Origin of the sequence: Frisingicoccus sp., assembly GCF_048388605.1 — a bacterium.
Classification (GTDB): domain Bacteria; phylum Bacillota; class Clostridia; order Lachnospirales; family Lachnospiraceae; genus Frisingicoccus.
In genome coordinates, this window is record NZ_DBGCTU010000046.1 from 57672 (window position 1) to 115342 (window position 57671).

General features: G+C 46.0%; 56 protein-coding genes, 3 tRNA genes and 1 other RNA gene (2 of these 60 cut by a window edge). 1 reads left to right on the plus strand and 59 read right to left on the minus strand.

Annotation, left to right across the window (positions count from 1 at the left end; all coding sequences use genetic code 11):
• From ACMN7X_RS12855 to ACMN7X_RS13045, 39 genes are all read right to left on the minus strand, one after another.
• Positions 1-10: the 5' portion of a hypothetical protein gene (locus tag ACMN7X_RS12855; RefSeq protein WP_418747866.1), read on the minus strand. It extends 581 nt beyond the left edge of the window; 10 of the gene's 591 nt are visible here — the first part of the coding sequence; it begins with the start codon at positions 8-10; the stop codon falls past the left edge of the window.
• A gap of 56 nt (positions 11-66) precedes the next feature.
• Positions 67-1686, minus strand: a complete 1620-nt coding sequence (locus ACMN7X_RS12860) for a putative polysaccharide biosynthesis protein (RefSeq protein ID WP_418747867.1) — start codon at positions 1684-1686, stop codon at positions 67-69.
• A 35-nt stretch (positions 1687-1721) separates the two neighbouring features.
• Positions 1722-2798 carry a DUF3048 domain-containing protein gene (locus ACMN7X_RS12865; protein ID WP_418747868.1) on the minus strand — a complete coding sequence of 359 codons (1077 nt, stop codon included), beginning with the start codon at positions 2796-2798 and terminating at the stop codon, positions 1722-1724.
• Positions 2799-2826: 28 nt separating this feature from the next.
• The gene (gene ybeY / locus ACMN7X_RS12870; RefSeq protein ID WP_418747869.1) at positions 2827-3327 is read right to left on the minus strand and encodes an rRNA maturation RNase YbeY; all 501 of its coding nucleotides are present in this window, start codon (positions 3325-3327) and stop codon (positions 2827-2829) included.
• 6 nt (positions 3328-3333) lie between these two features.
• A complete protein-coding gene (locus tag ACMN7X_RS12875) occupies positions 3334-4329 on the minus strand; it encodes a PhoH family protein (protein WP_418747870.1) in 996 nt (331 codons plus the stop codon).
• Complete coding sequence (locus ACMN7X_RS12880) at positions 4304-5542, minus strand: sporulation protein YqfD (RefSeq protein ID WP_418747871.1); 1239 nt, start codon at positions 5540-5542, stop codon at positions 4304-4306. The genes ACMN7X_RS12875 and ACMN7X_RS12880 overlap by 26 nt, the downstream gene beginning before the upstream one ends.
• A gap of 16 nt (positions 5543-5558) precedes the next feature.
• On the minus strand, positions 5559-5822 hold the full coding sequence (locus ACMN7X_RS12885; protein ID WP_418747872.1) for a YabP/YqfC family sporulation protein: 264 nt from the start codon (positions 5820-5822) through the stop codon (positions 5559-5561).
• Positions 5823-5949: 127 nt separating this feature from the next.
• Positions 5950-6126, minus strand: coding sequence for a 30S ribosomal protein S21 (gene rpsU, locus ACMN7X_RS12890; protein WP_008400815.1), 177 nt, complete (start codon positions 6124-6126; stop codon positions 5950-5952).
• 113 nt (positions 6127-6239) lie between these two features.
• Entirely contained in the window at positions 6240-7571 is a 1332-nt protein-coding gene (locus tag ACMN7X_RS12895; RefSeq protein WP_418747873.1) for a CapA family protein, read from the minus strand.
• A 14-nt stretch (positions 7572-7585) separates the two neighbouring features.
• Positions 7586-10192 carry an alanine--tRNA ligase gene (gene alaS / locus ACMN7X_RS12900; protein WP_418747916.1) on the minus strand — a complete coding sequence of 869 codons (2607 nt, stop codon included), beginning with the start codon at positions 10190-10192 and terminating at the stop codon, positions 7586-7588.
• Between the two features lie 160 nt (positions 10193-10352).
• Positions 10353-11597 carry a bifunctional phosphoribosyl-AMP cyclohydrolase/phosphoribosyl-ATP diphosphatase HisIE gene (gene hisIE / locus ACMN7X_RS12905; RefSeq protein WP_418747874.1) on the minus strand — a complete coding sequence of 415 codons (1245 nt, stop codon included), beginning with the start codon at positions 11595-11597 and terminating at the stop codon, positions 10353-10355.
• Positions 11590-12324, minus strand: coding sequence for a 1-(5-phosphoribosyl)-5-[(5-phosphoribosylamino)methylideneamino] imidazole-4-carboxamide isomerase (locus tag ACMN7X_RS12910; protein ID WP_418747875.1), 735 nt, complete (start codon positions 12322-12324; stop codon positions 11590-11592). The genes hisIE and ACMN7X_RS12910 overlap by 8 nt, the downstream gene beginning before the upstream one ends.
• A gap of 18 nt (positions 12325-12342) precedes the next feature.
• Positions 12343-12933 carry an imidazoleglycerol-phosphate dehydratase HisB gene (gene hisB, locus ACMN7X_RS12915; RefSeq protein WP_418747876.1) on the minus strand — a complete coding sequence of 197 codons (591 nt, stop codon included), beginning with the start codon at positions 12931-12933 and terminating at the stop codon, positions 12343-12345.
• A 24-nt stretch (positions 12934-12957) separates the two neighbouring features.
• On the minus strand, positions 12958-14250 hold the full coding sequence (hisD, locus tag ACMN7X_RS12920; protein ID WP_418747877.1) for a histidinol dehydrogenase: 1293 nt from the start codon (positions 14248-14250) through the stop codon (positions 12958-12960).
• A 68-nt stretch (positions 14251-14318) separates the two neighbouring features.
• Positions 14319-14954 carry an ATP phosphoribosyltransferase gene (hisG, locus tag ACMN7X_RS12925; protein WP_418747878.1) on the minus strand — a complete coding sequence of 212 codons (636 nt, stop codon included), beginning with the start codon at positions 14952-14954 and terminating at the stop codon, positions 14319-14321.
• A complete protein-coding gene (gene hisZ, locus ACMN7X_RS12930; RefSeq protein WP_418747879.1) occupies positions 14951-16147 on the minus strand; it encodes an ATP phosphoribosyltransferase regulatory subunit in 1197 nt (398 codons plus the stop codon). The genes hisG and hisZ overlap by 4 nt, the downstream gene beginning before the upstream one ends.
• A gap of 110 nt (positions 16148-16257) precedes the next feature.
• Positions 16258-16788, minus strand: a complete 531-nt coding sequence (locus ACMN7X_RS12935) for a Holliday junction resolvase RecU (protein ID WP_418747880.1) — start codon at positions 16786-16788, stop codon at positions 16258-16260.
• A gap of 2 nt (positions 16789-16790) precedes the next feature.
• Complete coding sequence (locus ACMN7X_RS12940) at positions 16791-17708, minus strand: epoxyqueuosine reductase (protein WP_418747881.1); 918 nt, start codon at positions 17706-17708, stop codon at positions 16791-16793.
• Positions 17675-18640, minus strand: coding sequence for an RluA family pseudouridine synthase (locus ACMN7X_RS12945; RefSeq protein WP_418747882.1), 966 nt, complete (start codon positions 18638-18640; stop codon positions 17675-17677). The genes ACMN7X_RS12940 and ACMN7X_RS12945 overlap by 34 nt, the downstream gene beginning before the upstream one ends.
• A 12-nt stretch (positions 18641-18652) precedes the next feature.
• Entirely contained in the window at positions 18653-19234 is a 582-nt protein-coding gene (locus ACMN7X_RS12950) for a hypothetical protein (RefSeq protein WP_418747883.1), read from the minus strand.
• A gap of 9 nt (positions 19235-19243) precedes the next feature.
• Entirely contained in the window at positions 19244-21121 is a 1878-nt protein-coding gene (locus ACMN7X_RS12955) for a YgiQ family radical SAM protein (protein ID WP_418747884.1), read from the minus strand.
• Positions 21118-21762, minus strand: coding sequence for an HAD family hydrolase (locus ACMN7X_RS12960; RefSeq protein WP_418747885.1), 645 nt, complete (start codon positions 21760-21762; stop codon positions 21118-21120). The genes ACMN7X_RS12955 and ACMN7X_RS12960 overlap by 4 nt, the downstream gene beginning before the upstream one ends.
• A complete protein-coding gene (locus ACMN7X_RS12965) occupies positions 21752-22510 on the minus strand; it encodes a pseudouridine synthase (protein ID WP_418747917.1) in 759 nt (252 codons plus the stop codon). Before ACMN7X_RS12965 ends, ACMN7X_RS12960 begins: the two co-directional genes overlap by 11 nt.
• Positions 22511-22529: 19 nt before the next feature.
• Positions 22530-23921, minus strand: a complete 1392-nt coding sequence (locus ACMN7X_RS12970) for an RsmB/NOP family class I SAM-dependent RNA methyltransferase (RefSeq protein ID WP_418747886.1) — start codon at positions 23919-23921, stop codon at positions 22530-22532.
• An 11-nt stretch (positions 23922-23932) separates the two neighbouring features.
• A complete protein-coding gene (gene rnhA, locus ACMN7X_RS12975) occupies positions 23933-24409 on the minus strand; it encodes a ribonuclease HI (RefSeq protein WP_418747918.1) in 477 nt (158 codons plus the stop codon).
• Between the two features lie 143 nt (positions 24410-24552).
• Positions 24553-26028: a stage IV sporulation protein A gene (gene spoIVA / locus ACMN7X_RS12980; RefSeq protein ID WP_418747887.1), complete on the minus strand. Its 1476-nt coding sequence runs from the start codon at positions 26026-26028 to the stop codon at positions 24553-24555.
• Between the two features lie 62 nt (positions 26029-26090).
• Positions 26091-27554 carry an aminoacyl-histidine dipeptidase gene (locus tag ACMN7X_RS12985; protein WP_418747888.1) on the minus strand — a complete coding sequence of 488 codons (1464 nt, stop codon included), beginning with the start codon at positions 27552-27554 and terminating at the stop codon, positions 26091-26093.
• A gap of 21 nt (positions 27555-27575) precedes the next feature.
• The gene (locus tag ACMN7X_RS12990) at positions 27576-28940 is read right to left on the minus strand and encodes a PFL family protein (RefSeq protein WP_418747889.1); all 1365 of its coding nucleotides are present in this window, start codon (positions 28938-28940) and stop codon (positions 27576-27578) included.
• A gap of 11 nt (positions 28941-28951) precedes the next feature.
• Entirely contained in the window at positions 28952-29224 is a 273-nt protein-coding gene (locus tag ACMN7X_RS12995) for an ACT domain-containing protein (RefSeq protein WP_418747890.1), read from the minus strand.
• Between the two features lie 20 nt (positions 29225-29244).
• Positions 29245-30024 carry an MBL fold metallo-hydrolase gene (locus tag ACMN7X_RS13000; protein WP_418747891.1) on the minus strand — a complete coding sequence of 260 codons (780 nt, stop codon included), beginning with the start codon at positions 30022-30024 and terminating at the stop codon, positions 29245-29247.
• 133 nt (positions 30025-30157) lie between these two features.
• The gene (locus ACMN7X_RS13005) at positions 30158-31336 is read right to left on the minus strand and encodes a cell wall hydrolase (RefSeq protein ID WP_418747892.1); all 1179 of its coding nucleotides are present in this window, start codon (positions 31334-31336) and stop codon (positions 30158-30160) included.
• A gap of 283 nt (positions 31337-31619) precedes the next feature.
• The gene (gene coaE / locus ACMN7X_RS13010; protein WP_418747893.1) at positions 31620-32207 is read right to left on the minus strand and encodes a dephospho-CoA kinase; all 588 of its coding nucleotides are present in this window, start codon (positions 32205-32207) and stop codon (positions 31620-31622) included.
• Between the two features lie 45 nt (positions 32208-32252).
• A complete protein-coding gene (gene polA, locus ACMN7X_RS13015) occupies positions 32253-34871 on the minus strand; it encodes a DNA polymerase I (RefSeq protein ID WP_418747919.1) in 2619 nt (872 codons plus the stop codon).
• A gap of 19 nt (positions 34872-34890) precedes the next feature.
• Complete coding sequence (locus tag ACMN7X_RS13020; protein WP_418747894.1) at positions 34891-35226, minus strand: anti-sigma factor family protein; 336 nt, start codon at positions 35224-35226, stop codon at positions 34891-34893.
• A 79-nt stretch (positions 35227-35305) separates the two neighbouring features.
• Positions 35306-36694, minus strand: a complete 1389-nt coding sequence (locus ACMN7X_RS13025; RefSeq protein WP_418747895.1) for a DHHW family protein — start codon at positions 36692-36694, stop codon at positions 35306-35308.
• A gap of 18 nt (positions 36695-36712) precedes the next feature.
• Positions 36713-38149, minus strand: a complete 1437-nt coding sequence (locus ACMN7X_RS13030) for an MBOAT family O-acyltransferase (RefSeq protein WP_418747896.1) — start codon at positions 38147-38149, stop codon at positions 36713-36715.
• Between the two features lie 292 nt (positions 38150-38441).
• Positions 38442-39122 carry a phosphatase PAP2 family protein gene (locus ACMN7X_RS13035; protein WP_418747897.1) on the minus strand — a complete coding sequence of 227 codons (681 nt, stop codon included), beginning with the start codon at positions 39120-39122 and terminating at the stop codon, positions 38442-38444.
• 108 nt (positions 39123-39230) lie between these two features.
• A complete protein-coding gene (locus ACMN7X_RS13040; RefSeq protein ID WP_418747898.1) occupies positions 39231-39542 on the minus strand; it encodes a YbjQ family protein in 312 nt (103 codons plus the stop codon).
• Complete coding sequence (locus ACMN7X_RS13045) at positions 39523-40173, minus strand: MerR family transcriptional regulator (RefSeq protein ID WP_418747899.1); 651 nt, start codon at positions 40171-40173, stop codon at positions 39523-39525. The genes ACMN7X_RS13040 and ACMN7X_RS13045 overlap by 20 nt, the downstream gene beginning before the upstream one ends.
• A gap of 185 nt (positions 40174-40358) precedes the next feature.
• Between ACMN7X_RS13045 and ACMN7X_RS13050 the strand changes: the two genes are divergently transcribed.
• Positions 40359-40441: transfer RNA gene (locus ACMN7X_RS13050), tRNA-Leu, on the plus strand.
• Positions 40442-40601: 160 nt separating this feature from the next.
• Here ACMN7X_RS13050 and ACMN7X_RS13055 read toward each other — a convergent pair.
• The 20 genes from ACMN7X_RS13055 to ACMN7X_RS13150 form a co-directional block, all read right to left on the minus strand.
• Positions 40602-40674 (minus strand) — tRNA-Ala (locus tag ACMN7X_RS13055).
• 63 nt (positions 40675-40737) lie between these two features.
• Entirely contained in the window at positions 40738-41571 is an 834-nt protein-coding gene (locus tag ACMN7X_RS13060) for a DUF6076 domain-containing protein (RefSeq protein ID WP_418747900.1), read from the minus strand.
• Between the two features lie 18 nt (positions 41572-41589).
• Complete coding sequence (locus ACMN7X_RS13065; protein ID WP_418747901.1) at positions 41590-41850, minus strand: hypothetical protein; 261 nt, start codon at positions 41848-41850, stop codon at positions 41590-41592.
• An 11-nt stretch (positions 41851-41861) separates the two neighbouring features.
• Complete coding sequence (locus ACMN7X_RS13070) at positions 41862-42194, minus strand: NifU family protein (RefSeq protein WP_418747902.1); 333 nt, start codon at positions 42192-42194, stop codon at positions 41862-41864.
• A 141-nt stretch (positions 42195-42335) separates the two neighbouring features.
• Positions 42336-42407: transfer RNA gene (locus ACMN7X_RS13075), tRNA-Glu, on the minus strand.
• A 101-nt stretch (positions 42408-42508) separates the two neighbouring features.
• A complete protein-coding gene (locus ACMN7X_RS13080) occupies positions 42509-44521 on the minus strand; it encodes a thioredoxin domain-containing protein (RefSeq protein ID WP_418747903.1) in 2013 nt (670 codons plus the stop codon).
• A 71-nt stretch (positions 44522-44592) separates the two neighbouring features.
• Positions 44593-45150 carry a Uma2 family endonuclease gene (locus tag ACMN7X_RS13085; RefSeq protein ID WP_418747904.1) on the minus strand — a complete coding sequence of 186 codons (558 nt, stop codon included), beginning with the start codon at positions 45148-45150 and terminating at the stop codon, positions 44593-44595.
• Positions 45138-45311, minus strand: coding sequence for a hypothetical protein (locus ACMN7X_RS13090; protein ID WP_418747905.1), 174 nt, complete (start codon positions 45309-45311; stop codon positions 45138-45140). Before ACMN7X_RS13090 ends, ACMN7X_RS13085 begins: the two co-directional genes overlap by 13 nt.
• Positions 45266-45614: a transfer-messenger RNA gene (gene ssrA, locus ACMN7X_RS13095) on the minus strand. The genes ACMN7X_RS13090 and ssrA overlap by 46 nt, the downstream gene beginning before the upstream one ends.
• A gap of 62 nt (positions 45615-45676) precedes the next feature.
• Positions 45677-46144, minus strand: a complete 468-nt coding sequence (gene smpB / locus ACMN7X_RS13100; RefSeq protein WP_418747906.1) for an SsrA-binding protein SmpB — start codon at positions 46142-46144, stop codon at positions 45677-45679.
• A gap of 34 nt (positions 46145-46178) precedes the next feature.
• Positions 46179-48281 carry a ribonuclease R gene (gene rnr / locus ACMN7X_RS13105; protein ID WP_418747920.1) on the minus strand — a complete coding sequence of 701 codons (2103 nt, stop codon included), beginning with the start codon at positions 48279-48281 and terminating at the stop codon, positions 46179-46181.
• A 119-nt stretch (positions 48282-48400) separates the two neighbouring features.
• On the minus strand, positions 48401-48634 hold the full coding sequence (secG, locus tag ACMN7X_RS13110) for a preprotein translocase subunit SecG (RefSeq protein WP_418747907.1): 234 nt from the start codon (positions 48632-48634) through the stop codon (positions 48401-48403).
• Positions 48635-48710: 76 nt separating this feature from the next.
• The gene (gpmI, locus tag ACMN7X_RS13115; protein WP_418747908.1) at positions 48711-50249 is read right to left on the minus strand and encodes a 2,3-bisphosphoglycerate-independent phosphoglycerate mutase; all 1539 of its coding nucleotides are present in this window, start codon (positions 50247-50249) and stop codon (positions 48711-48713) included.
• A gap of 107 nt (positions 50250-50356) precedes the next feature.
• Positions 50357-52225: a heavy metal translocating P-type ATPase gene (locus ACMN7X_RS13120; RefSeq protein ID WP_418747909.1), complete on the minus strand. Its 1869-nt coding sequence runs from the start codon at positions 52223-52225 to the stop codon at positions 50357-50359.
• Positions 52226-52237: 12 nt separating this feature from the next.
• Entirely contained in the window at positions 52238-52456 is a 219-nt protein-coding gene (locus ACMN7X_RS13125) for a cation transporter (RefSeq protein WP_418461909.1), read from the minus strand.
• Positions 52457-52575: 119 nt separating this feature from the next.
• Positions 52576-53274 (minus strand): response regulator, encoded by a 699-nt coding sequence (locus ACMN7X_RS13130; protein WP_418747910.1) that lies wholly within the window; start codon positions 53272-53274, stop codon positions 52576-52578.
• Complete coding sequence (locus tag ACMN7X_RS13135) at positions 53267-55786, minus strand: ATP-binding protein (RefSeq protein ID WP_418747911.1); 2520 nt, start codon at positions 55784-55786, stop codon at positions 53267-53269. Before ACMN7X_RS13135 ends, ACMN7X_RS13130 begins: the two co-directional genes overlap by 8 nt.
• A gap of 53 nt (positions 55787-55839) precedes the next feature.
• The gene (locus tag ACMN7X_RS13140) at positions 55840-55986 is read right to left on the minus strand and encodes a hypothetical protein (RefSeq protein WP_418747912.1); all 147 of its coding nucleotides are present in this window, start codon (positions 55984-55986) and stop codon (positions 55840-55842) included.
• A gap of 32 nt (positions 55987-56018) precedes the next feature.
• Positions 56019-56666: a potassium channel family protein gene (locus ACMN7X_RS13145; protein WP_418747913.1), complete on the minus strand. Its 648-nt coding sequence runs from the start codon at positions 56664-56666 to the stop codon at positions 56019-56021.
• Between the two features lie 12 nt (positions 56667-56678).
• Positions 56679-57671 carry the 3' portion of a TrkH family potassium uptake protein gene (locus ACMN7X_RS13150; RefSeq protein WP_418747914.1) on the minus strand. The gene runs 339 nt beyond the window's last position, so only the last 993 of its 1332 coding nucleotides appear in the window; its start codon lies beyond the right edge, outside the window — the gene reads right to left on this strand; it ends in the stop codon at positions 56679-56681.

Consider the following 57671-nt stretch of genomic DNA (forward strand, 5'->3'; position numbering starts at 1 on the left):
TCCTCTTCATGGTTTCACCCCTTTGAGAAAAGTATCTGCCTTTTTTTAGTTTTTATTCATTTCGGCCTATAAAAGGTGCATCCGATATAAAAATCTTACAATGGCATCCCCTTTAGGAAATGCATAGAGTTCTTCTTCCGTCACACCATGGGTTATGATCATCAGCAGCGCATAAATCACCACGGCCAGAAGAATTGCGATCAAAGTCGATATTGTATTCGAATGAAGAATATACATACAGCCTTTATAGACAAGGAATGTCACTGCCCCCATGATCGCCGACGCAACAATGGATGAACCGGCCATTTTGACGATATCCAACTGATAATCGACTACTTTTGCCAGTGAACGCAGATTTAAGACGCACATACAGAAGGAGAACACGATATTTCCGTAAATCAAAGCAAAAATATGTAAATCAGCAAAAGCCAGAAGCACCACCGTAAATAAAATATGAATGGCAAGAGAAATTGCCGCATTGATCACAGGAATCCGCATATGATTACTGCCCTGCAAAATTGTCGATGTCAATGTTGACAGTGCGTAAAAAATAATCGTCACAGCACCCACGATCAGCATACGCCCCGGAAGTGTTGTTGCATCCCGGAATAACATCTGCATGATCGGGCCGCCCATAACCGCCACGCCCACCGCGCAAGGTATGGCGATCAGCATTGTCAGACGTATCGCCACGTCCATCTGATCTTTAACCTGTTCACGCCGTTTTAAAGCAATGGCCCCGGCGATTCCGGGCATCATAGCCACCGTCAATGCGGAGGTAATCCCAAGCGGAAGGTTGATCAACAACTGATATTTTGAACTATAAATACCGTACAGAGAACTGATAAAGGACGACTGATAACCGATCGCCTTCAGAATATTGCTGAAAAGCGCAGAATCCAAAAGGCTGCTGATCTGATAGATCGTTGATGTCAGCACCAGCGGAATAATTGTCATTCCGATCATCCGATATATCTGCCGGTTCTCCAGAAGCTTCTGAGTCGGATCCTTCTTCATTCGCCGGGCCAGCTGAGGCCGATATGAAGAATACACCAGATATAAAAATACAAGGCTGGAAACCGCTCCCATAAACGTACCCAGCGTACCCCCGGCGGCTCCGAAGGCTGCGCCCCTTGAGATCAGGATCGCTGCCGCGGCCACAGAGACAACGGCATTGAACAGCTGTTCAACCACCTGGGAAAAAGCTGTCGGCGCCATATTCCCAAGGCCCTGGGTATAACCTCTGAATACCCCCATAACAGCGCAGACAAGCACTGTCGGCGCCAATACCCGGAGGGCCGGAGCCACCTCAGTGATTCCGCCGAACATAACCATGGAGATCCAACGGGCCCCCACAAAGGTCAACAAAGCCAAAGTTCCGCTCAAAACGGCCGCAAAAATGATCGAGCAGCGGAATATAGCCTGCGCATTTTTATATTCACGACGCGCCACTCTTGCTGCCGTCAGTTTGGATACAGCAACCGGGACCGCGTTTGTTGAAAGGATAACAAGAAACTGGTACACCTCGAAAGCGAAACCATAATATCCCATACCCTCATTGCCTACAATATTTGTCAGTGGAATTCGGTAAACAATACCGATTAAGCGCACGATAATCGTTGCGATCGCCAGAATACTTCCCTGTACGATCAGCTTTTTACCGGCGCGCTGTCTACTGTTGCCCATAGCACACCTCTTTCATGATGTCTTTTTTGGTCCGCCTATTTTGCGCTATAGTCGACCGATAATTCCGAAGGTACTACAGCAATATAGGATTTTCCGGTATTCAGATAAACCGGAGTACCGTCTTCATAATAATAAGCTGTCCTGTCACTCTCCGTCTCGCGTTTCCAGAGAATTTTGACCGCCTTGCCATCCGTAAAAAGCAGACCGTTTCCGCTGCCGATCAACTTATAATCCTGATGATCCTGATCACTGATGACACTTCTCTCAGCAAACTCTATGATCAGATTTTTGAATTTAACCTGTTCATTATTCTCCACATCAATGTGCGGCTCCCCATATTGGAAACGATAATACAGGCCATCTTCCCCATTATATTCAAACCACGGATTGTTGATCGGGAACGGCATGGTTACTTTTTCAGCCGTCTCACCCGTTTCAGGCACAACATCCTCATCATTAAAGTTCAGGCGGCCCTCATAATTTTCCGGATAATCCCGGCTGATGCCTGTGGCATCAAGGCCGGCCAAAAGTCCTTCCTTTGAGGAATAGACATTGTGCGGCGCATCTCTGTCGCTTGTACGATAAAATACGGCTTCGCTGTACCCGGACAGGCCGCTGATCGTCGGATACCCCTGATTAATCCGGTCTTCCGCAAAAATAGACTGTCCGAAATGGGTGTAGATCGCCTCATCATCCTGGGCCAGATCCATATAATAATGACGGGCGCTTCGGATCGAACCGACTTTGTTCAGATTTTCAATATCCTGGAATTCACACATTAAACGGGTAATTCCGGATTCAACCAAACACTCATACATGATTTCTGCCTGGCTGATGCCGCTCTGAGGTATCGCCTCCTGAATGTTGTTGATCATGATCGCATAAGGACGCTGTGAGCCGACAGCCTCATCCACAACTTCACCGGTCAGATAACTATACATCTTGCCTTCCGGAAGTTCCGCCTTCTCTTTTTTCGTCTCTTTAACAGTTTCGGTTTCCGCTGTCTCTGTCTGGCTTTCAGTCTCTGCCGCTGTCTCTTTTTTACCGCCGCAGGCTGTCAGGCCGAGCAGTATACTTAACCCAAGTATTGCTATCATTCCTCTTTTTTTCATTGATATCTCTCCTTTTTATCCCATGTATTTACCGATATAATCCGAGGCGCGCCAAGATCGCCTCCTGCTTTTCTTCCATATCGATACGCTCATTCTCTTCCATATGGTCATAGCCAAACAAATGGAGCATGCTGTGAGCTGTCAGAAATCCCAGTTCTCTTTCTCTGGAATGACCGTAAGCCTCCGCCTGCTCAATGACCTTTTCCACGGAAATAATAATATCTCCGAGAATCAGTTCTCCCGAATCCGGGTCAAAACAATCCTCCTCGGCCATTTCCTCCACAATCGAAAAATCCCCCGGTGTATCATAGGCAATCATAGGGAAGGATAAAACATCCGTCGGCTTTGCCAGATCGCGGTATTCTTCATTGATAGCGGCAATAGACGCATTATCCGTCAAAATGACATTGACTTCCGCCGCATAAGGACATTCATGAACTTCCAAAGCCATATCGATCACCTTTTCAATAACCGGCGCCGCATCTATTCCCAATGGAAGCTCTGTTTCATATTCTATATGAATTGCCATAATTTATCAACTCCTTTTCGACTTTTTCAGACGGGAGGCCCTTTCGTTTCTCCGCTCATATTCATCATAGGCTTTAACAATCTTCTGTACCAGCGGGTGCCGCACCACATCCTTGCTGGAAAGCATACTGATACCGATATCGTCAATATTTTTGAGGACCTTCAGGGCAACATCCAGCCCGGAGCTCTGCCCCGACGGCAAATCCTTTTGACTCAGATCCCCGGTGATAATAACCTTTGAGCCAAAGCCGACACGGGTCAAAAACATCTTCATCTGTGCCGGAGTCGTATTTTGAGCTTCATCCAGTACAATAAAAGAATTATCCAGCGTACGGCCCCGCATATATGCCAAAGGGGCCACTTCGATCAATCCCTTTTCCATATTCCGAAGATAGGCATCCGCTCCCATGATCTCATAAAGCGCATCGTAAAGCGGCCTCAGATATGGATCGATCTTGCTCTGCAGATCCCCCGGAAGAAATCCAAGCTTCTCTCCGGCTTCTATGGCCGGCCGGGTCAAAATAATCCGATTGACCTCATTATTTTTAAAAGCCGTGATTGCCATCGCCATGGCCAGATAGGTTTTTCCCGTACCGGCAGGCCCAATGCCAAAGACAATCATCTTATCACGAATCTGTTCGACATATGCTTTTTGCCCGAGAGTTTTCGGCCTGATCGGTTTTCCGTTGACCGTATGGCAGATCATATCCTGCGTTAAAGTTAAAATTGAGGACTCTTTATCATCAAAGGAAAGCGATAAAGCATAATCCACATTCTGTTCGCTGATCGGTTCCCCTCTTTTTGAAAGTTCCAATAAATTCAAGAATACGCTTTTGGCTTTGGCAACATGGCCGGCTTCTCCGACAACTTTTATCATGCTGTCACGAACAATGACCGTGACATTCAAGGTGCGTTCTATTTTTTTTATATATACATCATACTGTCCAAAGACATTCCGGGTATGTTCCGCCGGAATGTCAATCATCGTTTCCGTTATACTCATCTGTCTCTCCAATCCCATGAATTTGAGTATCTTCCGGAGGAATATCTGTACCCTCGCCGACAGGTTTTATCAGGACAAAATTCCCGACAGCTTCCACCCGGTCCTCATACACTAATATTTTAACATTATTTTCTAGAATTTGTACCCCTTTTTCCTCGAATTCATGAATTATATCCGATAAATCCGTCTCCGCCTCTTCTTTTATTTCAGAAATCATCTCCCAGGAGGAAACATTCGTATATGGGCGAAAGGCATCCGTCTGAATATGAATTCCGGGCCACCGATCATAAACCCGGGTTATATGGTCATAAACTGTTTCGCTGCCCTCATAAGGATTTTTTCCAAAACTCACACTGCGGCTTCCGATTGAAAAGGTAAATTTCCAGGATGCCCGGCCGTAATTCCGGCTTTCCAGACCGGCCGGATAGGTTTTCGAATAATTTTCGGTCACCTTTGCCCATATATCACCGTCCGCGCCCACGGGTATGGACTCGGCCACTGTCAGTGAATCATCCAGGATTTCCATAACCCCGTCAATAAGCAGTTCACCTTTTCTGATCGTATTTCCAATGGTGACTTTAGGGACGCCGCTGCGGGTAACCATGGATACGATCTCCCCATCCTGAGAAGCGCATATATAGCGCGGCAGCGTCTGTTCCTGCTCAGAAGCGTCGTATTTTACCATTTCTTCCAGAGACACCAAAAGAGAAGTTCCTTCCATGCGAACAGATACCCAGGATATATCCGGAAAAGTCAGCCGAAGATTTTCTTCCAGCAAAGGCCCGTCGACCTTCGATTTCCAAATGCCAAAGCCGACGCCCTCCGCAGTCTCCAGATATTTTGTCAGCCGTTCATCCGTATAATAGGAATTTCCATAGAATTCCAGCTTCCATATGTGGGCCGAGAGAAAACAGAGCATTCCTATACAGCCGGCCATACCGATCCACAGGCCTTTTCGATGTCTCAGAAAAGCCATAAAAAAAGCCAGGCCGCGCCGTTTTTCAATCCGTACCCTGACTCTGGTCTTCCGCACAAAGGGTCGTATTTTCCAAAAATCATCCAGATACATGCAGCACCTGCATACCCCTTCATTCAGGGACATATCCCAACACTCAATGCCCTGATAACGGCACAGGTTGAAAAAACGTTCCATATCGCCGCCCTTCAGCCGGCATGTCAGATAACTGCGCAGCCACCGGAATATCCATTCCATTCACAGCACCGACCTTTCATCCACTTTGATAGTTCATCGAAACAATATGTCCCCGAATACAGATCTCATCCTCATTAAAATAATAAATATCCAAATGGTCTCCCTGAATGACCAGCCGTTTGCTCTTAAAAAGGAGTATCATTTCTTTTGGACTGTATTGGAGAATTTTCTTATAATTCTGGATTTTCACTTCCTGCTGTCCAAGCGCGTATAAAATCGGAATATCCGCGCTTAGTTCTTCAGGCACCATCTGATGATTCTGCAGCCAATCCCCGATCAAGGCGACTCTCCGTTTTTTTCTACATTCTATGTTCCTTTTGGGATTTATATACCGTGGATTCATTGTTCGTATATGCAAAAAAAGCTATAACTTACGTTATAGCTTTTTATATCCAGGTATCCGAAGATTATTTATATTTGCGCTTTCTAGCAGCTTCTGATTTTTTCTTACGTCTAACACTTGGTTTTTCGTAATGTTCTCTCTTACGAATCTCCTGCTGAATACCAGCCTTTGCACAGTTTCTTTTGAATCTGCGTAAAGCACTGTCCAATGTTTCGTTTTCTTTAACGATTACGTTTGACATAGCTCACACCTTACCTCCCTCCAGTTGCGTATTGTGCCTATACAACTGTGGGTATATTTTCACATAGCACTACTAGTAGTATAGCATATATTCCAAATTCGTCAACCTCATTTTTAAAAATTTACCACATATGTATTCCCGGAATAGCTGCCTTCCAAACCGGTTCCTTCCAAAAGTCCCGGGATAATTTCATCGCAGGCGGCATTGATCCGCTCCATTACGGTTTCATCCGCCACATCTGAAAAGTTATCCTTATTGCTCTTAACTTCCGCCGCCGGAAGAACGAAAACATCATCCTCCGTATAGGTAATACATGTCGGAGTCAGGCGGATTCCAGATATTTTGGCTTTTTTATTGCCTTCTTTATTCACAACCACGTCCAAAATGGCCCCGATATCATTATCGATACCGGCACTGCCATAGGTTTCGCTGCCCAGAAATGTTCCAAGGGAATAAATCGCAACGCCCTTTTTCGCCGTGCCATCCGTATCTGTCAGATCGCGGACCTCGATCGGCTGCAGAGCATACGGCTCTGTTCCGATCACGATATCGGCGCCGGCCTCAAAAAGACTGTTAAACAGTGATCTCTGACTGTCATCCGGTTCCGTATTATAGACTTCTCCCGCATAAACCATGGCGACAACAAACTCCGCACCGTCACGCCGCGCAGCCCGGACATCATTGCACATCTGCTTGATCTTATCTTCATCATAATTATCCAGCGAATTCACCGCGTAGGCATTGTCTTCATCCAGCTCCATATTTAATCCGTCCGTGTACGCCACAAAACCGATCTTAAGGCTGCTGACGGATGCAATGGTATATCTCTTATCATTGGCGGATTTCTGTGTTCCCGCCGACTTAATGCCGGCACTCTCCAAATAAGACAGCGTAGATTTCACACCGTCAATGCCGAAATCGCCGGCATGTTCATTTGCTGTCTGAAGCAGGGAAATTCCCGCCGTTTTCATATTCTCCGCGGCAATCTCCGGAACATTATACAGAAAGCCCGCCGTTCCATACTGGTCAAAAACATCCTCATATTCTTCATCCGGGCCGGCCATGACCGCCTCAAAATCCGCCGCCACAAAATTGGAAGCTTTTAAATACTTTGTAATGTATTTGAAACTGTTGGTAAAATCAAAACTTTCCGCTGTGGAATCATAATACCTGTCCAACTGGTCGCCCTCAAAGGTGATATCCCCCAGGAAGGAGAGGCGGATCTCCTGCCGGCTAACCGTGGAAACATAGCCTCCGATCTGATTTTCCAGGGAAAGGCTATCCATCGTAACCTTTTCATTCGAAGTCAGCTTGCTGTTCCCGGAACTGATCTCACCCGCGTATTTTCCAACCGCCTCACCGGCATAAAAATCCGAAAGCAAATAAAATCCTATAAAGAAAACTGCGCATACAACCACATAGAGAAGCCGTCTTACATCTTTCATATCTTTTCTCCGATTTAGTGAATCTGGGATTCAAGGACGTTTTTAGCATCCTCCAGTGCAGCATCAATACCCGCCGGATTCTTTCCTCCGGCCTGGGCCATATTTGGCCGTCCTCCTCCGCCGCCGCCGACATGCTTGGCAATGGCTTTAATGATATTTCCGGCATGGGCGCCTTTAGCCATCGCGCCATCGGTAGCCATGGTGATCAGATTGACCTTGCCGTCCACCGCGGAAGCCAGCGCAACGACGCCATCGCCCAGTTTTGCTTTTAACTGGTCGCCCAGATTTCGCAGGCCATTCATGTCCACGTTATCCAGTTTTACTGCCAGAAGCTTCACTCCGGCAACCTCAACAACTTTATCCATAACATCGCCCATGGCATCTTTCGCCATCTGATTTTTCAGTTTATCATTCTCACGATGCAATTCTTTGATTTCATCCTGAAGGGCCTCGATACGTTTCACAAGCTGAGAAGGCTCACATTTTGCCGCGGAAACCGCCGCATTCAATTCCTCTTCCACTTTATTGTAATATTCAATAACTCCCTGTCCGGTCAACGCTTCAATACGGCGGACACCGGCAGCGACACCGGCCTCGGATACGATCTTAAAGAGAGCGATATTCGCTGTATTTGCGACATGAGTACCGCCGCACAATTCCTTGGAAAAGTCACCCATGGATACGACACGAACATTTTCGCCGTACTTTTCGCCGAACAAAGCCATAGCGCCCGTCTTTTTCGCGTCTTCAATATTCATCACCTTTGTGAGTACAGGAAGTCCGGCGCTGATCTCTTCATTTACGATATCCTCTACCCGCTTAATCTCCTCCGGCGTCATTGCGGAGAAATGAGTAAAGTCGAAACGGAGATGTTTATCATTATTGCTGGAACCGGCCTGCTCAACATGGTTGCCGAGAACAATTTTAAGAGCTTTCTGAAGCAAATGGGTGGCGCTGTGATTCTTGCGGGTCGCATTCCGTTTTTCCTCATTCACTGCCAGCGTTACCTTATCGCCGACCTTAAACATGCCGGCCGTAACAATACCCACATGGCCGATCTTTCCGCCCTGCAGTTTAATCGTGTCCTTCACTTCAAAAATGCTGTCGCCGATTGAAATAATACCATTATCACCCTCCTGGCCGCCGCTTGTCGCATAGAACGGCGTCTGCTCTGTGAAAATGGTTCCCTGCTGTCCGTCGACAAGGGCCTCGACCACGTCACTCTCGGTTGTCAGCACGGTGATCGGCGACTCAAATGTCAGATAATCATAGCCGACAAACTCTGATGTGACAGCCGCATCGATCGACTGATATACGGTCACATCCGCGCCCATATAGTTTGTCGTCTTGCGGGCTTTACGGGCCTTTTCCTTCTGCTCGGTCATAGCTGCCTGGAAACCTTCTTCATCAATGGTGATACCGTCCTCCTCCAGAATTTCTTCTGTCAGATCCATAGGGAATCCATAAGTATCGTATAATTTGAACGCATCATCGCCGGAAAGGACTTTTTCTCCTTTGGCCACGAGCGCTTCTTTCATCTCTGCCAGAATATTCAAACCCTGATCGATCGTTTTATTAAATTTCTCTTCTTCCTCCGTAATAACACGGGTGATAAACTCCTGACGCTCTTCCAGCTCCGGATAACCGCCTTTGGATACTTCGATCACTTCACGGCTCAATCCGGAAAGGAAATTACCCTCAATACCGAGGAGACGGCCATGCCGTGCAGCCCGGCGAAGAAGACGACGAAGCACATAGCCCCGGCCTTCATTGGACGGCATAATACCATCTGAAACCATGAATGTAACGGAACGGATATGATCCGTGATCAAACGGATGGAAACATCCTTATCCGCATTTTCTTTATAAGTACAGTTCGCCAGACGGCAGACTTCCTCCCGCAGCGCTTTTAATGTATCCACATCAAAGATGGAATCCACATCCTGAACAACGGAAGCCAGACGTTCCAGCCCCATACCGGTATCAATGTTTTTATATTCCAGAGTGGTATAATTGCCATGACCGTCATTATTAAACTGGGTAAATACATTGTTCCAGATTTCCATATAACGGTCGCAATCACAGCCGACCGTACAGCCCGGCTTGCCGCAGCCGTATTTTTCACCGCGGTCATAATATATTTCGGAACAAGGACCGCAAGGGCCGGCGCCGTGCTCCCAGAAATTATCTTCTTTGCCGAAACGGAAAATGCGCTCCGGCGCAATACCGATTTCTTTATTCCAGATTTCAAAAGCTTCGTCATCATCCAGATATACCGATGGATAGAGACGGTCTTCCTCAAGGCCTACGACCTGAGTTAAAAATTCCCATGACCATGCAATTGCCTCATGTTTAAAATAATCGCCAAAGGAAAAATTCCCCAGCATCTCAAAAAAGGTTCCATGGCGGTCCGTTTTGCCTACATTTTCAATATCACCGGTACGGATACATTTCTGACAGGTCGTCACCCGGTAACACGGCGGAATCTCCTGACGGGTAAAATAAGGCTTTAATGGCGCCATACCCGAATTAATCAACAATAAACTGTTGTCATTATGAGGGATCAATGAAAAACTGTTCATTTTCAAATGTCCCTTGCTCTCGAAGAAACTGAGAAACATGCTTCTCAATTCATTCAAACCATACTGTTTTCTCACCTGTTTCAGCCTCCTGTATATTCATTCAATTCTTTTATACGAAAAGAAAACCAGCAGAAATAAACTCTGCCAGTTTTCTATTATAAAATTATTTAGATTCTTTGTAAATAGCAAATCACTTTTTTTAGTGGCGTCCGGCCAGTTCTTTTGTAATTTCTTTCCAGGTCACACCCCGTTCAGCCATGAGCACCATCATATGATAAAGGAAATCGCAGATTTCATATTTCAGCTCATCACTGTCCGGATTTTTTGCGGCGATGACGATCTCCGTCGCTTCCTCCCCGACTTTCTTAAGAATCTTGTCTATTCCCTTGTCAAAAAGATAATTGGTATAAGAGCCTTCCTTCGGATTCTCCTTCCGATGGATAATCGTTTGCATGACCTCATCAAAAATTGTCATCGGATTTGTCGTATCATAAGATTTGGATACCAGATTGGTAAAAAAGCAGCTCTCATTTCCCGTGTGACAGGCCGCGCCGATCTGCACGACCTTTGCCAGGATCGTATCCCGGTCACAATCGATATCCAGAGATTTTACATACTGACAGTGTCCGGAGGTATCTCCTTTTTTCCAGAGTTCCTGACGGCTCCGGCTCCAATAGGTCATTCGGCCGCTGCGGATCGTCTCATTAAAGGCTTCTTCATTCATATAGGCAACCATAAGGACTTTGCCCGTTTTATATTCCTGAGTGACAACCGGAATAAGGCCGTCGCTGTTCAACTTAAACTCACTGAAAGGAATCCGGCTTTGAAAACGATTTGTGGCGATGCCCATATCGCCCAACGCATATTTCAAACTCATCAGATCCGTATTTTCAGTATAAAATTTTTCAGAAATAATGCCGGCCGCGCCGCCATCCTTTAAAATCCCGGCAATTTCTCCCACATCCGTCACATTTCGGATCAGAAACACCGGCAGATGATAGGCTTCAAAAACGCCTCCGTCCTTATTTTCAACAACACAGGCGCCGGCTCCATTCTTTTGGATAACACTGGCCAGAGCATCCGTCACCGGCTGACTTTCAGGTATCCAGGCAAGAATCTTCTCCTTTCCGAAGCGCTCGCTCGCCTCCACCATCAAATGAAAATCCGCCGCCGATACAACGGACATCACCGCCCGTGTATCTCCGGCATACAGAATTTTTTTCACATCTTCCAGCCGCTGATAGTGACGGCGAATGAGCAGAGGCAGGTCCGACTTTTCGCCAACCGCCTTGATCAGCTTGATCAGCCGCTCCTCATCGACCGGCATTGAATTATCGATCAGCAGGACACCGTCGGCGCCGGTGTTTTCCATATGAATAATCTGCTCCGCCGTTGCCGGCTCTTTATCGATTCGTATACAGCCTATGATCTGTTTATCACTCAACTTGCTCACCTCGTTCATAAAGCATCACTGCTTCCTTCAGTTTAATTTTATTTGTGTACAATGCGGCGCCGATCATCACACCGTCCACGCCTGCATTTCGAATATTTTTCAGATCCTGGAGAGAGGCAACGCCGCCGGAATAAATAATATCCAGATGTGTACGGTCCACCAACTCCTTCGTATTTACGATGTCCGGCCCTTTGACCCTATTGGCGCAGACCACATCCGTGTAAACGATGGTCCGAACACCAAGTTTCTCCACCTGCTGAGCCAGATTCAGAGAATTAAACGTGCTGACCTTTGCCCGTCCTTCAACGGCAACCATCCCCTTGTCCGCATCAATGCCGACCAGGATTTTTTCCGGGCCGAAAATCTGAATCGCCTCTTTCACAAAATTCGGATTATAAATTGCCTGGGTACTGATAATTACCCTGGAAACGCCCATATTCAGAAAAGAATCAATATCTTTTATAGAGCGAAGCCCCCCGCCGTATTGGACAGGAATATGTACGACATCCAAAATATTTCGAATTGTTTCCTCATTAACCGGATAGCCCATAGCCGCCGCATCCAGATCAATGATATGGAGATAGGTAGCTCCCATTTCCTGCCAATGCAAAGCCAGCTTTACCGGATCCAAAGTCAGAATATTATCTCTCAGATAATGTAGATCATTCGGATTCACAGACTTTCCGTCTGAAATGTGAATACCTGCGTATAACTGCATAAAACCACCTTCTTCGATTTAAAGAGAACCCTTGGTTGATAAAACGTCCTTAATTCGTGAATCAAAAGAAACCGCTTCATCCAGCGCTTTGGCAAAGGCCTTAAAAGCCGCCTCGATGATATGATGATTATTCGTACCATCCATAAGTTTTAAATGCAAATTCATACCACAACTGTAAGATACGGCATAGAAAAATTCCCGCACCATCTCCGTATCCATCGTGCCGACCCGCTCTACCGTCAGGGGCAGCTGAAAATTAAGATAAGGTCTTCCGGATAAATCCAGAGATGCAAGGACAAGAGTTTCATCCATCGGCAGTATAAAATAGCCAAACCGCCGGATACCCTTTTTATCTCCCAACGCTCTTTTTATAGCTTCCCCCAAAACAATCCCCGTATCTTCAATCGTATGATGACTGTCCACATACAGGTCGCCCTGAACCTTTACGGAAAGATCAAACATACCGTGCCGGGCAAAACTGTTCAGCATATGGTCAAAAAATCCAATGCCGGTGTCCGCCTCACATTTGCCTGTCCCATCCAGACATATGCTCAACTCAATATTGGTTTCACTTGTTTTTCTGGAAACTTGTGCTTTACGGATATTCATCCGCCCTACCTCCTTAAATGCATCTTATTTTTCAAAACGAACCCGTATGGAATTGGCATGCGCTGTCAATGATTCGGATTCAGCAAATTTAATAATATCATCCTTTACCGGCTCTAAAGCCTGTCTGGAATAATAAATAATGCTCGATTTTTTAATAAAGTCATCCACACTCAGCGGTGAGAAAAATTTCGCCGTACCGTTGGTTGGAAGCACATGATTCGGCCCTGCAAAGTAATCACCCAGAGGCTCCGAACTATACTCTCCGAGGAAGATCGCCCCGGCATTTTTTATCTGTGTCATCACTTCAAAAGGATTTTTAGTAACAATCTCCAGATGTTCCGAAGCAATGGCATTGGCAATATCCACCGCGCCGTTCAAATCCTCCGCAATTAAAATATAACCGTAATTATCCAGGGACTTTTCCAGTATGGCTTTCCGGGAAAGCTGCTGAACAAAAGCATCCACTTCCTCCGAAACCTTATCCGCCAGCGTTTCACTTGTTGTAACAAGGATCGCGGAGGCCAGTTCGTCATGCTCCGCCTGGGAAAGAAGGTCCGCCGCAACATAACGCGGATTTGCCGTTTCATCGGCGATCACAAGGATCTCGCTCGGCCCGGCAATGGAATCAATACTCACATAGCCGTAAACCGCCTTTTTAGCCAGCGCAACGAAGATATTTCCCGGTCCTACGATCTTATCCACCTTCGGAAGGGATTCGGTGCCAAAGGCAAGTCCCGCAATGGCCTGAGCTCCGCCGACCTTATAAACCACATCGGCCCCGGCCTCATTGGCCGCCACCAGTGTCCCCGGATTTACTTTTCCGTCTTTTCCGGGAGGCGTCACCATAGCGATCTGCTCAACGCCGGCCACCCTGGCAGGAAGAATATTCATCAGCACGGAAGACGGATAAGCCGCCTTGCCGCCCGGAACATAGACACCGACTCGTGATAAAGGCGTTACCTTCTGTCCAAGGATCGTACCATTCGGCTGGGAATCAAACCAACTGTACTGCCTCTGCTTTTCATGATATGTCCGTATATTGACGATGGCCTTCCGAATAACTTCCAAAACCTCCGGCGAAACAGCCGCATAGGCCTCTTCAATCTCTTCTTTGGATACAATGAAATTATCCTTTGTAATATCCGCCCCGTCAAACTGTTTCGTATATGCAAACAGGGCTTTGTCCCCGCCGGTTTTTACAGTCTCCACGATCTCATTGACTGTTTCTGTATACTGTCCGTAATTATTTGGACTTCTCTTCAATAAATTATCTAAAAGACCGTCTACTGCATCTTTCGTTAATTTAATCTTTCTCATAATAGCCTCCTGGTTTCTCTTCTTAATATACCAGATTTTTCTCCGGTTGTAAAATGAAGTTAATTATTTTATATGACTTTTTTTAATGAATTCAATATCCCGGTGATCCGCTCGTTTTCCATCTTCATACTCACCTGGTTAACCACAACCCGGGCCGACAACGGACAGATCTCCTCCAAAACCGTCAACCCGTTTTCCTTCAGGGTAGTTCCCGTCTCCACGATATCCACGATCACCTCAGCCAGGCCGACGATCGGCGCCAGTTCCACCGAGCCGTGAAGCTTGATGACTTCCACCGTCTGATGCTTGATATTATTAAAATAATCTTTGGCAATATTCGGATATTTCGACGCCACACGGATAAGCTGCTGGTGTTTTAGAAGCTCCCCGGCGCTTTCCGGTCCGCAGACACACATGCTGCATTTGCCGAAGCCCAGATCCATAACCTCGTAGAGCTTTCTCCCCTCCTCCAGAATCGTATCCTTGCCGACGACCCCGATATCCGCCGCGCCATACTCCACATAAGTCGGCACATCCGAAGCCTTGGATAAAAACATCTTAATCTTTAAATCCTCATTGACAAAAATAAGCTTTCGGGTATCCGGGTCTTTCATCTCTTCCATTTCGATGCCTATTTTTTCCAGATAAGTCAGCGTCTTTTTCGCCAGGCGCCCCTTCGCCAATGCAAATGTCAAATATCTCATGGCTCTACCTCCAAAATATTCATATTACCCATGGAATCAAAATAAAATATCCGCGTGATGCCAAAGCGTCCGGCATAGGCTTTATAATCCTCCAGCGTATGTTCCGGATTCAATCGATTCATCTGAACACAGGCGCCTCCGTCTCGAAGTTCTCCGGCCTTTTTCAGCGCTTCCGGCAGCATGGCTCCCGAATAGAGGATCATCGTTACCGGCTCTCCCTCATCCATGGCTGCTTTCTGACGGCTGAGCGCGATCAACAGCTCATCCACGGCCACGGCCAGACCGACAGAAGCCGCATCCTTCCCGAACTTCTGCAGCAGCGTATCATATCTGCCGCCCTTGACAACCGCATCACCGGTGCCATAGGTATAGCCTCTGAAGATCACGCCCGTATAATATTCATATTGGGTGAGCATGCCAAGATCAAAGGTGACATACTTCTGAAGGCCATATTCGCCGATGATCTCATAAAGCCGTTCCAACCGGGTGATCGCCATCAATGCTTTCATATTAGACGTCAGCCGTTTTGCTTCCTTAAGGATCTCCTGTGAGCCAAATAATTTCGGCAGACGAATAAGCGCCGGATTTCCCGTCATCGCTTCCACGCCGAAAAAGTTCTTGTTCTCGATGAGCTCTCTTAAATCCTGGGTTTTCTCCGCATCCATCCCGGCTTCTTCGATCAGTCCCTCAAAAAAGCCCACATGGCCGATATCAATCTGAAATTCCGTCAGTCCTGCGGCCAGAAGCAAATGGATGGCCAGGGCAATCATCTCCGCATCCGCGTCGATACTGTTATCGCCGATCAGCTCGGCGCCCATCTGGGTCGACTCCTTCATCCGCCCCTGCAGGCTGGAATTATTAATAAAAACATTGCCGGTATAGGAAAAGCGCATGGAAAAATCTTCCTCACTGAAATATTTGCTGACCGCCCGCGCGATCGACGGGGTGATATCCGGCCGAAGCACAAGGGTATTCCCCTCTCTGTCAAAAAATTTATACATCTGATTGGACGGCAGTGAGCCCTTATCCTGATTAAAAATATCAAAAAACTCAAAAGTCGGCGTCTGAATATCCCGATAACCATAGGATTTCAAAACATTTTTCATCCGCTCTGCCATCCGGTTTTTCCGGGCACATTCGCCGTTATAAATATCCCGGACACCTTCCGGCGTGTGAATACGTCTTTCTTTCATTACTCTGTCTCCTATATAAATAAATATAAACAAAAAATACTTTATCAAATCAACGTGCTACTAAATTAGCACAAAGAATTGCCATTATTATACCACAGGAATTTCTCTTGTCAAGTCCTTCGATTCAAATCTGTCTGCAGCGCCGGCAGATAGTTTAAATAATAGCCCTGACATTTAATCTCAAAGTTTTCATCCAGTTCTTCCATATGAAAGCTTTTGGCATGCCCTGTCCTGGAACGGTTCCAGAAATCGGCCAGCCGGTCAAAAGGCAGATAAAAATATCTGTTCTCCCCTGAAAAATAAATCAAAAGGAAGGCGACTCCTCCCTGGTCCTCAAAATCCTGCATAAAAAGCACCTGATGCTCATGGATATTTTGAATCGGAAAGGTTTTTGAGCGACATTCTTTGGCATCAAAGCACACCGGAATCCCCTGTACGGTGCCGATATAATCCACCGTACTGCGCTGGTCAAAATAAGCCAGCGTAATGTGCCGCGTCGCCTTATCGATCTGAATGGGCTTGATCGGCGTGGGAATCTTCTGAATGAGCGCCAGCTTCTTTTCCCTGTATTTTTCATTGGTTAAATTGATCAATTCTTCCAGTTCCGAGCCCCGAAGCCCTCTGGAATTCCATGTCGCCATAATCATCTCTCCATTATATTATTTAAAACGATCTCCGCATTTTTCTGAAGCTGTTTTTTTCCCCGCCATCCGGCAGCCGTCCTTTGGTATTTCATCCTGAACTGTTTATTGCTCATGGCAAGCAGTTCTTCCAGGGAAACTTCCGTTCCCGTTTCATATCCCGTGGGAACCCCCGGATTCAGCGGACACACCTTCTGGCAGACATCGCAGCCATAAATCTGACGGTCCAAAGCTGCTGCTTCCGAATCGGTCAAATCCTCTTTTTTCTGCGTCAGATAAGATACACAGCGATAGCTGTTCATTCCCCTTTCCGTAATGGCGCCGCCGGGACAAAAAATCTGACAGGCTCTGCAGGTTAAACAGCGGTCAAACCAGGTGTCCTCATTATCCCGGCGCACTGGCAGTCCATAAAAATCCACCGGCCGATCACTTAAGATCAACCCGATATAACATCTTGAGCCGAACTTTCTCGAATAAAAAAGACCGTTTCGCATCAGCCGGCCAAGTCCGGCCCGGACAGCCACGTGCTTCTCTGAAAAAGGGGAATTATCCACGTAGGCCAGCCGTTTTCCCTCTCCATCAACAGAAGACAATACTTCCATCAGCCCGGAAAGCTTGTCCCGCACGATCCGATGATAATCCTCACCGCTGGCTGCCGGAGAAATATTTCCATAAAGTCCCTCTCTTTTTTTATATACCGGAGGGTCATAATGCTCTAAAATAACAATAAAGCTCTTTGCATTGGCAAGGGTTTCCGACGGATACACCCGTTTTCGGATATCTGTCTCCGTAAAGGGCGGAAGGATTCCGAGCTCCGCATCTTTTTTTAAAAGCTGTTCGACATCCTCAAATTTTCCGGCATGGCAGACGGCGATATCGTCAATATTTAATTTTTCCGCAAGTCCCCATAAATCGACCACAGATGTTCCCCCCTGAGTATTGTCTCAAACTCCGGCCATAAAGGCGCTGTCAGACATCTTCCGTCAAATTCCATTCTCCAGGAATGGAGTAATTGATGCTTAAGATGATAATGCCTGCGGAAGTAATCATTGACCCTTTCTGAGCCGTATTTACCGTCTCCCACAATGCCGTGTCCCTCCGAAGCTAAATGGGCCCGGATCTGATGCGTCCGGCCCGTGATCAGTTCCACCTTCAGCAGTGTCTGACGGCCGTTATTACCCAGAGGCTCATAAAAGGTTTCTATATGATGGCCGCCGCTCACCGGTTGATCGGATACAGCCGCCCGATTGGTTTTTTCATCCTTGATCAGATATCCGTGAATATATTTCGGGCTTTGAATGATTCCCTCCACAAGGCAGAGGTAATATTTTTTTGCCGTTCTTTCTTTCAAAACCTCCGACATATGCTGAAGCCCCGACAGACTTTTTCCGACAATCAGCAGACCGCTCGTATTCCTGTCCAACCGATGGCATACGGAGGGTTTAAAAACTTCTAAGGATTTTTCGGTGATCGCATGACTCTCAAGAAGATAGCTGACAGCTTCCTCATTGACGGAAATATCCTCCGGCTTTGCCTTCTGGGAAAGCAGTCCCGCCGGCTTGTTCACTGCCAGCAGGTCATCATCCTCAAAAATGACCCTGAAATGTTTCGGAACCCGCACGAACTTCTTTATTTCTCTGAATTTTTCAATAGTTTCATCGGCAAGCCACAGATTTACCTCATCTCCTGCAGCGGTTTTCTCCGAGCCGTCACACTTTTTATGATTCAACGTAATATTTTTCTTCCGAAGCATTTTATAAATAAAACTCCTCGGCGCAAGATTTAAATATTTGAACAACAGCTTGTCCAGCCGCTGTCCGGCCTCATTGGGCGTTACGATAAATTTCTGCATAATTTCCTCTTCTTACATGCAATTGGCTTTCAGGCCGGCAAAAATCGTTCCCGCATCGACAGGCGCGGAAGGCTCATTGGCGGCCAGCATCATGATCATTTCCTCAAATTCCTCAAAATTCTCATGGACAACCGGCTTTTTATGGGTGATATCCGCTTCCATCAAAATGTTAGTCAGATAGGCTTCGATGGCTTCCCGGCTCTTTTTCTGTTTTGGCGCATAACCATAAATATTGCCATTGCAGATAACCAGCATATTTAAAACCATATGCCCGCTCTCGCTGGCAAGCACCATATCCGCAGCCAATACCATCCACTTTTTTCCCTGCGTCAGCGCGGCAATTTTTTCATACTCATCCTGCCGCCCGCTGTGAAAGCCCATCATGGCAAAATATTGAACCGCCTGTCTCGCCGCCGGAAGAACCATCACAATGGCCGCAACGGTAAACGCATTATACCGGGTACCCATAATGACCGCCGGAATTAAAAACAATGCAGCGATAAAGATGGCCCAAAGAAGAATCATCACCAGTTTTGATTTTTTCCACCGGTCAATATAGCCATAGGTTCCTTTGATTAATTTGGTTTCTCCCATATTTCCACCTTATTTCTTTTTCTTCTTATGTATATTTCTTATTGCTTTCTTTTTGACGGGCCTGTGTTCCTCTTTTTTCACCGTCTCACCCCGGCGCGGTCGAATCAGGCATTTTTTATCATAGCCGATCAAATCGGTGCGATGGGCAGATTCAAGAGCTTCCCGCACAAGCTCATAATTTTTCGGATTCCGATACTGGATCAAAGCCCTCTGCATGGCCTTTTCATGGGGATTTTTCGGCACATACACCGGCTCCATCGTCCTCGGATCCAACCCCGTATAATACATGCAGGTGGACAGAGTCGACGGCGTCGGATAGAAATCCTGAACCTGTTCCGGCATATAACCCAGATCCCTCAGATACTCCGCCAGCGCAATGGCTTCTTTCATCGTTGAACCCGGATGGGACGACATCAGATAAGGCACAAGATACTGCTTTTTGCCGAGCCGCTCATTCATCCTCTGATAATCCTGGACAAACTTCCGATATACCCGGTTTCCCGGTTTGCCCATACGCTTTAATACCGGGTCGGCCACATGTTCCGGCGCCACCTTCAGCTGACCGCTCACATGATATTCGCAGAGTTCCTTTAAAAATGTCGGATCCGGGTCCGCATTCACATAATCAAATCGGATCCCGGAACGGATAAACACTTTTTTTACCCCCGGAAGTTCCCGGAGCTTTCGAAGGAGCTCCAGATAATCCTGATGATCCACATAAAGATTTTTGCACGGTTCCGGGAACAGGCACTGCTTATTTTTGCAGACACCCTTTGTCAGCTGTTTCCGGCAGGAAGGATGCCTGAAATTTGCCGTCGGCCCGCCCACATCATGGATATAGCCTTTAAAATCCGAATCCCAGGTAAAGGCCTTTGCCTCATTGATAATTGATTCATGACTTCGGGTCTGAATGATCCGCCCCTGATGAAATGTCAGCGCGCAGAAGCTGCAGCCCCCAAAACATCCCCGGTTGCTTACAAGGCTGAATTTAATCTCCTCGATGGCCGGGACTCCTCCGGCCGCTTCATAGGAGGGATGATAAGTCCGCATATAATTCAGACCGTATACCCGGTCCATCTCTGCCGTTGTCAGCGGCTTTGACGCCGGATTCTGTACCACATAGAGATGCTCTCCGTATTTTTCGACCATTCTCCGACCGCTGAAGGGATCCGTATTCATATACTGGATATAAAAACTTTCCGCATATTTGCGCCGGTTCTCTTTAAGCTCATTAAAAGAGGGCAAGGTGATGGCATCATAAACCGATTCCAGAGATTTTGTTTTATAGACCGTTCCCGGGATAAAAGTGATATCCCGGATATCCAGGCCGCTGTCCAGGGCGTCCGCCACCTCCACAATAGACCGTTCCCCCATGCCGTAAAGAAGCAGATCCGCGCCCGAATCCAGAAGTACGGAGCGTTTCAGCGTATCACTCCAATAATCATAATGAGCCAGCCGTCTCAGACTCGCCTCGATCCCACCGATAATAATGGGAACATCCTTATAAGTCTGGCGGATCAGATTGCCGTACACCACCGTGGCGTAATCGGGCCGTTTTCCGTAAACGCCGCCCGGCGTATAGGCATCATTATGGCGGCGTTTTTTAGATACCGTATAATGATTGACCATTGAATCCATATTTCCGGCGCTGATAATAAAACCAAGCCTCGGCTTTCCATAAATATCAATACTCTTCCGGTTCTTCCAGTCCGGCTGGGAAATGATTCCGACCCGATAGTTATTTGCCTCCAGCACCCGGCTGATGATCGCATGACCAAAGGAGGGATGATCCACATAGGCATCACCGATGACATAAGCAAAATCCACTTCATCCCATCCTCTGGCTTCCATATCCTCTTTGCAAACCGGCAAAAAATCTTTCATCATAATAGTTCCTCATAACTTTTTATATAAAAATCCGCAAGACGGATTTTTTCTTCTCTGTCTTTCATTGAATAATCATCCTCAACAGCGCAAACCGTCATTCCCGCCCGTTTTCCGGCAATGATTCCAAAGGGAATATCCTCAAAAACAAGGCACCGTTCCGGGGCTGCCCCCAGTTTTTTGGCCGCTTCCAGATAAACCTCCGGGTCCGGCTTGCCATTAATGATCTCATCTCCGGTCACCATGGCCGAAAAATAGTCCTCGACCCGATGACTTTTCAAAATTGCCTCTGTCAGTATCCGCGAATTGCTTGTGGCAATACCGCATGGGATCCGGCTTTCTTTTAATCTATCCAAAAAGGCGCGAACCCCCGGCTTTAACGGAATCTCCGTTGTATACTTCTCATAGGCCATCCGATTCCAGTCATCCATAATCTCTTCCAGACTGTCCTCAATGGCAAAATTATCTTTAAAGTAAACCGCCGTCTGATACATACTCAGTCCTTCAATCGCCTGCTGAAGCCCTTCCGGCACAGGCAGGTGGAATTTTTTCAGATAATCCACATCAATGTCCCCCCACATGGACATGGATTCGACTAATGTTCCGTCCAAATCGAACAAAACCGCTTCAATATTATTCAGCATATAGCTCCTCCAGTTCACTGGTTGATAATCGTCGATACTCTCCCGGTCTTAGGGCTTCATCCAGCCGGAGACTTCCCATGGAAAGCCGTTTTAAGTAAATGACTTCTTTGCCCACGGCATGAACCATCCGTTTAACCTGATGAAATTTGCCCTCATAAATTTTCAGCCGGATCTCCGATGTTCCTTCCGGGTTCCCGCTGTCCTCGGCCTCAGATTTTCCGGCCGCCGGATGGACGGAGAGAATGTCGAGTTCTGCCGGCAGCGCCGTCAATTCCTCATCCACATAAAGCCCTTCCGCAAAACTCCGGATATCCGCCTCTGTCATAACGCCGGAAACAACCGCATAATAAACTTTCGCCACATGATGGCGCGGCGATAAAAGCCTGTGGGCCAGCTTTCCGTCATTCGTCAGCAAAAGAAGCCCTTCCGTATCCCTGTCCAGCCGCCCAACCGGAAATAAATCCTTTCTCCGGCTGTCCGGGATCAGATCCACCACCGTTTTTTCTCTGGAATCTTCCGTGGCGGAAATAACCCCGGCCGGTTTATTGAGCATAATGTATTCATATTCAACGAAGTCCACCGAAGTGCCTTTCCAAAAAACTTTATCTTTAACAGATACCTTGTGCTCCGGACGAACCACCGTTTCTCCGTTAACCCGGACAAACCCTTTGCGGATTCCCTGTTTTACCTCACTCCGGCTGCCCAGACCCATTTCTGTCAAATATTTATCCAATCTCACTTTATAAATCTCCTGTTACCGAAAAACTTCACTGCCAGCGCCATCCCGACGGATATTTATTCTTTAATGTGCCGCCGGACACTTTTCCCCAACCGAGAGAATGGCCGCAGACGCCGACAATATACCATCCATTGGAAAGTTCCGGCGACACCTCCAATGTCTCACATTTCAAATATTTGATCACACGGGCGTCCGACAGCTCCAGATCGATCCAATGATCACATTCGTCCGGCGCAAGTCCCCGGGCGAAAAATCCGGAGGGTTCAAAACGCTTTTTCTTAATATCTCCCAGATACCATCCGGTGCGCATCCGGCGCAGTTTCCCAAGGGCCGGCGTATGCTTCGGCAGATAGCTTAAATGGTCGCCCTGCAGCATAAGCCGCGACGGCTCAAAATCCAGCCGGACGCCGCTTTCCCGCAGGAATCCCGCAAATTCTTCCGGCAGTTCCTTTATATTTCCGCTTTCTTCCGGCCATAAAGTTTCGGAAGGTTCGCCATCTTTTTTTAATAAGGCGGTAAAATGCCCCTCACCTCTCAGGTGATGCGGCCAAAGCCGTTTCGCATAGCGGATTTCCTCGGATCCGTCCACCCATTCCGGGTGGGCCGAGGCAAGTCCTTCACCGTTCTGCTCAATCGGGACAACATGCATATCCGGATAATTTTCTAAAATATATTGCAGTGTCCCTTCATTTTCTTCCACAGAAAATGTACAGGTCGAATAAACCATCATGCCTCCGGCCTTCAGCATGCGGATCCCGCAGTCCACGATCTCTCGCTGAAGCTTTGAAAAGAACTCCGGCCCGTTTTTCTCCCAGGCCTTCATCATCGAAGGTTCTTTTCGGAACATGCCTTCGCCGGAACAGGGCGCATCGATAAGTATTTTATCAAAACAGCCTTCAAAAGGCGCGGCAAGATTTTTTGGATCCTCCGTCAGCACAATACTGTTCCTCACGCCGCTGGCTTCAATATTTTTAAGCAGAGCCTTTGCCCTGGATGCGCTGATATCATTGGAGACAAGAAGGCCTGTCCCCTGAAGTTTTGCGGCCAGAGCCGTACTCTTGCCGCCCGGCGCCGCACACATGTCAAAAATAACATCTCCCGGCGCCACAGGAAGTGCCTGGGCAGGAAACATGGCACTCGGTTCCTGGATATAATATAAACCGGCGTGATACAGAGGATTTTTTGAATATTCCCGGCTTCCATTATAATAGAAGCCCGTCGGACACCAGGACACCGATTCCAATGTCTGACCTGTCAGCTTCAAATATTCCTCCGGGGTAATTTTCAGCGTATTCATACGCAGGCCCGCATAGGTTCTCTCCTCATAACTGTCTGAAAAAGCTTCATATTCACTGCCAAGCAGCTCTTTCATCCGCAGGACAAAGGTTTCCGGCAGCTGTTCTTTTAATGATTTTTTCATTTTCTCCCTCATTACTCCGTTATTTCATCTTCGATCAAATGACCGCTGTCGGCCGCCGTCGTTGCCAGGGTATCGCAGCGCTCATTCTGAGGATGGCCGTCATGCCCTTTGACCCAATTCCAGGTGACCTGATGGGACTCGGAAGCTTTTAAGAGCCGTTTCCACAAATCGGTGTTTTTCACCGGTTCATTTTTTCCCCGTTTCCAGCCTTTTTTTACCCAGTTTTCAATCCAATGTTGATTAAAAGCATTGATCAGATACTGGGAATCGGAGAAAACATCCACCCGGCAGGGCCGGTTTAAAGCCTCAAAGCCTGCAATGGCCGCCATCATTTCCATTCGATTATTCGTTGTCTTAACATATCCCTGGGACATTTCTTTCACATGAAGCTGCCCCCTAGTATCCATATATTCTAAAATTGTTCCGTATCCGCCGGGACCGTCAGGATTCCCCCTGGCTGAACCATCCGTATACATCGTCACTTTCATCATAATTCTTCACCCCATTCCAAACCTGTTTTTGGGCATACATATTTAATATTAACATCATTAAAGAAGAAAGGCAACGGGGAAGGCAAAATACTCCGCAAAAAAGGGACTATCCGCAAAATGCAAATAATCCCATAAAAGCTCTATATAATAACAAAAACAACGCCGCCATTGCTGTCGTTAATGATCTTCTGTAAGGTTTCCTGCAATTTTGTCTGACTTTCATCGGTCATCCGGGCCACCTTTGTCTGGATGCCCTCTTCCACCAGCTGTCCGACGGATTTACCGAAAATCAAAGTATTCCACATTTCGCCCTGACTTTCCCGACTGTTGGCCCGAATATAGCGAATCAGATCTTCCGCCTGCTCCTGAGTGCCGACGATCGGAGCGATCTCCGTTTCAATGGTCGCCTGGATCATATGAATGGACGGCGCGTGGGCCTTAATATTGACCCCGTATTTGCTGCCGTGTCGGATCAGTTCCGGTTCCTCAAAGATAACTTCCTCCGCCTTCGGAGTCACCATGCCGTATCCCTGCCCTTTGACTGCAGCCACCGCCTGGGATACCTTGCTGAACTCATCCCTCTGATCCGCCAGATCCTTGATCATCCGATAAAACTCATATTCGCCCTGAACCTCGCTGCCGATTAATTCAGAAAGCATTTCATAGTAATACCTCATATCCAGCTCCATATGAATTTTAATCCGTCCGCTGGACATATCCATCTGCTCCACGTAGTATTTTTTCAGCCATGGCTGATCAAAGTACTCCTCATTTTTCCGAAAATCTCTCATAGAACGGGTATTGGAGAGAAGTTCCTTCAGCATGGCAATGATCTGCCCTTTCAATTCATGGGTTTTAGGAAGCACATCCAGCCATCTCGGAAGATAGAATTCCATATCCGCCACAGGAAATTCATAGAGAAGGGACTGCATCATTTCCTCCACATCCTGCTTTTTCAGCTGGTCACAATTCAAAGACATGCATTGAACCTGATATTTATTCTCAAGGGACTGTCTTAACTCCCGGGCCTCCTCGGAATAGGGCCGGACAGAATTTAATAAAATCATAAAAGGTTTTCCGATCTTTTTTAACTCCTCAACGGCCTTCTCCTCCGCAGGCACATAATGCTGTCTCGGAATATCTCCAAAACTCCCGTCAGAGGTCACCACAAGCCCAATGGTCGCATGTTCATGAATAACTTTCTGAGTACCGATCTCCGCCGCCTTCGTGAAAGGCACCGGCTCATTATACCATGGAGTCATAACCATCCGTTCCGCACCGTTCTCCTCATGGCCGGAAGCTCCCTCCACCATAAAACCGACACAGTCGATACAGCGGATCTTCACCCGTACATCCTCATCTACCGGAATTTCCACCGCCGTCTTTGGAATAAATTTCGGCTCGGATGTCATGATCACCGTGCCGCCGCTGCTCTGAGGCAATTCATCCTTCGCCTGTTCCCGGCTATGTACATCTGCAATCCGGGGAATTACCATCATATCCATAAACCGTTTGATAAAGGTAGATTTGCCGGTTCGCACCGGTCCGACAACCCCCAGATAAATTTCCCCGCCGGTTCTGGCCTGAATATCTTTATACAGATTAAACTGGTCCATAAAAAACCTCCTCACATATACTGCTATAAATATATGCGGGGAGGAAATTTATAAGAACTCTTTTATTCCGCCTTCATCCGGCTCAAAACCGTGCGGATCAGACGATAGGTCCGCTGAACCGATGAAATGCTCAAATGCTCATCCGGGGTATGAATATCAAAAATATCCGGTCCCAGAGCAACAATATCCAAATCCGGCATCTTCTCCGAGATCAGTCCGCATTCCAACCCGGCATGGATCGCTTCAATATGAGCGTCCTTTCCGAATAATTCCTTATATGCGGCCGCCACAACATCCCGAATCGGCGAATGGCTTCGATAAGACCAGTGCGGATATTCACCGTCATAGCTGTAAGTACCTCCAAGAAACTCTGTCATATAAGCCAACTGATCGCTGATATAAAATTTCAGACTCTTCTTACTGCTTCGAACAGCCCAGCAAAAGCTGACTTCCTCCCCCTCAGTACGGACAACGCCCATATTTAAAGAACTTTCAACCAAACCCGGAAGTTCCATACTCATTGTCTGGATACCGTTTGGCGATTGTATAAACATAAATAATATGCGTTCCATATCTGCCGGATGGAAGATTTTAAATTCTTTTTCTTTCTCACTTTCTATCTTTAACTCAATCTTGATCTGAGGGTCAGCTGCGCCAAATTCATCCTGAATATCTGCGGCAAACTGATCTCTGATCTCACCGGCCCGGGCCGCGTCCTCCGGCCGGAGTACGATCTTTGCCTGGGCTTCCCGCGGAATGGCATTATCCTTCATACCCCCGCTGACTTCGCGGACACCCACATTCAATTCCTTGTTCAATTCAAAGAGCAGGCGTCCCAGCAGACGATTGGCATTTGCCCTGCCGCAGTGAATTTCAGCTCCGGAATGTCCTCCTTTTAAGCCGCTGATCTTTATCTCGGCGCCAACACCCTCCCACTCAACAAAACGCACCGGGAGAGCGGCCCGGCTTTTCATTCCTCCGGCACAGGAAGTTAAAATCTGTCCTTCGCTTTCATTATCCAGATTCAAAAGACAGCCGGCCTTCAGATCACTGACATCCAATACGCTGGCGCCCTTCATCCCCACCTCTTCATCCGTGGTAATGACAACTTCCAGTTCCGGGTGTTCGAGGCTGTCATCCTCAAGGATCGCTAAGGCAAAAGCAACGGCAATTCCATCGTCACCGCCAAGGGTCGTCCCTTCAGCGGAAACAAAATCTCCATCGACTTTTAATCTCAGCCCTTCTTTTTCAAAATCAAACTCCACATCACTGTTTTTTTCACACACCATATCCATATGCCCCTGAAGCATAACTACCGGTGCATTCTCATAACCTGCCGATGCAGGTTTGCGGATAACGACGTTGTTCGCCTCATCCTGGCGCACCTGCAAACCGTGGGATTTTGCAAAGGCCGCACAGTAATCACTGACAGCCTTTTCATTCCCCGACCCGTGGGGAATCCCGCAGATTTCTTCAAAATAGTAAAATACCCTTTCAGGTTCCAATCCTTTTAATATATCAGACATTCTGATTCTCCCATCTATCTGTTAATTTTTAAAGCTGTGAATTGGCGCCGGAATACGTCCGCCCCGATTCACAAAAGCTTCGCACCCAAAACGATTCACCGGCATGATCGGCGCATAACCTAAAAGACCGCCGAATTCAACCATCTCTCCGACACCCTTTCCGATCACCGGGATCAACCGCACCGCGGTTGTTTTCTGATTAACCATACCGATAGCCATCTCGTCCGCAATGATACCGGAAATTGTCGTCGCCGGAGTATCCCCCGGGACAGCGATCATATCAAGGCCCACCGAGCAGACACAGGTCATCGCTTCCAGTTTTTCCAAAGTCAGGGCGCCGGCCTGAACCGCATCGATCATTCCCTGATCCTCAGAGACCGGGATAAAAGCGCCGGAAAGCCCGCCGACATAGGAGGAGGCCATAACGCCGCCCTTCTTCACCTGGTCATTCAAAAGGGCCAACGCAGCCGTCGTCCCCGGAGCCCCAACCGATTCCAGGCCGATCTCCTCTAAAATCTCAGCAACACTGTCACCCACAGCCGGCGTAGGAGCCAGTGATAAATCGATAATTCCAAAAGGCACATTTAACCGCCTTGAAGCTTCCTGGGCCACCAGCTGGCCCACACGGGTAACTTTAAAGGCCGTCTTTTTGATTGTCTCGCAAAGCGTACCAAAATCCTCGCCGCGGACTTTTTCCAAAGCCCGTTTGACAACACCCGGTCCGCTGACACCGACATTGATCACAACATCTCCCTCGGTAACGCCATGGAAAGCCCCGGCCATAAACGGATTATCATCCGGCGCATTGCAAAAAACAACCAGTTTGGCGCATCCGAGAGAATCCGCCTCTTTTGTCAGTTCTGCCGTCTCAAGAATTTTTTCGCCGAGCAGCTTCACCGCATCCATATCAATCCCTGTTTTTGTTGAACCAACATTCACCGAACTGCACACCCTCTCCGTGGAGGCCAAGGCCTTCGGAATGGATTCAATCAATAAGCGGTCGCTGGCCGTCATGCCCTTGGAAACAAGGGCCGAATAACCGCCAAGAAAGTTGACGCCGACTTCAAGAGCCGCTTTATCAAGAGTCTTTGCTATTTCCACATAATCATCGACCGTCTTACAGCAGGAGCCGCCGATCAGACTGATCGGCGTCACGGAAATTCGTTTATTTACGATCGGAATACCAAATTCATTTTCAATCTCACAGCCGGTGGACACCAGATTTTTTGCCTTCTCTGTAATCTTATGATAAATATTTTCGCAAACCTTATGCACATCCGTATCACAGCAGTCTAAAAGGCTGATCCCCATTGTGATCGTCCGCACATCCAGATTGGACTCCTCTATCATCTTATTGGTTTCCTGCACCTCATATAAATTAATCATGACGCCACCTCTTAAATTCTATGCATACAATTAAAAATGTCTTCATGCTGCATCTTGATCTTTACGCCGATCTGTTCACCAAGTTCTTTTAACTCTTTGGATAAAACTTCAAATTCCTTTGAAGCGGCATTTGCATCTACGATCATCATCATATTAAAATAATCCTGCACGATCGTTTGAGAAATATCCAGGATATTTACATTATTTTCTGCCAGATAGGTACATACTCGTGCGATAATTCCTACGGTGTCTTTTCCAATTACGGTAATAATTGTTTTTTTCATGTTCTGTTCCTCCTATATTCCTATAGCGCCAGGTCAAATAAATGTCCTGCATAGCTTCTCGGTGCTACCTCCACTTTTACCGAATCCTCCACTTCATTTTTTACTGTGGCCAATGCCAGATCCGGATAATTGTTCTCCTTGCTCAAATGTCCGAGAATCACCTGCTTCAGCCGGTCATTCATCAATTCAGTCACCAACTGAGCCGCTTTTTCATTGCACAGATGACCCTTCTCACCCAAAATGCGCCGCTTCAGATAATATGGATAAGGCCCTGCCTGAAGCATATGTACATCATGATTCGCCTCCACATAAAGTAAATTGGAATCTTTCAGCCGTTCAACAATGGCTTCGTCATAATAGCCCAGATCCGTAACCATTCCCAATTTCTTTTCTCCATCCCGGACAAGAAAACTCACCGGGTCCGCCGCATCATGGGAGATTGAAAAGGATTCCACCGAAAGATTTCCGACCTTAAATTCCCGCCCGACCTCAATCGGCTGAAAAAGATCCGAATCAATCTTTCCCAGAGTTTCCATCTCTGAAATCTGTCTCAGAGTTCCCTCAGTTGCATAAATCGGGACATGAAACTTTCGCGAAAGTACGCCGAGCCCGGAAATATGATCCGCATGTTCATGGGTAATTAAAATTCCCTGTATATCTTTTCCCTCCAACGCGAAAGACTTCAGTCCCTCGCATATCCGCTTGCAGCTGATTCCCGCATCGATAAGAATATGGGTCTCCTCATTTCCGGCATATAAGCAGTTTCCGCTGCTGCCGCTGGCAATGGTGCCAAATTTCATGGTCATCTTCCTCTCTTGTAGTCCATTGATTATTATAATACGAAACCCTGAAAACGGCAAGCAAAAAGGGCCTTGAATGCAAATTGTATCACATTCAAAACCCTTTTGGATCCATACTCAGCTTGTTTATTTTCTAATAGTTGTAGAATGTATGTCCGCCGATCACAAGATACTCGCTTACGGTTGATAAATCTACATATCCATTAAAGTAATAATATCCACCGATATTATTGACGCCCGCCAACGCTTCCTGAGCCGCCCGCATACAGGATTCACTCGGTCCATCATAAAGCACGCCGTCAAGAACTCCGTTATGTGCGCCAGGGAACTGTCCCGGTGCATAAATCACTTCGGCAATGGTATCATCAAATCGAGGATCCTTCACCCTGTTTAAAATAACATTGGCTACAGCCAGCTGTCCTTCATAGGGTTCCGCCCCTGATTCCACATAAACCATGCAGGCCAGCAAATAGACTTCATCGGATGATACAGACAGCGGTGTTGATGCAGTCGTACTCGCCGCAGCAGAGCCTGTCTTCTCTCCATTTGCCGGATCAGCTGCCGATTCTGCCGAATCCGCAGCAGCCTTTGCCTGCTCCTCAGCTATGGATACGGCCTCATCCAGATTTAGGTTTTCTTCCACATATTCACTGGCCACAAAGCCTTTGCCATCGCCAAAATCAATCTGTATCCATTCTTCTCCGCTTTCAACCACCGGAAAAACCTCACTCTGAATGGCTGTTGCGACAACATCGCTGCCCACATCCGCCGCCTGACGGATATTCAGAGATTCAGCCGTCACCGTTACCTCCCGGTGCCCGATTTCTTTTGCCAGCATCTCGGCATCATAGCCGATCGAAATATCTTTTGTGGAGATATATCCTGTGACATTGCCCGAAGAAACCTTTGTCCATTCCGGACCCCATTCTTCAACCACGCCTACCGAAGCCGGGTATATCTTACCCGCAACTTCACTCCCGGCATTGTCCGCAGAATAAATTTCCAAATAAGGTTCTGTGTTCACCACAAACTTTCCTGAAAATTCTCCATTGTAGAACAGACGTGTGACCCCCACCAAACTGTTCAAAACATCGGTCTTATTCAGTGTTGCCTCTTTTAGTCCAACCTCAGGTGCCTTTTGGGAAACAAGCTTTTCTGAATTCGGTGTCATTTCCGCATCCGATACAGTCTCAGTGCTTTCCTCACGCTTTGTTTCTTCAGCAAATACACATACCGCATTGCCAAATATCAGCGAGGCTGTCATCACTGTACCAATCATATGTAGCATGACATTTCGTAATTTCTTACCCATATTTCACCTCTTTACTTTCAATGTGACCGCACAGCAGACACATTCGGTATAAGTGTTTCATACAAGCCGTATTTTATCAGAATATGAACTTCTTGTCAAATCAAGGGTATCTGCACAAGATTTCGACTTTTTTTATTGCATATTCCCTATATATTGTACTTTTCCTTTAAAATCCGCAGATTTTATTAAATTTCTATTTCGTTTTTTCGTGATTTTTAATATTTTTTGTTAATATTTTTGTAAAAAATTATCAACATTTTTTAACTTATTCTCCACTTTGGTGCTATTTGCACAGGGATTTTAGCTGTTTTTCTACATTTTCGAGGTCAAAATTGTTGTCAATCACCACATCACACCCATTTAAAAACACCGCTTCAGGGAGCTGGGAAGCAAAAATCGCATCCATTTTTTCATCACTGTATCCCCTGGAAATGCGCAGCCGTTCCCGGCGGATTTCCGGTTTCACATAGACATACCAGTAACTTTCACAGACGCCGATCTCCTTCAATTCATCCATCAGAGCCGCCTCCACGGCAATCATCGAATAGTCCTTTTTTGTCCGCCACTCACGGACTTTTTCCCGAACCCATTCGTAAACCTGCGGGTGGGTACACTGATTCAGAAGCTGTCGTTTTGCCTCATCCTCAAAAACGATCGAAGCAAGCTTCGGCCTGTTTAACCGTCCATCCATGTCAAGAACAGCTTCCCCAAAGTTCTTTACGATCAATTCATAACTCTTCTCTCCCGGCTCGCACAAATCCCTTGCCACATCATCCGTGCGAATCACCCCGCAGTTAAATTTTTCTTCAAGGAGACGCAGCACCTCTGATTTACCGCTGCCCACACCTCCGGTAATTCCTACAACCTTCATCTGTTTTTCTTTCCTTTTTTTTAATTTCTATCTATATTAATCCTCTTATTTTGCCTCATACCAATCTGTACCGGTATTTACATCAATTTCCAATGGTACTTTAAGTTCTGCCGCATGACTCATTTCTTCACGCAGGATCTGTTTTACCCGTTCGGCCTCATCCGCTTCCGCCTCAATCAACAGTTCATCATGAATCTGAAGAACAAGACGGGATTTCAGCCCTTCTTCCCGCAGTCTCCGGTCCACCCGGATCATGGCAATTTTTATAATATCGGCGGCAGTCCCCTGAATCGGCGAATTCATGGCAACCCTCTCGCCAAAGGATCGCTGCATAAAATTACTGGAAAACAACTCCGGAATCGGTCGTTTCCGATGAAACAATGTGTATACGCAGCCCTTCTCCTTTCCTTCAGCAACCAGGCTGTCAAGAAAAGCCTTGATTTTAGGATAAGCCGCAAAATATTGTTTAATGTAGACTTCAGCTTCTTTCCGCGTAATACTTAATCCCTGACTCAGTCCAAAGGAACTGATGCCATAAATGATGCCGAAATTCACCGCTTTGGCATTGCTTCGCTGCTGGCTTGTAACCTCCTCAAGCGGTGTATGGAACACCTGGGATGCCGTCATGCGGTGAATATCCTCTGCCTGCTTATAAGCTTCGATCAGATTTTCATCTCCCGACATATGGGCTAAAACGCGCAGTTCAATCTGGGAATAATCCGCATCCACAAACACACAGCCCTCTCTCGGCACAAAAACCTTCCGGATCCGCCGCCCGAGTTCCACCCGCACAGGAATATTCTGGAGATTCGGCTCCGTGCTGCTGATCCTTCCCGTGGCAGTAATTGTCTGATGAAATTTTCCGTGGATTCTGCCATCTTCAGAAATAAAGTTCGCCAGGCCGTCCGCATAAGTCGATTTTAACTTGGTAAGCTGCCGGTATTCCAGTACAAGCCGGGCAATCGGTTCTTCATCCTGCAATTTCTCCAGTACCGCCGCCGATGTGGAATAGCCTGTCTTTGTTTTTTTACCATAAGGCAAATGCAATTTTTCAAATAAAATAACGCCAAGCTGTTTTGGCGAAAGAATATTAAAGGATTCTCCGGCCAAAGCATAAATCTCCTGCTCCAATTCCTGAATTCTTCCAACCAGATGTTCCCCATAATCCTTCAGGGCCTCGCGTTTTACGCGAATCCCCTCCCTCTCCATCCGATAAAGGGAAAAGCTCAACGGCAGTTCCACTTCCTGATAAAGTGTCCACATACCTTCCCTCTCAAGCTCATCCTTAAGTATATCTGCAGCCTTTAACGGCAAAGCCGCATAATAGCCGAGCCAGGTCATCGCCTTCTTTTTATCCTCGGACAAAATCTCGGACAATTTTTTCTTACCGTATAAATCTGCCCTTGACGGAAGCGTTAATCCGAGATAATCCCGCCCGATATCATCATAATCATAAGAATCCTTTAAAGGATTGAGCAGATAAGCCATCAGACTTACATCAAGTATATTGTTCGATTCCGCAAGCGGGAAATAATGAAGCCCCGCTTTCAATCCCAAAACAGCCATTTCCGGATGTCCGTCAAACCATCCGGCCATATCCTTCAAAGCTTCTTCCGACTCTGCAGGCATCCAAAAGGCCTCTTCCCCGTAAGCCAGAACCAAACCGTATATATCATCCTGACAAATCGGATACAGACTGATCATTCTCCGGCTCATAGCCTCAAAAACTTTCCGGCGCTGTTCATTTTCATCCCGAATCTCTGTTGCCGCGGATAAAACGGGAACTGCGACTTTCTCCTGATTAAATCGACTTAAAATATTTTTAAATTCCAGCCGTTTCATCATCTGATAAGCATCCTCCGAATACATATGCTCCAGCCCCGCCAATTCATTCGGAATCGAAATCGGAGCATGAGTATCGATCGTCGCCAGCTTTTTACTCATAACCGCCATATCATAATGTTCTTTTAAATTATTTGCCGCACGCGCCGGTTTAATTTCATCCGCATGCTCATAGGCCGATTCAATACTTCCATACGCTGTAATGATTTTTGTTGCCGTCTTTTCACCAATCCCCGGTACCCCCGGAATATTATCGGAGGTATCGCCCATCAAAGCTTTCAGATCAATAAACTGGGTCGGAGTTACCTGATAAGCTGCCAGAACATCTTCCGCGTAATAATTTTCCACCTGAGTACCGCCGGCTTTTGTTTTCGGTATGCTGATTTTTACTTTTTTCGTTGCCAGCTGAAGAAGATCTCTGTCCCCGGAAATGATCGCAACATCATATCCCCGTTCCTCCCATACCCGGCTCAGCGTTCCAAGGATATCATCCGCCTCATAGCCCTCTTTTGTGACAATGGGAATCCCCATGGATTGAAGGACATCCTTCAAAACCGGCACCTGTTCGTGAAGCTCCGGGGGCATCGGTTTACGTGTTCCCTTATAGGCTTCATACATTTTATGACGAAAAGTCGGCGCTTTTAAATCAAAAGCAACCATAAGTCCTCCGGCCTGTTCCTCATCCAGCACCTTAAACATAATATTCAGAAAGCCGTAAATACCGTTGGTGTGCAGGCCTTCCGAATTTGTTAACACCGGCACGCCATAAAAGGCCCGATTCAAAATACTGTGGCCGTCAATCAAAACAACTTTTTTATTCATCATCCAATTCCTTTCATTACTATCCAATTCCAAACATGATCATACTGAAAATAAGGAACACCGCTGCCAGACCTGCCAGCAGTCCAACCACTTTTTTCAGAAAACGATTCCGCCTCTGCTGTTTCAGCCAGTTTTCTTTTTCCTCGATTCGGCGGTCCAGCGCTCTCAACAGTTCCGGAGTTTCCTCTTCATCATCCAAAAGCCGCAGAACGGCCATCACCGTATAAGTTGCTTCCAAATCATCATAACAGGAGGGACAATGCTTCACATGTTCCAAAAACTCCGTCAATGTTTTTTCATCCAGCTTATCATCAATAAACTGATTCATCAATCCCTGTACTTCGATACAATCCATAAACATTACCCTGTTCTTAGTGTATACCATTTATCAAAAAAAAGATACCGAAAACTTCTCCGGTATCTTTTTCTGTAAATTAATAGTTGACAATTTCTGTAATATTGCTGACCAGAGAAGACGTTGTGGCCGCAGAAATATTATTTAAGAATATAACATCTTTTATATTTTTATCCCGTATCAGAGCCGTTAATCCCTCCGGATAATACCGGTAATCCACCACATAAACCGTTTCATAATGGTCAACCAAAAACGGCACGAATGCGTTACCGAAAGATTCCTTGATAACAACACAGGAACTTCCATCACTCATATTCGGATTATGAATCTCCTCAAACGGCTGATCCCCGGCAATAAAACAATTATATTTCGAATCCGGGTTCCAATCGGAAACATCATATATAATATCATAATCAATCACATTTCCATCCAGATCCGTATAAGCCATCTTATTCGTTGCCAACGGAATATAAGCCGTGACAACATCCGGATTTTCAGCCAACGCCGGCGTCTGATTGCTCGCTGCATAAAGGGTGCCAATAAAATTATCAAAAACCATCGTCTCATATTCTCCCAAAGGCGTCGGCGTTATCCCCTTTTCCTTCATGAGCTGACAATAGGTGTAATATGCGCCAAGCGCTGTCCAATGATGATCCGTCCGAAAATACAGATATTGATCCGAATGGTTTTTCAGGGCAGTAAACGCATCGATCGTTACAACTTTATCGTCCATATTATCATAAATATACTGAATCGCTGCCTGTTCATCACTGCAGCCCAATTCCTCCTGGAGCTTTTCATCCAGATAAATCCCCGTACTGATCGGAACAACAATATCATAAACCGTCACATCACTGTCCACCTTGTTTGCCAGCACATTAACTGCGTCAATATACTGATTGGCCGCATCCTGAGTAAATCCATAGAGACTGAACGCCGTATCATCAGCCACATAAACTGTCCCCACCTGCTCAGGCACACTCTTGATCTGACGCCGCTTCACACCGCCATTAGCCGCATCCGCCGCCTGCTGGGTAGACACGGCTTCCCGCATAGCTTCCTGCACGCTCTCCATATTCCGCTGAATATTCGGAAGAATAATATCTGTCAGCGATATACGTTTCGCCGGAACCGCGTCCGCCGCCTGAATCGAGCCATGAATCTGATTATTCCGAATTCCGTAAAGACCTCTGTAACGGGTATTTCCGGACAGCAGAGCCTCCCTGAAAGGAAAGGTATCCGCATACCAGGTGCTGACTCCATTAAGAAATTCTCCATTCAAAAAGCTTTGAACGGAAAATGCCGGAAATTTTGTCAACGTTCTTTTTTCGACCGTGGATTCTTTTGGACGAAGAGGAATAATTAACGCCACCACCGCCATCAAAATTAAAGCGGCCGAAAATGCATAGATTTTATATTTTGTATATTTATAGTCTTTTTTCTTTTTACGTTTTCTTCTCTTTTCCATAAACCTGATACTTTCCTTTTAAAATTGAAAATACAAAAACGGGTTATAACTATTGCCGACCAAAGCCATCGTTGCCAGCAGCAAAAGCACAACCGGACCGGCAACCTCAATAACTCGGCGCAAATATTTTAAAAGAGCAACTGTCTTACATTTGCGGCACATCCATTTATACCCATTGGAAACCAATGGCGTGCATGCGATGATCGCCACAATAATGAAGAAAATATTGTTTTTAAATGTCACTGCCACTTCCATGTTCATAAAGCCATTATGATTCAAGCCCAACATTCCCTTGAGCATAAGACCAATGCGTGACAGATCTGTGAATTTGAAAATGATCCATCCAAAATAAACGACAACCAACGTATAAATGTGATTAACAGCTTTCGGAAGACGCTTTAATTTATTCAAAAGTACCTGCTTCTCCAACACGAGAAAAACAAAATAATAAAGTCCCCAGAGTACGAAATTCCAGCTCGCTCCATGCCAGAGACCGGTCAGCGCCCAGACAATAAACAAGTTGAAAATCGTTCGCCGGGCCCCTTTGCGATTCCCGCCCAGCGGTATGTACACATAATCCCTGAAAAAACTGCTCAGCGAAATATGCCATCGACGCCAGAACTCCGTTACCGTGTCAGATATATAGGGATAATTAAAGTTTTCTTTATAATGAAAGCCGACCATAAGTCCCATACCGATAGCCATATCCGAATAAGCCGAAAAATCCAGATAAATCTGGAGCATATACATCAAAGCGCCGAGCCACAGTCCCAGGGCCGGCACAGAATTAAAAGGTATGATCGCCTCCGGAAGCAATGTATCCGCAATCTGTGCACAGGAATTTGCAAATACCGCTTTTTTGACAAGCCCGATGATAAAACGGTTGATCCCCCGTCCGATTTCCGGGATTTTAGGCCTGCGGTGTTCAATCTCCCGGGCCACATCCTTATAACGAACGATCGGGCCGGCAATACACTGATGAAAAAGGCTGCAATACAAAAGTACCAGCCAATATTTTTTTTGCGGTGCCACTTCTTCCCGATAGACATCCACCACATAGGAGATCAGCTGGAACGTGTAAAAAGAAATTCCGATAGGAAGTACAATTTCCGGTATCACTTCCGGGACTCCGGTTATTCTTTTCACATTTTCCAGAATAAATCCCGCATATTTAAAATATCCGAGCAGAGCCAGCTGAAGGCCGACGCCAAGCACAAGGCACACGCGCTTTAATGCCGGACTTTTGCGAAAATGATGAATCTGAATCGCAAAAAACCAGCTGATCAAAGCCATGACCAGCAAAAGGATCAGATATTTCGGTCCTCCCCATGCATAAAATATCAATGACGCAATTAATAAGACCACGTTCTTTTTTTGAATCGTTCCTACATAACAATAAACGAACATGGTCACAGCAAAAAACAAATATATAAACAATAAACTTGAAAAAACCAAGATACTCCCTCCAAAACAACCCAACTACCTGAAAATTTATGTCGAATATTCTCCGAAAATGTCGTCTGTCTTTATTATTTTAATATGATTAATTTTATTATTCAAGTAAAAACCGGGGAAAAAAGCGAAATTAATATATTTGTAACATTTTAACGAAAATCAGCTTTTTGAACAAGGCAAAGCTACCAAATTTCAAAAAAGATTTGGCAACTTTCTGCGATTTTTTTTATAAAAACTGTGAAATATGAATAAAAGAAAAACCGGTCTGAATTGCTCAGACCGATTTACTTTTTCAGGATTCTTCAACTCCCGAATATTCCCTCCCGTGAACCAGAACTCTGCTGTCCGCCGGGCGGTATACCAGAAGATAGACAACCACATTCAATGCCAGCGCAAGTACGACATCCACCACCGTATGCTGCTTTAAAAACATTGTCGCAGCGATAATGGACACTGTCAAAATGAAGGCCCCGCCGACAACCAGCGGCTTGCTCTTTAATGCCTTACACTTTGCGATCGCGATAAATGCGGCGATTGAATTATAAACATGAATACTCGGCAAAATATTTGTCGGCGTATCCATACTGTAAAGTAATCGAACCATATCGGTAAATATATTCTCTCTCGGGAATACAACCGGGCGAAGCAGATGCCCATTCGGATAAACCCAGGAAACAATAATAAACACAGTCATCCCGATACCAAGATTAAAAATCAACTGCAAATATTCCTTTGTATCTTTATTTTTAAACATAAACCATATAACCGTCACGCCTATATAGAGAAACCATAAAAAATAAGGAATTATGAAATATTCACAGAAGGGCACCATCTTATCAAAGCTTGAATGAATCACATGAAAACGATAGTTTGCACGGTTTTCAAGACAGTAAAATGATACCATATAAAAAACCATATATAATGGAACGAGAAGTTTTGGTCCATATTTTTTCAAAAAATCTTTTTTTGCCATAATCCTCACACTTTCTTAAAAAACCTCATCGCCATCTTTAGGGCATTATAGCACTCCGAATTTCTAATATCAAGCATCTTAAGTGAATTTTAAGAAAGTTCATTAAAATTACAGTATTTTAACGGCTGTGCCATAGGCAATGACTTCCGCAGCGCCGCTCATCACAGATGCGGAAGCATAGCGGATATTGATCACCGCATCCGCTCCCAGGCTTTCAGCCTCATCAACCATCCGCTTCATGGCAATCTGACGGGCCTGATTGAGCATTTCCGTATATCCGGCGATCTCGCCGCCAACAACGGTTTTCAGGCCGGACATAATATCCTTTCCCAGATGGCTGGACTGGACAACATTCCCCTTTACCAGCCCCAGAGCCTCTATTTTCTTATCCGGCACATAATTAATACTTAGAAGCAACATCTTCTTCTCCTCCTTTAATTTCCTGGTAACGTTTCCATAAATTCCATAAAACGCCGATAATGATAACTATTGGAATAACTGTCACAATAATCATAAAAGGCATCGGCGGACGGTTCATCGGGTCTATCGCATACGCCCATAAAACAGTCCAGACAATAGCTATCATAAAGGCGACCATTAAAACAGCCATGACCAAAGGCGCAAAAAATTTATGCTTACGGTCCTTTGCCTGTATATTCATAAAACGGGTCCCCTCCTTTTCCATATGCTCCATTTTCTCCAAATATTCCAAAGCGTCCATTGTTGAAAATCGAACTTCATGATCTATGAGCATCTGACAAAAAAGCTGCATTTCCTCCACATTCTTCTGCTCTCTTTCCAACGAAATGCGATGTCTGCGAAGTGCATCTTCCATTGTCAGAGCCCCCGTTTCTATTTTTCGGATTTCCTCAATCGGAATGGAAAGTTTTCGAAGCAATTTAATTTTTTGAAGCAAAAGCAAATCTTCCTCCGAATATTCGCGATAACCATTCTGGGCATTTCTTTCAGGTTTTAATAATCCCTGCTGCTCATAAAAACGAATATTCTTTTTCGTGATGCCTACTCTTTGCTCCACTTCATTGATCCTCATTCCAATACCTCCTTGTGACAAAAGAAACATACACCTTCTACCTTGTGGAAGGTCAAGCCCTATTTTAAAATTTTGTAAAACCCTCCTCTGCATGAATAAGTTCATTATAACATACTATAAAGAAAATTCATAATTTTGTTGACAAATCAAAAAATATCTCGTATAATATCACTTGTGTTTAACAAGCCGGCGTGTCGGAATGGCAGACGAGGCAGACTCAAAATCTGTTGTGGGCAACCACGTGCGGGTTCAAGTCCCGCTGCCGGCATAACTTAAAAGTCCCTGAACCCTTGATTTTACTGGGTTTCCGGGATTTTTCTTTTTTTACGGTCTGATTACTTTGATTACTCTTCACCCCATACCGCTTTTCAAAATTACAGAAATAAAAAAAGCCTGAAAATACAATACTTTCAAGCTTTCTTCAGAAATGGAGCATACGGGACTCGAACCCGTGGCCTCAACAATGCGAATGTTGCGCGCTCCCAACTGCGCTAATGCCCCTTCTGTCCTATTATAACACTGTCATCCGAAAGTGACAATGGGATTTTTCCAATTTTTTCTTCCTTATTTTTTCAGCCACGTCTTATACTCTTCCGCGTCTATTTTACCCTGTCGGGCCAATTCAAGTCCTTCTTTTGCCTCTTTATACCACGCCTCGAATTCCTCCCGGCTCATATTTGCCGCCTTTTTCCTCGGCTTTGTCATACGGGCATAATGGGCCTTATAAGCCCGTGTATAAGCCTGGAGCAGTTCATCCTTTTTAACCGTTTTGGCAAATGTTTTCGTATATCCCACATCGGAACATGTTTTTCCGTCACCGGAAAAAACACGGGTGCAATAGTCTACATTGCTCCGTTTTGGTATAAAAAACCGTCCGCAGTTCTTGCAGATTTTGATAATCTGATGGCGGCGAAGCATTTCCACAAGCTCACACATAAGGCAGTCTTCAAAACCCATCAGAAAATAGTCTATTATCCACCTGTTTTCATTTTTCACCGTCTGATTTACCAGTGTACCGCTGGAGTAAAAAGGATGACGCAAAAAATAATGGGTCGCCTCTTCATTCATCTCCGACGTGCCATGAATCAACGCATCCAGAAGCTTTTTATAAATATTCTGAAGTTCTTCCATCCGCCCCGGCGTTAAACCGGAAGCCGTTTCATTATCTTCCGTCTTCGCCATCAGCATTTGTATGCCCTCGTCACTCCAGGAGGAAAAATAAGGATGAATCTCCCTCACAGTTTCCACCTGCAGGAAGGCCTTTTTCAAATCCATATAAATAAAGTCCAAAAGACTTTTTCCAAGACGGCACGGAACAGATGTGGAATGAAAATAGATAATCTCATCCGTCAAATCCAAATAAACATGTGTGTAATTCTTTTCTGTTTCTCTTAACATCCGTCCTGCCTCCAATATTTATCTTTGCTTTATCTCCATAATTAATTGTTCCAGTTGACTTTCTTCCGAAATATTAAATATATCCCCGTCCACCTGTATCTTCGATATATCTGCACACCGCGAAGGGCAGCCGCAGATGACAAGCAGATGGTCATATACTGTCTCCGGCTGAACATATTGAAATTCTGTCTCCGGACAACGTTTTTTTACTGTGTCGAAGAAGGAGGTGCGATTATATCTCGGATTGCATCCTCCGCAATATTTCACTCCAAAAACCATAGGTCACCTCATTAATGTCTCAGCAAACTTTTGGCAAAATCAATCATCTCATCACTGACACCGGCCTCAAGGCGTACCTCTTTCACTTCTTTTACCTGTTCCATAACTTCTTTTTTTACTATATCCTCTGTCGTAAATAAGGAGGATGGGCAATTTGAACACATACCGGTTAATTTAAATTTCAAAACGCCGTCTGTAAAATCTAAAATCTCTATGTCGCCCCCGTGTCCCTGGAGATAGGGGCGCACCGATGTCTCGATCACCTGATGAATTCGTTCAATCACTTCCATCGTTTCAACTCCAATCTGTTTTTTCCTGACAATAATTACACTGTACATTATCATTTTAATATAATCCGGATAAAAATACCAGTGGCATTAAACACTTTTTCAACAATTCCGCATATAAGTTTTTATACATCAAAAAACACCGGAACCATCCGATTCCGGTGTTTTATGGGGTTGGGCTATTTTTATAATAGCTGATAGCCTGTAGGGGAATCGAACCCCTGTTTCCGCCGTGAGAGGGCGGCGTCTTAACCGCTTGACCAACAGGCCTTAGTCATACCGACTTGTTTATTCTATACCATGTTGGAAAAGAAATCAAGCTTTTTTTACAAAAAATTCAAAAAATCCCATTTTTAGTTGTTTTACATATTTTAGAGGTATTTTTCAATCTCTTCAAGTGTCCTCGGCATCTGACATGTCCCGTTTTCACAAAGATAATACCTTGCTTCCGTCTCCGGCACCGGATATCCGGCTGTAAAAGGCGCGCATTTTGTAAGTCTTTCACGGTTCTTCTCCGTCTTAACAAGCACACTGATTTCTTCCGCCGGGTACTTTTTCAAATAATGTTTCAACATCTCCGGAGCATTTTCTTTTACTGTGCAGACAAGCTCTTTATGAGGATAAAGGGACGCGGATAAAGCCAGCAAAGCAAAACTGTAACCGGTCGGATATTCATAAAGTTCTCCGGCACAAAAATGCAGCTGCCTGTCTGCCGCCTCCTGCCACTCTTTTTCTCCCGTCAGAAAAGCCAGCCGCCGCAAAACCATGGCCATCACCGAATTGCCCGACGGTACTGCGCCGTCATAGGTTTCCTTCGGCCTGGAAATGAGCACTTCCCCATCCGCTGCCGTCATATAATACCCGCCCTCTTCACGGTCCTCAAAAAGGGCTCTGATCTGCCCGGCCCGAAAAAGAGCTTCTTCCAAATATTCGATGTCAAAAGTACTCTCATATAATTCGATCAGCGCCAAAGTATACACCGCGTAATCATCGAGCTGACCGACATTGGCTGTCTCACCTTCTCTGTAACGCAGAAAGAGCCGGTTATTTTTATCCGTCATCTTTTCCCTGATAAACTTTTCCGTTTTGACTGCCGCATCAATATAGGACGGTTCACCCAGAATATCTCCGGCCCTCACTAAAGCAATCATCGCCCAGCCATTCCAGGAGAGCAAAACCTTATCGTCTTTATGCAGCTTTGTACGCTTCAGGCGATAATCGTACAATTTCTTTTTCCAGGCTTTATGTTCCTTTGAATCCAAGTTATCCGTCAAATCCTTTCCTATCCTGTTTGGGATACTTTTTCCCTCAAAATTGCCCTGTGCCGTCATATTATATAAATCACAAAATTTCTCTCCATCTTTTTCACCCAAAACAGACTTGATCTCCCCGGGAGTAAAAACATAATATTTCCCCTCAATGCCATCACTATCCGCATCCTGACCGCAGTAAAAGCCTTCGCCCCACAATTCTCTCAGCATATAATCCGCCGTATCCCGGGCCACATCCCGGTACACGCTTTTTTCTGTCAGACGGTAAGCCTCCGCATAAGCCCACAAAAGCAGGGCATTGTCATAGAGCATTTTTTCAAAATGAGGAACAAGCCATTGATCATCCGTCGAATACCGTGAAAAACCCCCGCCGATATGGTCGCAGATTCCCCCTTTGGCCATAGCCTCCAGCGTCATTTCAACCATTCTTATCGCCGCAGCATTATTTTCTGATCTGCCATAACACATTAAAAACAAAAGATTATGGGCCGCCGGAAATTTTGGCGCTGTGCCAAAACCTCCCCACTTCCAGTCAAACTGCCGCAAATACATTGTGCATGCCCGGGCCAACAGAGTTTTATCCAATTTATCCGCTGAAACCGCCAAACTCTGATGTCTGCGCCGAACAGCGTCCGCCAGCATTTCTCCGTTGTTTTCCAGATCCTTCCTCTGATTTTTCCACAATAAGGCTGCCTCTCTGAGAATCTCCATCAATCCCGGCCGGCCGTAACGGCTATTTTTAGGGAAATAGGTCCCCACAAAAAAGGGCTTCTGTTCCGGTGTCATGATCACTGTCAGCGGCCATCCGCCGGACCCTGTAACCGTCTGGCACACAGTCATATAAACGGCATCGATATCCGGCCGTTCTTCCTTGTCCACTTTAATGGATACAAATTCTTTATTGAGCAACGCCGCCACTTCTTCATTTTCAAAAGATTCATGGGCCATCACATGGCACCAATGACAAGTCGAATAACCAATACTTAAAAACACGGGTTTATTTTCATCAAAAGCTTTTCTGAAAGCTTCATCGCCCCATGGATACCAGTCCACCGGATTTTCCCCGTGCTGCAAAAGATAGGGGGATTTTTCATTTTTCAATCGATTTGACATAAAACGCCTCCTCATTTAATCAGAAAAGCGATACCCATTTACAGTATCGCTCCCTTTATATATGCCCAATTTTATTCTTCCACATTCTCAAAAATTTCTGCCAGCGTCATGCTGATATTCGGAAAATCCTTTAAAGTGATGATCGTATCCGCATTATAATGTTCGTCCTCTTTATCATCCTGCAAAATATAACTGTAAGTCAATTCATATCTGCCATCCTTCAGATAATAAATCTCAATCGAACCGCTGGGAATGACAAGCCAGTATTCTTCAACGCCGGCCTTTTCATAAATATCCTTTTTAAGCGTTCGATCCTTTAAAGCCGTTGACGGACTCAGCGTCTCAACAATAAACTTCGGCGTTCCGCTATAACTGCCGCCCTTTAAATGTTTTCTGTCACAGAGTATCATAATATCGGGAATCACATAATCATCATTTTCCTCCGGATGATATTTATAATCCAGATTTTCCATAAACACAAGGCACAGACTGTCTTTTAATTTGTTTTTTATTGCATTATATATGTTTCCATCAACAATCCCGTGCCTGTAATTCGGCGATGGCGACATATCATATATGATACCATTGATCTTTTCCTCTTTTGCATATTCATTTTTTAACAATGCCATAATGTCACGCCCCTTTTCTTATTATTATAAAGGATTTTTTCTTCTTCTGCAACAAAATAAGGACAGCCGGTGCTGTCCCTGTTTTGTCCGATGCAGAATTTGTCCTGCTGCATTTGAGTGGAGCTGCGGGGAGTCGAACCCCGGTCCGAAGGCACATCCATTCAGGCATCTCCCATCACAGTCATTCTATGGACATTCCCTCCGTCGAACGCCGAATGACAGGCTTCCGACTTCAGTAGCTTCATAAATCTTCCACTGCCTCAAAGCTTTGGCAATGGAGGGCCTCACAAGTTCGATGCCAGATTCTCAGACAGTGAGCGATCCGAGGCTGACAAGCTGCAACTAGGCAGCTAAAGCGTAATCTTCGTTAGCTTTTATATTTAATTTCCAGGTTATTACGCAGTCCCGGAGTCTGCGGATGGCTTCCCAAACTTCCACACCCCCGTCGAAACCAGTACAACCCCTTATAAAGTTGGCGGTTAAGACTAACGATGTCTCTTTATCATACTCAAAAACCACGAAAATGTCAATAGAGATTTTTTACCTTAAAATCCCTCTCGGCCTCTCTTCTCTGGTCCTTTTTTGCAATGCTGTCCCGCTTATCATAGAGCTTTTTGCCCCGGGCCAGCCCAATCTCGACTTTCACCAGGCTGTCCTTAAAATAAACCTTCAGCGGCACGATCGTATAGCCCTTCTGGGCCGCCTGCCCGAGTATCTTCCGTATTTCATACTTATGAAGCAGAAGCTTTCTCACACGGAGCGGGTCTTTATTGAATATATTGCCCTTTTCATAGGGACTGATATTCATCTGATAAATAAAAAGTTCTTCCCCCTCCGGACGGACAAAGGCCTCTTTGACGCTGCATCTGCCCATTCGAAGTGATTTCACCTCTGTCCCGTGCAGAGAGATTCCGGCTTCATAGGTATCCTCGATAAAATAATCATAATATGCTTTTTTATTATTGGCAATTAATTTAATTCCTGATCTGCCCATATGCTACCTCATTTCCGCACCTTACGCGCATTATCTATTGTACATCATCTGCCAGAAGAAAATCAACGGTTCGGGTTACTTTATCGGCATTTGCAATGCAAATTTTTATTTTTTGTCCGAGCCGGAAGGTCTGATGGCTCATTTCACCCAAAAGTTCATATTTATTTTCATCAAAAATATAATAATCATCCAAATCCTGCAGACGGATCATCCCTTCACAGGTGTTCGGCAGTTCCACATACATTCCCCAATTGGTGATCCCCGAAATAACGCCCTCATGAATTTCTCCCAGATGTCTGGACATATACTCCACCTTTTTGAGTTTATCCACTTCCCTCTCGGCTTCGTCCGCCCGCCGCTCCGTTGTGCTTGTATCCGCGGCCACCGCCGGAAGTAATCTGCGATAATGCTCCAACCGCCTTTCATTTAAACGGCCATCCAGTTGTTCTTTAATGATCCGATGAATCTGCAGATCGGGATAGCGGCGGATCGGCGATGTAAAATGGGTATAAAATTTTACGGCAAGTCCAAAATGGCCGGTATTTTCCGTCGTATATTTTGCCCGCATCATGGAGCGCAGCACCAGCCGACTGATCATGGCTTCCTCCGGTGTATCCTGAATCTTTCCCAGGAGTTTCTGAAACTCCTTCGGATGGACTTCACCGGATCTGATCTTCAGATAATATCCAAAATTTTTAAGAAAGACCGTCAGTTTTCGTATTCTCTCCGCATCCGGCGTTTCATGGGTACGATACAGGAATGGAATCTCCTGCCAGAAAAAGTCCTCGGCGATGGTTTCATTGGCCGCCAGCATAAAATCCTCAATAATCTTTGTCGCCGAATTTCTCTCATAAGGTTTGACATCCACAGCCCGTCCCCGCTTATCCAGAATAATTTTGGATTCGGGAAAATCAAAATCAATACCGCCCCGTATCCGGCGTTTTTCCCGAAGCTTTCCCGCCGCCTCAGCCATCGTCTCAAACATTGGCACGACTTCCTCATATTCCCGGATAACGCTTTCATTTCTGTCCTCTATAATCTGTTTGACGGCCGTATAGGTCATTCGATGATCCACATTGATGACCGTCTTTGCAATCTCATGATTTATAATATTTCCTTTTTCATCCAACTCCATAATACAGCTCAAGGCCAAACGATCCACACCGGCATTTAAAGAGCAGATACCGTTTGAAAGCTTATGGGGCAGCATCGGAATGACCCTGTCCGTCAAATAAACGCTGGTTCCCCGCTTTAGGGCCTCTCTATCCAAAGGAGAGCCTTCCTTCACATAGTGGCTCACATCGGCGATGTGAACGCCAAGAACATAATGGCCGTCGGCTTTCTTCCTTATGGTAATCGCATCGTCTAAATCCTTTGCCTCTTCTCCGTCAATGGTGACCGTCTGCCAATCCCGTATATCCATGCGGCCCTCATATTCCTCCGGCAGAACCTGCTCGGGAACATTCTCAACCTGGGCCATCACTTCCTCCGGAAACTGTTCCGGCAGATGATATGCCCGGACAATGGAAAGTATATCCACTCCCGGATCGTTCACATGGCCGAGAATCTCAACAATCTCCCCTTCTGGATTTTTATTCTTCTTTCCAAAACCGGTCAGCCGGGCGACCACCTTATGGCCGTTCACCGCACCCATTGTATGATTCTTATCGATAAAAATATCTTTGGCAATTTTTTGATTGTCCGGCACAACAAAGCCGTAATTTTTACTTTTCTGAAAGATGCCGACCACCATCTCATTGGCACGATTTAAAACCTTAACGACCACCGCTTCACTTCGCCGTCCCCGCTCCTCATCGGCAATCTTTTTTATGACGACCTCATCGCCATGCAAAGCATCCAGAGTATTTTCTTCCGACACATAAAAATCACCGTCCATACCTTCCACGTGGACAAATCCAAACCCCTTCGTGTTGCCGATAAATGTCCCGGTTAAAAGCTCCGGATCCGCTGCCTTATAGCGTCCTTTTGTGTCGATATCGATCTCCCTCTCCGAAATCAATTGATCCAGGACAAGCTTTAATTCCTCCCGTTCCCGGCGCGGCACTCCCAAAATGCTGCACATTTCTTTTAATTTCATCGGATGATAATTGGGATCCTTCATAAAATCCAGAATAATTCTTTTTCGTGCTTCATATATTTCTGTGTGCACGGGCACACCTCCTCTCAAAAAAATAACACTCTTCCTTTAGAAATCTTCCTTTAGAAAGAGTGTTATCCTTAAATATCAATTCTATTCTACCAATTCATATTCAAAACGACGGTTATAATAAAGAATACAGCAGTCAGAATGGTTGTCCACTTTACAAGCTTTCCTTCCATAGAACGTCCCTTATTCTTTCCCCAATAGCTGTCCGCCATACCACCGACAGTCCCTGTCAGCCCGCTGGATTTGCTTTCCTGGAGCATAACCAATATAACTAACGCAATACAAATCGCAATGAAAACGACTGTTACGATTGTTCTCAGCATCGCCTCGATACACCTCCTAAATCACTCATAACAGTTTATCATGTTTTTGACAAATAGTAAAGAACTATTTTTGAGACTATTTGATCAAAAGTGATTTTCCGGTCATTTCCTTCGGCTGCTCCATACCCATTAAGTCAATCAATGTCGGAACAATATCTGCAAGGCAGCCGCCGTCACGGAGTTTATAGGACGGATCCGCATTGACAAGAATAAAAGGCACCGGATTGGTTGTATGCGCCGTAAACGGTTCGCCCGTCTCCTCATCGATCAACTGCTCACAGTTTCCATGGTCCGCACAGATAAACATAACGCCGTCCTCTTCTTTAAGGGCTTCCACAGCCCGGCCGACACAGGCATCCACCGCTTCCACCGCTTTAATCGCAGCGCTCTCCACGCCCGTATGTCCGACCATATCCGGGTTGGCAAAGTTAATGATAATGACATCGTATTTGCCTGAATGAATCGCTTCCACAAGACGGTCGCATACTTCGTAAGCGCTCATTTCCGGCTGCAGATCATAGGTCGCCACCTTCGGAGAATTGACGAGTATCCGATCCTCCCCCGGATTTGGCGCTTCCACGCCGCCGTTAAAGAAAAATGTCACATGGGCATATTTTTCTGTCTCGGCGATCCGGGCCTGAGTCTTTCCATGTTCCGCCAGATATTCGCCAAAGGTTTCATTAATTGAAACCTTATGGAAGGCAATCAATTTATTCGGAATCGTCACATCATACTCCGTAAAACATACATAAACAATATCTGCACGATCACCCCGGTCAAAACCGGTGAAATCATCTGCGCAGAAAGCACGGGTCAGCTCTCTCGCCCTGTCCGGACGGAAATTAAAGAAAATAATCGAATCTTTATCCTTCACCGAAGCTGTCGGCGCACCATCTTTGACAATCACTGTCGGGAGCATAAATTCATCGGTCACTTCATTTTCATAGGAAGCCGCCACAGCCTGTACCGCGTCCTCCGCCGTCTCTCCAATGCCATAGCGGATCGCATTATAGGCTTTCTGCACCCGTTCCCAGCGATTATCCCTGTCCATCGCATAATAACGGCCGGAAACTGACGCGATTTCTCCCACGCCGATCTCCTTCATCTTTTCCGCCAGCTCGGCAACGTAATCTTTGCCTGAAGCCGGAGGGGTATCACGTCCATCGAGGAAACAATGCACATAAACTTTTTTGAGACCTTCCCGTTTGGCAAGCTCCAACAGCCCATACAAATGAGTGTTATGGCTGTGAACGCCGCCGTCGGACAAAAGGCCATATAAATGAAGCGCCGAATCATTTTCCTTACAATTTTTAACTGCAGCCAGCAAAGCCTCATTTTTAAAGAAATCCCCATCCTGAATCTCTTTGGTGATCCGGGTCAGCTCCTGATAAACGATCCGGCCTGCACCGATATTTAAATGGCCGACCTCCGAATTACCCATCTGGCCCTCCGGCAGACCTACAGCCATACCGCTGGCATATCCTTTAACAAAGGGATAATCTCTTTTAAGGCCGTCAAGCACCGGGCTGTTTGCCTCTGCCGCCGCATTTCCCTCGGTTGTATCTCTGAGACCATAGCCGTCGAGAATCATTAATACTGTTGGTTTTTTGCTCATATTCTTCACCTGTTTTCTTTTTAATTTCTATTATATAGAGTTTCAAATATTCTATTCAGCACCCTTATATTACCAAAGGCCTTGCAAAAATACAAGGCCTTTATGATTTATTTCATCTTCATTACTCTCATTGAATTTAAAATAGCGATCACCGCAACACCCACATCGGCAAATACGGCCGCCCACATATTGGCAATCCCCAGAGCGCCCAAAACAAGTATGATTGCTTTCACTGCCAGGGCAAATACAATATTTTGCGTGACAATTCTCAGTGTATAACGGGCGATTCGGATCACCGATGCGATCTTCATCGGATCGTCATCCATAAGAACGATATCCGCCGCCTCAATGGCCGCATCCGAGCCCATACTTCCCATGGCAATACCGATATCCGCCCTGGACAAAACCGGCGCGTCATTAATCCCATCGCCGACAAAAGCCAGTTTTTCCTTATCTGAAAGCTCCCCTAAAAGTTCTTCCACTTTTGATACCTTATCCGCAGGGAGCAGATCGGCGTAAACCATATCGATGCCAAGCTCTTTTGCCACCGCCCGGCCGACCTCCGCCTTATCGCCGGTCAGCATCACTGTCCTGCGGACGCCGCCGGCCTTCAACGCTTTGAGAGCTTCTTTTGCCTCCGGCTTGATTCGGTCCGCGATAACAATCGAACCGATATACTGTCCTTCCACAGCCACATAAATGACCGTGCCGATATCCGAATTCGCATCATAAATAATATTTTCAGCCCTCATTAATTTGGCATTTCCGGCCAAAACAACTTTTCCGTCAATTCTGGCCCGGATGCCGTGTCCGGCAATTTCTTCCGCATCGGCAACCCGTTCCATAGATACGGGCTTTGTACACGCTTCCTTTACCGCATTGGCAATCGGATGTTCCGAATAACTTTCGGCCAAAGCCGCTGTTTCCAGCAATTCTTCCTCCGCAACGCCCTTCGGATAAATCCCTGTCACCGTAAACTCACCCTTTGTCAGAGTTCCGGTTTTATCAAAAACGATCGTCTCCATTTTTGCCAGCGCTTCCAGATAATTGCTGCCCTTAACAAGAACACCGACCCTTGATGCGGCGCCGATCCCGCCGAAAAATCCAAGCGGAACGGAAATGACAAGGGCACATGGACAGGAAATAACAAGAAAACTGCAGGCCCGCTCTATCCAGTCCGCCCATCCGCCGCCAAGCACCAGCGGAGGTATGACAGCCAGAATAACTGCTGCAATAACCACGATCGGCGTATAATACCGGGCAAATTTTGTAATAAAATTCTCAACCTTTGCCTTTTTGCTGCTGGCATTTTCCACCAGTTCAAGAATCTTTGCTACCGTGGAATCATCAAATTCCTTTGCGACCCGCACTCTCAAAAGTCCGCTGCCGTTCACGCAGCCGCTGATGATTTCTGAGCCCTCGGATACCTGCCGCGGAACCGATTCCCCGGTCAGCGCCGATGTATCAACAAAAGAACTTCCATAGGTTACAATACCGTCCAGCGGGATACGTTCTCCCGGTTTGACAACAATGATATCGCCCACTTCCACATCATCCGGATCCACCTCTTTCAGCACGCCGTCTTCTTCAATATTCGCATATTCGGGACAGATATCCATCAATTCGGTGATCGACTGTCTGGAACGGTTGACCGCATAATTCTGGAACAGCTCGCCCACCTGGTAAAAAAGCATAACAGCGACAGCCTCTTCATACTCTTTTACCCCAAATGCGCCAAAGGTCGCCACACACATAAGAAAGTTTTCATCAAACACCTGCCCGTGGGAAATATTGCGCACCGCTTTATAAACAATATCCCATCCCACGATCACATATGCGATGAGGTACAAAAGGAAGCTCACCGGCAGTTCAGACTGAAAAGTAAGCTTCCCCATATGTTCAGCAACGAAAAGCGGCACAAAAAGTACGGCGGCCACAATAATCCGGACCAGCATCGTTTTTTGTTTTTTCGTCATATTCTGCCTCCACTATAAAACGATCTGGCAGTCCGGCTCAACCTTGCTGCACACCTTAACTACCTCTTTCATGATCCGCTCAAACTCCTGCTCTTCCGCCACAATGGTCATTTTCTGAGTCATAAAGCTTACATTGGCATCTTCCACGCCGTCTATCTTTTTGATGGCATTTTCCATCTTTGCTGCACAGTTGGCACAATCCAGATCAATCAATTTAAATTTCTTTTTCATAATATATCTCTCCTTTAAAAATAAATTCATATGATTAATTGTTCATATATTTATATTATATGCCCTGTGCGCAAATAGTCAATACCTTTTTCTGTTTTTTATAAATTTTTTTCATCAGATCATTCGATTTTAAGCATCCGATAACCAATCCCCACATGGGTCTGAATGTACTGGGGCGAGCCCGGATTTTTCTCCAGCTTTTTCCGCAGCGTCGCCATAAATACTCTGAGTGAACCGACATCATTCTCCCAACTGCTCCCCCATACATTCTGAGTGATAAATTTATGGGTCAACACCTTTCCCGTATTCTGAGCCAGCAGGCAGAGAAGCTTATATTCAATTGGCGTCAAATGCAATTCCTCATCATTTAAATAGGCGCAGCCTGTGGCATATTCAATCCGCAAATCCCCGTTCTCAAATACGGCCTTTGACGAGCCGCTCCCCTGCATCAGCGCCAACCGTCTCTGAGTCACACGAAGTCTCGCCAGAAGTTCATCCACAGAAAAGGGCTTTGTCAGATAATCATCCGCGCCGGAATCCAGTGCATCAATTTTATCGCTGTCTTCACTTCTGGCGCTGATGACAATGATCGGCACATTAGACCAGCCGCGTATACGCCGTATAACCTCGACGCCGTCTATATCCGGCAGTCCCAGATCCAGCAATATAACATCCGGATTATGCGAAGCGGTCTCCATGACTGCGTCATTTCCATTGACCGCCGTCATAAAAGAATAACCATGCGCTTTTAGAGTTGTTGTGATCAATTTCCGTACGGGCGCATCATCCTCCACAACTAATATCTGAAACTTATTCATGCAACGTTACCTCCTCCAGCGGAAGCGTAAAGCGAAATACCGTCCCCTTCGGATGATTATCCGTCACGCAGATCGTGCCTCCATGGGCCTCAATAATGGCCTTACAGAGATACAGTCCCAGGCCGAGACTTCGCCGGTTATCCGCAATTTTATTTGTACCGCAGTAAAATTTTTCAAAAACTTTTTCCTTTTCCCCATCCGGTATGCCTTCACCGTTGTCCCCGACAGCAATTTCGGCCATATCGCCGTCCCTCTTTATTGTAATAAGAATATCCGAATCCGGGGCCGTATATTTAATAGCGTTGTCCACAATATTCACGATCACCTGAACAATCAGCTTTGCGTCGGCCCGAACCAGCAGCAGATCATCCTCGCCGGCAACCGAGATCCGATGTTTTCCAGCCTTACGTCCAATATATTTTAATGCGGCGTCCACCATATCACTCAAAAGTTCCATCGAGGTATTCAGCGTCATCCGTCCCTCCTCAATCCGGGTCGCATAGAGCAGATTTTCCACCAAATCGATGAGCCACATAGAATCGTCATAAATATCCCCATAAATCTGTTTCTTTGTCTCATCATCAAAGTAATCCGCATTACTCAGCAGGTTGCTGGCATTGCCTGAAATCGTCGTCAAAGGCGTCCGCAGATCATGGGAAATCGTCCGCAGCAGATTTGCCCGAAGCTGCTCACTTTCAGCCAATATGGCCGCGGCCTCCTTCTCGCGGGCATTCTTTTCATTTTCCAGCGCCAGAGCACATTCGCCGAGGATCGACAACAAAATCCCGTGCTCCGAAGCATCCAAAGGGTTGTTTTCCGCCTCAATTCCCATAACGCCGTAGACTCTTTCATTGACTCTCAAAGCCAGGTACATATATCTGGCATCTGACAGCGTATCTGTTGTGGCCCCCGCCGCATGATTATTTTTTAATACCCACTCTGCCGTCGACCATTCCTCTCCCACAGAACAGGCCGTCTCAGAAACCCCTTTAGGAGAAAAGAAAACCGGTTCAGACAGTTTCCCGTCTTCACCGTCAAAAACAACAATATTTCTTCCAAGTAATTTGACGACCTGCTCCGCCGCCGCATTTAAGATTTCTTCTTTATTACCGGCCTTCGCCAGCAGCTGATCCGTATCAAACAGGATTTTTGTCCGATGGGCGATTTTCGCCGACTGGCCCGCCTGCTCCTTATATCGAATGGCGAAAGTGCCCGTAATATAAGCCGTCAAAAACATGACAATAAAAGTCACCGGATATCCGGTCGCATAGGCCATCAAGGAAAACCTCGGATGAGTGAATAAAAAATTAAATATAAAAACGCTGGCGATCGATGAGACAAGGCTGTATATCTGATGGGTAACCACCGCCGAGGTCAAAAGAACGCCGAGAATATATACCATAATGATATTTGCTTCCGTAAATCCAAACTGATAAAAGCACTGGCTTAACAGGGTCGCGCCAAACAGGATTCCCGCACTGGCCGCAATGTTTTTTATAATCTTACCTTTTTCATATTTTTTTGCCCGCACCGGCTGATATGCCCTGTCCGAATTGCCATCGGGAATAATATGAATATCCATCTCCGGCGCATAGGAAATCAACTGCTCCGTTAAGGTTGTTTTGCCAAATAAATGCTTCCGGGTGACAATACTCCGCCCGAGAACAATTTTGGTAACCCCGGAAAGCCGGGCAAACTCCGCAATCTGATAGGGAATATCCTCGCCATAGACAGTTTCGATCTGCGCGCCGAGCTGTTCGGCCAGAGCCCGGTTTTCTATCAGCCGCTGTCTGTTTTCCGGGGTGGCTGCTCCAAAATCCGGCGTTTCTACAAACAGGGCTGTAAACTGACTGTTAAAGGCCGATGCCATACGCGCCGCAGTGCGTATAATCTTTGCATTTGAGGGGGCTGAAGAAAGACAGACAAGTATATGCTCTCCGACATGAAAAGTATCCTCCTTCCGCTGCCGCAGGAAAAGATGCTTCATGCGGTCAGCGCACCGCCGCAGTGCGGCCTCCCGCAGCGCTGTAAGCTGTTCCACCGTAAACAGCCTGACTGTTTCTCCGGATTTTTCCAATCTTTCAAGCAATTCCGGAGGCTCAATATCGATCAGTTCAACCTGGTCTGCCTGATCAAAAATCTCATCCGGGATTCGCTCCCAATCATCTATGCCGGTAATGGCGGACACCGCGTCATAGAGGCCTTCAATATTCCCCACATTTGCCGTCGTATATACGTTAATTCCCGATTTTAATAATTCCTCGATATCCTGATATCTCCTGCGGTGACGGCTGCCCGGTTCATTCTTATGGGCCATTTCATCCAGCAAAACCAAATCCGGATGACACTCTAATACCTGCTCAAGATTCATTTCCTTCCGCCCGTTGAGAACAAGAACATCTCTTCCGTCCCTTCTCTCCTGCAGACCGGCTTTGAGCATGGCCGTCCGTTTCCCCGCGCCTTCGGCATAACTGAAAAATATTTTCAAACGGCCCTTCTGTGTCTGCGCCATTATCCTCACCTCCTGTACTCATAATGGATTCTACCACAGAAATAACTTTTTCGCTACCTCGGCAAATGATAGTGGCCTTCCACTTCTTCATCGACTTCTGCCTTTTCCTCCTTCCGGATAAATACATCCAGCTTCTTCATAAGGAAAAATACCAAAATAAAAATAATAATAACCGTACAAATTAAAAGAATTTCTTTCATCTGGAACACCTCTTTCTAAATGGCATCCTGCTTTAAATGTGAAAACATTTTTGAACTGCTTTTTGTTTTCCCAAAACCAGTATGGATTTATCTTTGCTCAGAACCGTATCCGGATTAATGTCCATGCTCAACTCGCCCTTTTCCCGAAGTCCAAGAATATTGATTCCATATTTCTTACGAATATCCAATTGAAGAATCGTCTTTCCATTCCAATTATCAGGAATCGTCAGCTCAAAAATAGAATAATCCGCATCCAGCTCAATATAATCGAGAATATGCTCGGAGGTACACCGGGTGGCCGTCCAGGCCGCAAGCTGCTTTTCGGGATACACCACTTCGTCTGCACCATTTCTCAAAAGAAACTTTTCCTGCACACCCCGGGAAGCTCTGGCAATGACCTTTTTCGCCCCGAGTTCCTTTAAAAGAGACGCCGTTTCCAGGGAACTCTGAAAATCATCGCCAATGGCTACAATGCAGACGTCATAATTGCCAATACCCAGTGAGGAAAGGAATTCTTCATTCGTGCTGTCTCCAATCTGAGCATTTGTCACAAAAGACAGTACGGAATTCACCCGCTCTTCATTACTGTCTACAGCCATCACCTGAAAATTCAAATCATTTAATTTCATGGCAATATGCCGTCCAAATCGTCCAAGGCCGATTAATAATATTGTTTTCATCTTTCTCTCTCCTTATCCAACCGTTAATTTTTCCTGGGGCAGCCGCGCCGTATTGCCTTTTCTTTTTCCTGAAGACGCGGCAAAGATCAACGTCAAACCGCCGACACGTCCAATATACATTAGCAAAACTAAAATGGCCCGGGATGGTAAGCTAAGCTCCGGCGTAATTCCCAGAGTCAATCCGACCGTTGCCACCGCCGATGCCGTTTCATACAGACAGTCCAATATTGGAAGTCCCTCAATACGGCTGATCAACAGCCCGCCGCCTAAAAACATCGTCATATACATGATCAAAACCGCAACCGCATTCCGAACCGTATCATCATCGATCCTTCGTCCAAAAAAATGAGTATGCTCCCTGTATCTGAACACAGAAACCGCCGTAGAGAATAAGACGGCGAGAGTCGTCGTTTTCATACCGCCGGCAGTCGACCCGGGAGATCCGCCCACCAGCATCAGAAGGATCATGATCACAATACCCGTTTCACTGATATCCCGCAAATCGACCGTATTAAATCCGGCGGTCCTCGGCGTCGCCGACTGGAACAGAGCGCTTAGAACCCGTTCACTTAAGGGGCCGTCAGAAAATTCAAAGGCCAGAAAATATAAAGCCGGAAACAGAAGCAGACAAAAGGTCGTCATAAGAATGACTTTGCTCTGCATCCGGTACTTATGAATATGTAATCCCTTTGTTTTCACATCATCCCAGGTAATGAACCCGATGCCGCCGATAACGATCAATGCTGTAATCACCAGATTTATAACAGGATCAGCCGCAAAATATGTCAATGAAGAATAGGGCGTTTTGCACCCCATCAGATCAAAGCCTGCGTTGCAGAAAGCAGATATGGAATGAAAAACCGCATACCATAAACCCTTACCGATGCCGAATTCCCGATAAAAAACAGGAAACATAAAAACAGCGCCGAGAAGTTCAAAGCAGATCGTCATTTTAATGATAAACCCGGTCAGCCTTACGATACCGCCGACCTGATGGGCTGATAT

Coding starts and splice junctions, on each gene's coding strand:
- ACMN7X_RS13060 (WP_418747900.1), bottom strand. CDS start 41,571: ATGTTAAGAGAAACAGAAAAGAATTACACACATGTTTATTTGGATTTG.
- ACMN7X_RS13125 (WP_418461909.1), bottom strand. CDS start 52,456: ATGAAAAAGAAATTTAAATTGATTGATCTGGATTGTGCCAACTGTGCA.
- ACMN7X_RS13120 (WP_418747909.1), bottom strand. CDS start 52,225: ATGACGAAAAAACAAAAAACGATGCTGGTCCGGATTATTGTGGCCGCC.
- ACMN7X_RS13090 (WP_418747905.1), bottom strand. CDS start 45,311: ATGGATGTGCCTTCGGACCGGGGTTCGACTCCCCGCAGCTCCACTCAA.
- ACMN7X_RS13070 (WP_418747902.1), bottom strand. CDS start 42,194: ATGATAATGTACAGTGTAATTATTGTCAGGAAAAAACAGATTGGAGTT.
- ACMN7X_RS12935 (WP_418747880.1), bottom strand. CDS start 16,788: ATGGCGACATGGAATTCCAGAGGGCTTCGGGGCTCGGAACTGGAAGAA.
- ACMN7X_RS13025 (WP_418747895.1), bottom strand. CDS start 36,694: ATGGAAAAGAGAAGAAAACGTAAAAAGAAAAAAGACTATAAATATACA.
- secG (WP_418747907.1), bottom strand. CDS start 48,634: ATGCTGAGAACAATCGTAACAGTCGTTTTCATTGCGATTTGTATTGCG.
- ACMN7X_RS12945 (WP_418747882.1), bottom strand. CDS start 18,640: ATGCAGAAATTTATCGTAACGCCCAATGAGGCCGGACAGCGGCTGGAC.
- ACMN7X_RS12875 (WP_418747870.1), bottom strand. CDS start 4,329: ATGAGTATAACGGAAACGATGATTGACATTCCGGCGGAACATACCCGG.
- ybeY (WP_418747869.1), bottom strand. CDS start 3,327: ATGGCAATTCATATAGAATATGAAACAGAGCTTCCATTGGGAATAGAT.
- ACMN7X_RS12995 (WP_418747890.1), bottom strand. CDS start 29,224: ATGAAAAAAACAATTATTACCGTAATTGGAAAAGACACCGTAGGAATT.
- ACMN7X_RS12970 (WP_418747886.1), bottom strand. CDS start 23,921: ATGAAAAAATCATTAAAAGAACAGCTGCCGGAAACCTTTGTCCTGCGG.
- ACMN7X_RS12895 (WP_418747873.1), bottom strand. CDS start 7,571: ATGAAAGATGTAAGACGGCTTCTCTATGTGGTTGTATGCGCAGTTTTC.
- rnhA (WP_418747918.1), bottom strand. CDS start 24,409: ATGAAAGTGACGATGTATACGGATGGTTCAGCCAGGGGGAATCCTGAC.
- spoIVA (WP_418747887.1), bottom strand. CDS start 26,028: ATGGACCAGTTTAATCTGTATAAAGATATTCAGGCCAGAACCGGCGGG.
- hisB (WP_418747876.1), bottom strand. CDS start 12,933: ATGAATATCCGTAAAGCACAAGTTTCCAGAAAAACAAGTGAAACCAAT.
- ACMN7X_RS13020 (WP_418747894.1), bottom strand. CDS start 35,226: ATGGATTGTATCGAAGTACAGGGATTGATGAATCAGTTTATTGATGAT.
- alaS (WP_418747916.1), bottom strand. CDS start 10,192: ATGTTTCTCAGTTTCTTCGAGAGCAAGGGACATTTGAAAATGAACAGT.
- ACMN7X_RS12865 (WP_418747868.1), bottom strand. CDS start 2,798: ATGAAAAAAAGAGGAATGATAGCAATACTTGGGTTAAGTATACTGCTC.
- ACMN7X_RS13035 (WP_418747897.1), bottom strand. CDS start 39,122: ATGGCAAAAAAAGATTTTTTGAAAAAATATGGACCAAAACTTCTCGTT.
- ACMN7X_RS12880 (WP_418747871.1), bottom strand. CDS start 5,542: ATGGAATGGATATTCCGGTGGCTGCGCAGTTATCTGACATGCCGGCTG.
- smpB (WP_418747906.1), bottom strand. CDS start 46,144: ATGGGCAGATCAGGAATTAAATTAATTGCCAATAATAAAAAAGCATAT.
- ACMN7X_RS13045 (WP_418747899.1), bottom strand. CDS start 40,173: ATGAGGATCAATGAAGTGGAGCAAAGAGTAGGCATCACGAAAAAGAAT.
- ACMN7X_RS13005 (WP_418747892.1), bottom strand. CDS start 31,336: ATGGGTAAGAAATTACGAAATGTCATGCTACATATGATTGGTACAGTG.
- ACMN7X_RS13080 (WP_418747903.1), bottom strand. CDS start 44,521: ATGTCAAATCGATTGAAAAATGAAAAATCCCCCTATCTTTTGCAGCAC.
- ACMN7X_RS13000 (WP_418747891.1), bottom strand. CDS start 30,024: ATGAAATTTGGCACCATTGCCAGCGGCAGCAGCGGAAACTGCTTATAT.
- ACMN7X_RS12990 (WP_418747889.1), bottom strand. CDS start 28,940: ATGATTAATTTATATGAGGTGCAGGAAACCAATAAGATGATAGAGGAG.
- coaE (WP_418747893.1), bottom strand. CDS start 32,207: ATGAAGGTTGTAGGAATTACCGGAGGTGTGGGCAGCGGTAAATCAGAG.
- ACMN7X_RS13135 (WP_418747911.1), bottom strand. CDS start 55,786: ATGGCGCAGACACAGAAGGGCCGTTTGAAAATATTTTTCAGTTATGCC.
- ACMN7X_RS12960 (WP_418747885.1), bottom strand. CDS start 21,762: ATGCTGAATAATATTGAAGCGGTTTTGTTCGATTTGGACGGAACATTA.
- ACMN7X_RS12950 (WP_418747883.1), bottom strand. CDS start 19,234: ATGGGAGAAACCAAATTAATCAAAGGAACCTATGGCTATATTGACCGG.
- ACMN7X_RS13145 (WP_418747913.1), bottom strand. CDS start 56,666: ATGAAAACAATATTATTAATCGGCCTTGGACGATTTGGACGGCATATT.
- ACMN7X_RS12910 (WP_418747875.1), bottom strand. CDS start 12,324: ATGCAGTTATACGCAGGTATTCACATTTCAGACGGAAAGTCTGTGAAT.
- ACMN7X_RS13065 (WP_418747901.1), bottom strand. CDS start 41,850: ATGGTTTTTGGAGTGAAATATTGCGGAGGATGCAATCCGAGATATAAT.
- ACMN7X_RS13085 (WP_418747904.1), bottom strand. CDS start 45,150: ATGGCATTGTTAAAAAATGAATATGCAAAAGAGGAAAAGATCAATGGT.
- ACMN7X_RS12860 (WP_418747867.1), bottom strand. CDS start 1,686: ATGGGCAACAGTAGACAGCGCGCCGGTAAAAAGCTGATCGTACAGGGA.
- rpsU (WP_008400815.1), bottom strand. CDS start 6,126: ATGTCAAACGTAATCGTTAAAGAAAACGAAACATTGGACAGTGCTTTA.
- ACMN7X_RS13130 (WP_418747910.1), bottom strand. CDS start 53,274: ATGAATAAGTTTCAGATATTAGTTGTGGAGGATGATGCGCCCGTACGG.
- hisD (WP_418747877.1), bottom strand. CDS start 14,250: ATGAGAAAGATTAAATTAACGAAAGATGCAGTAGACGGTCTTTTAGAT.
- polA (WP_418747919.1), bottom strand. CDS start 34,871: ATGAATAAAAAAGTTGTTTTGATTGACGGCCACAGTATTTTGAATCGG.
- ACMN7X_RS13040 (WP_418747898.1), bottom strand. CDS start 39,542: ATGTTGCTTCTAAGTATTAATTATGTGCCGGATAAGAAAATAGAGGCT.
- ACMN7X_RS12955 (WP_418747884.1), bottom strand. CDS start 21,121: ATGATGAAAGATTTTTTGCCGGTTTGCAAAGAGGATATGGAAGCCAGA.
- gpmI (WP_418747908.1), bottom strand. CDS start 50,249: ATGAGCAAAAAACCAACAGTATTAATGATTCTCGACGGCTATGGTCTC.
- ACMN7X_RS12985 (WP_418747888.1), bottom strand. CDS start 27,554: ATGTCTGATATATTAAAAGGATTGGAACCTGAAAGGGTATTTTACTAT.
- hisG (WP_418747878.1), bottom strand. CDS start 14,954: ATGAGATATTTGACATTTGCATTGGCGAAGGGGCGCCTGGCGAAAAAG.
- hisZ (WP_418747879.1), bottom strand. CDS start 16,147: ATGAAAGAAAGACGTATTCACACGCCGGAAGGTGTCCGGGATATTTAT.
- ACMN7X_RS13140 (WP_418747912.1), bottom strand. CDS start 55,986: ATGAAAGAAATTCTTTTAATTTGTACGGTTATTATTATTTTTATTTTG.